Raw genomic sequence first — 57671 nt, 5'->3', positions numbered from 1 at the left:
CGATGCCCGACCACTGCACGATGCTGGCGTGGCTTGCGGCGCCAAGCTGCTCGACATAGAGCGGCAGGAACGGAAGAAGCAGGGTCATCGCCACGATGGTGGCGAAGGAGCCGGCGAAACAGACGCCGAGGTTGCGACGCCAGTGGCGGTCGTAACCCGTTTCCTGCGGCTGGTCGGATGGCTGGCTGGCTGTCTCTGCGGCGGAATTTGCGCCGCTCACCCTTTCAGCTTCTCGGCCACGGTCGGGGCGAAATAGGTGAGAACGCCGTCCGCGCCGGCGCGCTTGAAGGCCAGCAGCGATTCCATCATGGCGCGCTCGCCGTCGATCCAGCCATTGGCGGCGGCGGCCTGGATCATCGAGTATTCGCCGGAAACCTGATAGGCGAAGGTGGGAAGGGCGAAGGCGTCCTTGAGCAGGCGGATGATGTCGAGATAGGGCAGGCCGGGCTTCACCATGACCATATCCGTGCCTTCCAGGATGTCCTGCTCGGTCTCGCGCAGCGCCTCGGCGGAATTGGCGGCGTTGATATAATAGGTCTTCTTGTCGCCTTGCAGCAGGCCGGCGGTGCCGATGGCGTCGCGATAAGGGCCATAGAAGGCCGAATCGAACTTGGTCGCATAGGACATGATGGCCACGTCCTGGAACCCGTTGTCGTCCAGAGCGGAACGGATGACGCCGATACGGCCGTCCATCATGTCGGAAGGCGCGATGATGTCAGCGCCGGCGGCGGCCTGGAGCACTGCGCCCACCGCGATCTGCTCAACAGTCTCGTCGTTGACGATGACGCCGTTGCGCAGCACCCCATCATGGCCATGGCTGGTGAAGGGATCGAGGGCGGCGTCGGTGATGACGCCGATTTCCGGCACCGCCTCCTTGATGGCGCGGGTGGCGCGGTTGGTGAGGTTGTCGGGGTCCAGGATCAGAGAGCCGGTGACATCGCGCAACGCTACATCCACCTTGGGGAAGGTGGCGATGGCCGGAATGCCGAGCTTTGCGGCGCGTTCCACCTCGCGCACGGCAACATCGACCGAGAAGCGGAAGACGCCGGGCATGGCCGCGATCGGCTCGCGAACATTCTCGCCCTCGACAAGGAAAATCGGCCAGATCAGATCGTCGACCGTGAGGTGATTTTCCTGCACCAGCCGCCGCGACCATGCAGCCTTGCGCATGCGCCTCAGGCGGCGGGAGCCGGTGACTTCGTCTACGGTGCGTGTACCTGCCGCTTTGGTGGGTGCAAACCTGTTCATGACCAACTCCGCGGGACGGCCGTATTCGCCATTCCCGGTCCTCATTTGTGCGCACAAGTTCAGGCTTCCCGCGAAGCCATATTCTGGAGGCTTTCTAACATGACCTCGGGCGCTGACCAATGCGACATCATTGTTCTCGTGGCCGTTTTGCTCGATGCCGCAATGATTTCGTGCCATTGACGTAACGGGCCGCCGCACTTAGCACTTTTTCCCAAGACGATATGAGAGGGAATCTGTGGCGATGGATTTTGGCGGCGGCGAGGAGATCCGTTTCGAGATCGTGGCGCAGGCCGGTGTGGTGACGCTGACACGTCCGAAAGCCCTCAATGCCCTGACCGGCAAGATGGTGCATGCGCTGGCGGCCGCCCTCGATGCATGGGAGAAGGACGACGCCGTGCGCCTGGTGCTGGTCAAGGCCGAGGGGCGGGCCTTCTGCGCCGGCGGAGACATCATGGATGTCTATCGCGCCGGCAAGGCGGGCGAGCGCCATGCCGAATTTTTCGCCGACGAATATCGCATGAATGCGCAGCTTGCGCGCTTCTCCAAGCCCTATGTGGCGCTGATCGACGGCATCGTCATGGGCGGCGGCGTCGGTATTTCGGCCCATGGGTCGCATCGGGTGATGACGGAAAACGCCATGGTGGCCATGCCGGAAGTGGGCATCGGCTTCTTCCCCGATGTGGGCGGCAGCCATGTGTTGTCGCGGCTGCCCGGCGGCTTTGGCATGTATATGGCGCTGACCGGCGACCGGGTGCGTTATGGCGATGCGCTGGCTGTCGGGCTCGCAACGCAGACCATTAGGGCCGCAAGCCAGCAGGACCTCGTGGATGCGCTCACGGCGTCAGGCGAGGTGGATGAGACGCTCAGGCGTTTCCATGTCGCTGTTCCGCCAGAGACGGACGCCCGGACGTTCGCCGCCATCGAGCGCCACTTCTCGCAGGAAACGCTGGAGGCGGTTCTCGCCAGCCTGAAGAAGGAAGCCGAAGCGGGTGACGATTTCGCCGCCCGGACGCTGGCGACGATGCTTTCGCGCTCGCCCACCAGCCTCAAGGTCACATGGCGCGAGATAAGAGAAGGCGCGGGCCTTTCGATGGACGATTGCATGCGCATGGAGTTCAGGGTGCTCAACCGCATGCTGGACGGCCATGATTTCTATGAAGGCATTCGCGCCGCTCTCGTCGACAAGGGCTCGACGCCGGTCTGGAATCCACCGTCTCTGGAAGACGTGAGCGATGCCGCGGCGGAAGCCTATTTCGCGCCGCTCGGCGAGCGGGAGCTGGTGCTGTGACTACAGGGCTTCCGACCCGGGCCGCTCTCGTTCCGGACAGGCTCGACCTTGCGTTCGCCGTGTTCCTGCGTCTTGTCGCATGTCTGTGCCTCGTTCAGGGCATTCTCTACTGGATAAGACTAATCGGCTATTATCCAGGCGATCTCTATCGCTTCGATCTGATGCCGGTGCAGTGGCAGATCGCGGCCTCGGCCCTCGCGGTACTGTTTCCCTTTGCCGCCGCAGGGCTGTGGATGCTCGCCTCGTGGGGGCCGGTCATCTGGTTCTTGTGCGCGGCCGGCGAGGTCGCCATGTATGCCGGCTTTCCCCAGTATTTCGGCCACAGCCCTTCCGCAATCGTCGCGCATGCGATCGTCGCCGCAGCCTATTGCGGTTTCCGCGCACTCCTGCAGATGCGCAAGCGGCCGGAAGCGGTGCGGTAGATCGCATCGCTCGTTCCGGACTCTGTAAATCCATTAGCTCATTTTTTAGGTTAATTGTCCCGCAAGGCGTGACTATTCGTTAAGCGTCTTCGACGGCTCTCGCTGGTAAGCTCTTGTTAGCCTTGGTGTTTAAGTCGAATTTTATGAGTATTCGATAGTGTCGCGATCAAGGTGAGAAAAACAAAAAATCACCAGGCGACAAACGAGAGGCAAAGACAATGAACAACCAGCGCTCGGCGGCGACGCCCGTTAATGTATTGAATGAAAGCCAGGAAGCTATCCGTTCGTTGTATATGGAATCGCTTCAGCTTGTTGAACGGTTGCATCGCCGTCTTCTTGACGTGATCAAGGACGAGTTTGAACGTGCAGGCCGCTCCGACATCAACGCCATCCAGGCGCTGCTTCTGTTCAATATCGGCAATGCGGAGCTGACGGCGGGGGAACTGCGGTCGCGCGGTTACTATCTCGGCTCGAACGTGTCCTATAACGTCAAGAAGCTGGTCGATCTGGGTTTCATCAATCACGAGCGTTCAAAGCTCGACCGCCGCTCGGTGCGCATCAGCCTGACAGACAAGGGCATGGAGGTGGCGGATGTGGTGGCGCGTCTCTATGAGCGGCACATCGGTTCGATCGAGCAGGTCGGCGGCATCAACACCGACGAGTTCAAGCAGATGAATCGCGCCCTCCAGCGTCTGGATCGCTTCTGGAACGACACCATCGCCTACCGCATGTAAGTTGCAGTCGCGAGCGCGGGCGTATGACCCGCTGACTGGCCGGGCGGTGCCTCAAAGGCACAAGGCCCGGCCTTTGTCATGTCCGGCGGGGCCGAAAGCCGGCCAGCGCCACGTTGCCGCCATATTCCGATGGAAGCGAGAATGGCGGGATCGGGCGTGATGTCCGACGAAGAGCAACCCGTTCAGGCGCGGCGCGGGCTTGATGCCCAAAGTCCGGCATGGTTGGCGAATTATTAAGGTCGCGGGCCTAGAGTGCCCGGCTGCATTGCCTGAACACTGACTGGATATGTCTGGAACGCCCATGATGACGAGCCGTCGTTTGTTTCTGTCCGGAGCTTCGGCCCTTGCCGCTTCGTTCATAGCCGGTGGCGCGCGTGCCCAGGACGCAGTCGACGACATTTTGCGGGCTGCGGGGCAGGGCGGCTGGCGCGATACGTTCGACGCCCGCGCCAGCGGCAGCGCCAAGGTCCAGTCCACGCGCCCGATCTTCAGCCAGCAGACCATCGCCTATACCGAACAGGCGATCGGCCAGTATCACAATCTGGTCGCGCAGGGCGGCTGGGAGCGGGTGCCCGACACCAAGAAACTCAAGCTGGGCGTGATCGATCCCGACGTGGTGCCGCTGCGCAAGCGCCTGATGGTGTCCGGCGACCTGCCACAGAACGCGGGCCTGTCGCAGTCGTTCGATTCTTATGTCGATGCCGCGGTGAAGCGTTTCCAGATGCGCCATGGCCTGCCGGCCGACGGCGTGCTCGGCAAATACAGCTATCTGGCCATGAACGTTTCCGCCAGAACGCGCCTTGGCCAGCTCGAGACCAATCTCGGCCGGTTGCGCGAGAAGGTCGGCACGCTTGGCAACCGCTATGTGCTGGTCAATATTCCCGCAGCGCAGATCGAGGCGGTGGAGAACGACCGCGTCGTGCTGCGGCATACGGCGATCGTCGGCAAGATCGACCGCCAGACGCCGATCGTGAACTCGAGGATCAACGAGATCATCGTCAATCCATACTGGACGGCGCCCACCTCCATCGTGCGCAAGGACATCATTCCGCTGATGCGCAAGAATCCGGATTACCTCAAGGACAGCAAGATTCGCCTGTTCGCGCCGGACGGCGGCGAGGTCGATCCGCTGACGGTGGACTGGTCGACCGACGAGGCGGCAAGATACCGTTTCCGTCAGGAGCCGGGCACCAACAACGCCATGGCGTCGGTCAAGATCAACTTCCCGAGCCCCGATGGCGTCTACATGCACGATACGCCGCAGCAGAGCCTGTTTGGCCAGATGATGCGCTTCGATTCGTCGGGTTGCGTGCGCGTGCAGAACGTTCGCGATCTGGTGACCTGGATCCTGCGCGACACGCCCGGCTGGACCCGGCAGCAATTCGAAGCGGCGATCAAGGCCGGCGAGACAGTACCGGTCGCTGTCACCAACCCGGTGCCGGTGCATTTCCTCTACGTCTCCGCCTGGTCGACCGGCGACGGCGTCATGCAGTTCCGCGACGACATCTATAGCTGGGACGGCGTTGACGAACTGAAGATTTCCTCCGCTTTCTGATCGCTAAAGCGGGACTCTCATAAGGGCCGCCTTCAAGGCGGCCCTTTTCATTGCACCGAAAACTGCGCCGACTCTGTGGGCCAGCGATGGCTGGCGCAATAGGGCCAGCTTATTTCGCCCTGAAAGTGGATAGGGCAGGTCAACTGTGCTAAGGGCCTGCGGGTTCACTCCACTTAGGGAAATTTCAGGTAATGGCGATACAGTCGGCTGCATCCGGTTCGTTGGAATCTTTCTTTGAAACAACTCTCGCGGATGCCGATCCGGAAATTTTCGGCGCGATCCGCAACGAGCTCGGCCGTCAGCGCCACGAGATCGAGCTGATCGCTTCGGAGAACATCGTTTCGCGCGCCGTAATGGAAGCGCAGGGCACGGTGCTCACCAACAAATACGCCGAAGGTTATCCCGGCAAGCGCTATTATGGCGGCTGCCAGTATGTGGACGTTGTGGAAGAGCTGGCCATCGAACGCGCCAAGAAGCTGTTCGACTGCAAGTTCGCCAATGTGCAGCCCAATTCCGGCAGCCAGATGAATCAGGCCGTGTTCCTGGCGCTGTTGCAGCCGGGCGACACCTTCATGGGGCTCGACCTGAATTCGGGCGGCCATCTCACGCACGGCTCGCCGGTCAACATGAGCGGCAAGTGGTTCAACGTCGTTTCCTATGGCGTGCGCAAGGACGATCATCTTCTCGACATGGACGAGGTGGAGCGCAAGGCGCATGAGGTGAAGCCGAAGCTGATCCTTGCCGGCGGCACCGCCTATTCGCGCATCTGGGACTGGAAGCGTTTCCGCGAAATCGCCGACGCGGTCGGCGCATGGCTGATGGTCGACATGGCCCATATCGCCGGCCTCGTCGCCGGCGGCGTGCATCCTTCTCCGATTCCTCATGCACATGTGGTCACCACCACGACCCACAAGTCGCTGCGCGGCCCGCGCGGCGGCATGATCCTCACCAATGACGAGGATATCGCCAAGAAGATCAATTCGGCCGTGTTCCCCGGCTTGCAGGGCGGGCCGCTGATGCATGTCATAGCTGCCAAGGCGGTGGCCTTCGCGGAAGCGCTGCAGCCCGATTTCAAGCTCTATGCGCACAATGTCGTCGCCAACGCCAAGGCGCTGGCCTCCAGCCTTCAGGAAACCGGCCTCGACATCGTTTCGGGCGGCACCGACAATCATCTGATGCTGGTCGATCTGCGACCCAAGAACGCCACCGGCAAGCGCGCCGAGGCCGCACTTGGCCGCGCCAACATCACCTGCAACAAGAACGGCATCCCGTTCGACCCCGAGAAGCCGTTTGTGACCTCCGGCGTGCGTCTGGGCACGCCTGCCGGCACCACGCGCGGCTTCGGGCAAGCCGAATTCCGTGAGGTCGGCAAGCTGATCGCCGAGGTGCTCGACGGTCTGAAGGCCGCCAACTCGGATGAGGGCAATGCTGCGGTCGAGGCTACGGTGAAGCAGAGGGTCGTCGAACTGACCAACCGCTTCCCGCTCTATTCCTATCTCGGATAACGGGCCGGGCAGCGCCGGAATTTGCATGGCCGCCGCGATTGTATCGTGGCGGCCATTGCTTTTATCTTTCCGGAGAGACGGATGGGGAGACGTCGCTGCATTTTCCTCCGGGCGCTTCCTACCCTGGAAGAAAATCTCTAGTTTCGCATCATTCAGGAATCGGGTGGGTTTTCATGCGTTGTCCCTATTGCCAGTCCGAAGATACGCAGGTGAAGGATTCGCGTCCTGCGGAAGATGGCTCGGCCATTCGCAGGCGACGCGTATGTCCCGATTGCGGAGGGCGCTTCACAACGTTCGAGCGGGTTCAACTGCGCGATCTGGTCGTTATCAAGAAGACGGGCCGCAAGGTGCCGTTCGACCGCGACAAGCTGCTGCGCTCGGTGGAGATTGCGGTGCGCAAGCGTAACGTCGATCCCGAGCGTATCGACCGGGCGGTCACCGGCATCGTGCGCCAGCTTGAAAGCTCGGGCGAGACCGAGATTCCCTCGGCGGAAGTCGGGCGGCTGGTGATGGAGGCGCTGAAGTCCCTGGACGACGTCGCCTATGTGCGCTTCGCTTCCGTGTATCGCAATTTCCGCGAGGCCAAGGATTTCCACGAGGTTCTGGGCGAACTCAAGGGCGACGAGGATCTCGACTGACCGATGAACCATGCCGCCGATTCTGAACAGGAAGCCCTCGACCGCAGATTCATGGCGGCGGCGCTGCGCCTGTCGCGCCGCAATCTGGGCCGCACCTCCACCAATCCGTCCGTTGGAACAATCATCGTGCGCGATGACGGAGCCGGGCCGATGATCGTCGGAACCGGGGTCACGGCCGTCGGCGGCCGGCCTCATGCCGAAGCCGAGGCCCTGGCCGAAGCCGGCGAACTGGCGCGGGGTGCGACCGCATATGTGACGCTGGAGCCGTGCGCGCATCACGGGCGGACGCCGCCCTGCGCGGAAGCTCTCGTTGCGGCCGGCGTCGCACGCGTCGTCGGCGCGGCCAGCGACCCCGACCCACGCGTTTCCGGCAAGGGCTACGCAATTCTGCGGGAAGCCGGCGTCGAGGTTACGGAGCGCGTGCTGGCTGCGGAGGCCTCGGACCAGCTTGCCGGTTACCTCATGCGTTCTTTAAGGAAGCGGCCGGAGATCACGCTCAAGATGGCGCTTTCCAGCGATGGCAAGATCGGCGCCAGGGGGCAGGGACAGGTCGCCATCACCGGTGACGCGGCGCGCCGCGAGGTGCATCTGATGCGTGCGGAAGCCGACGCGATCCTGATCGGCATCGGCACGGCGCTTGAGGATGATCCGGAACTGACGGTGCGTCTGCCGGGACTGGAGAACCGGTCGCCCGCGCGCATCGTGCTGGACAGCGACATCAGGCTTCCGCCGGATGCGCGGCTTGTTTCCGGCGTTGACCGTGTGCCGCTCTATGTTGCGGCAAATCTCGAGGCCGATGCGCAGAGGCGTCTGGCGCTGGAACGCCACGGCGTACGCTTCATCGGCACCGAGGTGCATGACGGCCGGATCGCCCTGCCGGAACTGCTTGACGATCTGGCGGCGCTGGGCATAGCCAGCCTCATCGTGGAGGGAGGAGCTGCGGTGGCGCGGTCTTTCCTTGATGAGGGGCTGGTGGACCGGATCGTGCTGTTTCATGGGCCTGCTGAAGTGGGCGTACAGGGCGTTGACGCTCCGCTCGGACCTGACCGGATACCGTCCGGTTTTCGCAAACTGCGCGAGATGCGGTTCGATCAGGACGGATTCGCAGAGTGGGTAAGGACAGTCTGATGTTCACGGGTATTGTCACCGATGTGGGAACCGTTGCTGCGGTCGAGCCGCTCAGGGAGGGTGTGCGGCTGCGCATCGAAACCATCTACGATCCGCAAACCATCGATATTGGCGCTTCGATAGCCTGTTCCGGCGTGTGCCTGACGGTGACGGCCCTGGCGGAAGGCGGATCAAATGCGCGCTGGTTCGAAGTGGAGGCGTGGGAGGAGGCGTTGCGCCTGACCACCGCCGGCCAGTGGAAGTCGGGAACGCGGGTCAATCTGGAGCGTGCGCTGAAGATCGGCGATGAGCTGGGCGGGCATATCGTTTCCGGCCATGTCGATGCGACGGCGGAAATCGTCGCGCGGCAGGACGAAGGCGACGCCGTTCGCTTTACGCTGGAAGCGCCGGCGGAATTCGCGCGCTTTATCGCGCCCAAGGGGTCTGTCGCTCTGGATGGGACCTCCCTCACCGTCAACAAGGTGGACGGCAGGCGCTTCGACGTGCTGCTCATTCACCATTCGCTGCAGGTCACGACATGGGGCGAGCGGCAGGCCGGTGATCGGGTAAACCTCGAAATCGATACGATGGCGCGCTATGCTGCGCGACTTGCAGAAGCGGCCGTGCAGGGTTACTGAACCGGCCTTCACTGATCCAATCTATCCCTGCCGCGTGAGGCTTGCGGTCTCGCGCGCTTAGGCCTAATGACCGGCTCTGCCGGAGACGCAAGGACCATGACCCAGGACAAGAAGAAAAAGCTGCTCATCATCGAGGCCCGTTTCTATGACGATCTCGCCGACGCTCTGCTGGAAGGGGCCAAGGCGGCGCTGGACGAAGCGGGCGCGGACTATGACGTGGTGACGGTGCCGGGCGCGCTCGAGATTCCCGCAGTAATTTCCTTCGCGCTCGACGCCGAGGAAGAGGACGGGGAAAGCTACGACGGTTTCGTGGCGCTCGGCGTTGTCATTCGCGGCGAAACCTATCATTTCGAGATCGTCGCCAATGAATCCGCGCGTGCGCTGATGGACCTTTCGGTGCAGGAATCGGTCTGCATCGGCAACGGCGTCCTCACCACCGAAAACGAGGAGCAGGCGTGGGCGCGTGCGCGTCGCAGCGAAGGCGACAAGGGCGGCTTCGCGGCGCGGGCGGCGTTGGCCATGATCGCGATTCAGGAGCGGCTTGGAGCGGAACGTACGTGACTGGTCCCGAAGAAACCAAGCCGCCGGTACGACAGGCCAACAAGCGTGGCGCGGCCCGTCTCGCCGCCGTGCAGGCTCTTTACCAGATGGATGTCGCCGGCAGCGGATTGCTGGAGATCACGGCGGAATATGAAGCCTTCCGGCTGGGCAAGGAAGTGGACGGCGCACTTTACCGCGAGGCGGATGCGCAGTGGTTCCGTGCGATCCTTGCCGGCGTGGTTGAAAAGCAAAAGACGCTCGACCCGATCGTTCGCCAGGCGCTGACGGAAGACTGGCCCTTGTCGCGGCTCGATTCCACGCTGCGCGCCATCCTTCGCGCCGGCACCTTTGAACTGATGATGCGCGCCGACGTTCCGGTCGCGGTCATCGTCTCGGAATATGTCGACATCGCCAAGGCGTTCTACGAAGAGGACGAGCCCAAGCTCGTCAACGCAGTCCTCGACCGCATTTCGCGCCGCGTCCGCGGCGAGGGGAGAGGAAAGGGCAAGGAGGCTTCATGAGCGTCTCGGGACAGGCTGCATCAGGCGCGCGGACACCCGCTGTCGAGCGGGAGGCGCGCAGAACGGCGCTGATCCTCGCCACCGCTCAGGCCATTCTCGGCTCGGCCGCTCCGATCTGCTTCGCGCTTGGCGCTCTTGCCGGGCACTACCTCCTCGACATGGACAAGTCGCTGGCGACGGCCCCGCTTACCGGCTTCAACGTGGGCGTCGCCATTGGCGCGCTGCCGGCTGCGGCCATCATACGCCGGCTTGGCCAGCGTGACGGGTTCCTCACCGGGGCCGGCCTGACCGCCCTTGGCGGCGTGATCGCAACCATCGCTCTCTACCAGTCGAGCTTCTGGCTTTTCGCATTCGGCTTGGCTGTGGTGGGTTTCGGCGGCGCGTTCGTGCAGCAATTCCGCTTCGCCGCAGCCGACAACGCACCGCCCGCCTTCAAGGCGCGCGCCATTTCCTTCGTGCTTGCCGGTGGTGTTTTCACCTCCATGATCGGACCACAAGTGGTGATCTTCACCAAGGACATGCTGCAGCCCGTCGCGTTCGCCGGCGCCTTTGCCTCCCTGGTGGTGCTGGCGGGCATTGGAGCGCTGGTTCTGGCGCAACTGCGCCCCCGTCCTTTCGTGCAAAAAGTGGAGCATGCGGTCTCGACCGGTCGTCCGCTGATCGAAATCGTCACGCGCCCGCGCTTCATCACCGCGCTGATCTGCGCGGTGGGCTCCTATGCGCTGATGACTTTCGTGATGACAGGCGCGCCGCTCGCCATGGTTGGCTGCGGTTTCTCCTCCGACGAAGCGACGCTCGGCATTTCCTGGCACGTGATGGCGATGTTCGCGCCGAGTTTTTTCACAGGCCGTCTGATCAACCGCTTCGGCGCGCCGACCATGGTCGCGATCGGCTTCATGCTGCTGATCGCCTGCGGCCTCATAGCCCTCTCAGGCATACAGCTCTGGCAATTCTGGACGGCCCTGATTCTGCTCGGGCTTGGCTGGAACTTCGGTTTCATCGGCTCTACCGCCATTGTGGCCGAGTGCTACAGGCCGGAAGAGAAGGGCAAGGTGCAGGGATTCCATGATTTCGTACTGTTCTCCAGCGTCGCCTTCGCGTCGCTGATGTCGGGCGCGGTCTACAACGCCTGGGGCTGGGACATGCTCGCGTGGATACTCTTTCCGTTCTCCGGCCTTTGCCTTGTCATGCTGGCCGTGCAGGGCGTCGCCGACCGTCGCGCACAGGCGGGCTGATCAGCGGCCGCCCGGTCGCGGCGGGTGGTCGAGCGTCACTTCGAGCGTTGCGCCTTCTTCCGTGACAATCCAACGCCGGCGAATCACCATGAAGTGATGCTCCGTGACGCCGATCTTGAGCGAGACGAGGTCGCCCGTCATGCATTCGCCGGGCAACGACACCTTCTCGAAAGGCGCTGCAATACCGGCGCGTTCCGCTTCCAGAAGCGCGGATCGGGTAAGAACAAGCTTCACTTCGCCACTCTCTTGCCTGTGGTGATGGACTCAGCCTTTCATGCGCCCGTTGGGGCATTTGAAGGAGCTTTCGCCATGACCTCCCGACTTTCCAAGATCATCATGTGCCTTTGTCTCGCCGCTTTCGCTTTCCTGGTGGCGTTCGGCAACATCACCGACTATGGATCGAACTACGCCTTTGTCCAGCATGTGCTGTCGATGGACACCACCTTCCCGGGCAACAAGCTGATGTACCGGGCCATCGCCAACCCGACTTTGTGGACGGTGGGCTACTGGTTGATCATCGTCGGCGAGGCGCTGACCTGCTTGCTGTTCCTGATCGCGGCGGCGCGCTTGTGGCAAGCGCGCAACGCCAGCGGTGAAACTTTCAACGAAGCCAAGAAGTTCGTCATCATCGGCACGACCATGGGATTCCTGGTCTGGTATTTCGGTTTCATGGTCGTCGGCGGCGAGTGGTTCGCCATGTGGCAGTCGAGCACATGGAACGGACAGGAAGCCGCCTTCAAGTTCTACATGACCATGCTGGCGGTGCTGATCTACGTGATCCAGCCCGATCGCGACCTCAAGCAAGGCTGAAATACGCGCTCTTTTTGCAGCGCGGAATGCTGCTTTTGGGCGAAATCCGGGCAAAAATATAACAATATCTTGACCTTGCTCACAGGTTTCGCCTAAGCCGCTACATTAGGTCGCACTGCACAATGCGGTGCGGCCTGGTTGCAACGGCCCGGGGGAGAGAGGGTTCTTGCGGGCCACAATGTGAGGAATATCCGGCAATGACCATGCTTTATGTCGTCATCGCCTGCGGCCTGCTTTCTGTCCTTTACGCGGTCTGGGCGACCAAGTCGGTGCTCGCCGCCGACCAGGGCAATGCACGCATGCAGGAAATCTCCGCGGCCATCCGCGAAGGCGCACAGGCTTATCTGGCGCGCCAATACACCACCATCGCCATCGTCGGCGTCGTCGTCTTCGTGCTCGTGTGGTGGCTGTTGTCCGCGACCGCCGCGTTCGGTTTCCTGATCGGCGCCGTGCTTTCGGGGGCTGCGGGCTTCATCGGCATGCATGTGTCCGTCCGGGCGAATGTGCGTACCGCGCAAGCCGCCTCCAACAGCCTCGCCGCAGGTCTCGACATCGCGTTCAAGGCGGGGGCGATCACCGGCCTTCTCGTCGCCGGTCTCGCGCTGCTGGGCGTCGCCGTCTACTATTGGGTGCTCACCGGCCCGCTGGGCCACGCGCCGGCCAGCCGCGAGGTGGTCGATGCGCTGGTGGCGCTCGGCTTCGGCGCTTCGCTCATTTCGATCTTTGCGCGCCTCGGCGGCGGCATCTTCACCAAGGGGGCGGATGTCGGCGGCGATCTTGTCGGCAAGGTGGAAGCCGGTATTCCGGAGGACGATCCACGCAACCCCGCCACCATCGCCGATAATGTGGGCGACAATGTCGGCGACTGCGCCGGCATGGCGGCAGATCTGTTCGAGACCTATGCGGTCACCGTGGTCGCCACCATGGTTCTGGCCGCCATATTCTTCGGCAATGCGCCGAACCTTGGCGAGATGATGCTTTACCCGCTGGCCATCTGCGGCGCCTGCATCATCACCTCCATCGTCGGCACCTTCTTCGTCAAGCTCGGCTCCAACGGTTCGATCATGGGCGCGCTCTACAAGGGCCTGATCGTGACCGGCGTGCTGTCCGTAGGGGGGCTCGCCGTCGCCAACCAGTTGACCATCGGATGGGGCGAGGTGGGCACCGCCAACGGCATGGTGCTGACCGGTGGAAACCTGTTCGCATGCGGGCTGGTCGGCCTGCTGGTGACTGCGCTGATCGTGGTGATCACCGAATACTACACCGGCACCAACAAGCGCCCGGTGAACTCCATCGCACAGGCGTCCGTGACCGGCCATGGCACCAACGTCATCCAGGGGCTTGCAGTGTCGCTGGAATCGACGGCGCTGCCCGCCATCGTCATCGTCGGCGGTATCATCTCCACCTACCAGCTTGCCGGTCTGTTCGGAACGGCTATCGCGGTGACCACCATGCTCGGTCTCGCCGGCATGATCGTGGCGCTCGACGCATTCGGGCCGGTGACCGACAATGCCGGCGGCATCGCCGAAATGTCGGGATTGCCGAAAGAAGTGCGCCAGTCCACCGATGCGCTCGACGCGGTGGGCAACACCACCAAGGCGGTGACAAAGGGATATGCGATCGGCTCGGCCGGTCTCGGCGCGCTGGTGCTGTTCGCAGCCTATTCGAACGACCTCCAGTATTTTGCCGAGAACTCAGACAGATATCCCTATTTCTCGGATCTCGGCACGGTGTCGTTCGATCTCTCCAACCCTTATGTGGTGGCTGGTCTCATCTTCGGTGGCCTGATCCCATATCTGTTCGGCGGCATCGCCATGACGGCGGTCGGCCGTGCGGCGGGTTCGATCGTGGAGGAGGTGCGCAAGCAGTTTCGCGAGGACCCCGGCATCATGCAGGGCACGTCGAAGCCGAACTACGCGCGCGCCGTCGATCTGCTGACGAAGGCCGCGATCAAGGAGATGATCATCCCGTCGCTGCTGCCGGTGCTGGCGCCGCTGGTGGTCTATTTCGGCGTCCTGCTGATTTCGGGCTCCAAGGCTTCGGCCTTCGCGGCGCTCGGAGCTTCGCTGCTCGGCGTCATCGTCAACGGTCTGTTCGTGGCCATTTCGATGACTTCCGGCGGCGGCGCATGGGATAACGCCAAGAAGTCCTTCGAGGACGGTTTCACCGACAAGGATGGCGTGAAGCATCTCAAGGGCTCCGAAGCGCACAAGGCTTCGGTCACCGGCGATACGGTTGGCGATCCCTACAAGGACACGGCTGGACCTGCCGTCAATCCGGCGATCAAGATCACCAATATCGTGGCGCTGCTGCTATTGGCCGTGCTTGCGCAGGGCTGATTCGCCGTTCCAGCCTATAAGAAACCCGCGAGGAGCGTTCCTCGCGGGTTTTTGATTGGGGAAAACTTGTCTTCCGGCCGGATCAGCCGCCGCCGCCGATGATGTTTCCGACCTGGCCGGGGCTCATCTTGCCTGCGCCGCTGATGACCTGCGCGAGGAAGTTCTGGTCCTTGCCGCCTGTCGGCGTGGTGCGGCTGATGAAGTCGAAGACCTTGCCGTCCTTCAGGCCGTAATTGGCGATATTGCTGACGCGTCCGTCAGCACCGAAATAGACGGCCAGCACACTCTGCTCCACCACCTTTGCATTGGCGAACGCGACCGGCCGTCTGCGGGTCTGGGAGATGTAGTAAAACACCTCGTTGTCGAAGGTCGCGGTGGTGGAGGGGGTGCCCAGCGCCAGCAGAACCTGCTCACGGCTGGAACCCACCGGCACCATGTCCAGCGCCTGCTGGTCCACGACATAACCCTGATGCAGCGTTTCGCCGGGGTTGAGATCGCCGATCATTTTCGAGCTGTTGCAGGCCGAAAGAACTGCCGTTACGGCAATCAGCGACGCCAGCCCGACGGGGCGTGACGAAAATGTCGACTTGAATCTCTTCACGCGCAACGACAACTCCATTCAATCAGCCTTGCACGCCCGCTTGCACGGGGCCGCAAAAGCGGTAAACCAGCTTAGCCGCCGATGCAACACGGCCATTCAACAAACAAGGCCCAAACCACCGAGGGTCCGCGGGAGACCACTTTTTCATGTTCAAGCGTCTGTTCGGCGCCAAGCGCCAGACAAACCGCGAAATCACCGATCCGCTCTACGGTGCAATCGTGGCGGCCGCGCGGCAGCCATACTTCTATTCGCATTTGAATGTTCCCGACACGCCGCTGGGGCGCTTCGAGATGCTGTCGCTGCACATGTTTCTCCTCCAGCACCGTTTGCACGGTGTCGAAGGGCAGGCGCAGGACATTGCACAGGTGTTGATCGACGAATTTTTCCTCGATGTCGATCATTCGCTGCGCGAACTGGGCATCAGCGATGTCGGCGTGCCAAAGCGCATGAAGCGGCTGGCGAAGATGTATTACGGGCGCACCGCCGCCTATGCGGACGCGCTGGAGCGTCAGGACGATGAGGTGCTGGTGGCTGCGCTTAGGCGCAACATACGGCCGGACGAGGAATGGCTCGAATCTGCGCGATTGGCCGCCTATGTAAAGGAAGCGGTCCAGAATCTTTCCGCGCAGACGCTTGAGAGCATATGCGCCGGTTCGCTGCAATTCCCGCGCGCCGGCGAACAAGGACAGTGAAATGAAAGAAGCCGAAGCAAAGAGCCCCGTGTCCTTCGAGGTCCATGTCGCGCGCCTGCCGCAAAAAGGCCTGCCGGTTGTGATCGAGGCCGCAGAGCCGCAACGCAAGGCGCTGGCGGCGGTCCATGGCCTGCTTTCCGTCGAAGGCTACAGGGCCGAAATGCTGGTCACCGCCTGGAAGCGCAATGGTGTGAAGATTTCGGGCCGCGTCGTGGCCGACATCACCCAGTCGTGCGTGGTGACGTTGGAGCCGGTAGCCGCCCATATTGACGAGGCGGTCGAGGGGGTGTTCCTGCCGCAGGATTCGAAGCTGGCGCGCCTGGATCAGGATGGCGAAATGCTGCTCGATGCGGAAGGCCCCGACAGCCCGGAGGTGTTCAGCGGCGACACCATCGATGCGGGCGCTCTGGCAGAGGAGTTGTTTGGCCTCGCCATCGACCCCTATCCGCGCAAGCCGGGCGCCGCTCTGGACTCGTCCTCTCTGGACGGGCCGGAGGAAAACGAGTTCCAGAAAAAACTGCGCGGCCTTCTCGGAAAAGTCTGAAAGCCGGGCCATATCGCAAAAGCCAGTTGTGCGGCGGAGCAAAACCGCTATTTTCGCCGGAAATTTCGGCCAGCCGACAAACCAGCAGTGAGATAAAGACAAGCGTGATCAGAATCTCGATCGATGCGATGGGCGGTGATCATGGCGCGAGCGTGGTTATCCCTGCGCTGGCCGCCGTGGCCGACCGGCGTCCGGACATCAAGTTCATCATTTTTGGCCGTGAGGACGTCGTTCGTCCTGAACTGGCGAAATTTCCGACATTGGCCGGATCCAGCGAGTTCGTTCATTGCGAGGTCGCTGTCCAGATGGACGACAAGCCGAGCCAGGCCCTGCGCCATGGGCGCGGTACGTCATCGATGTGGAACGCCATCGAGGCGGTGAAGAAGGGGCAGGCGGATGCCTGCATTTCGGCCGGCAACACCGGCGCGCTGATGGCGATGGCAAAATTTTGCCTGCGCACGATGGCCAGCGTCGACCGTCCGGCCATCGCCGCGATCTGGCCGAATGTTCGTAGCGAGAGCATCGTTCTCGATGTTGGCGCGACCATTGGCGGCGATGCCCAGCAACTCGTCGATTTCGCAATTCTGGGCACCGGCATGGCCCGTGCGCTCTTCGGCATCGAGCGCCCGACAGTGGGCCTGCTCAATGTCGGCGTCGAGGAGGTCAAGGGACAGGAAGAGGTCAAGGAGGCCGGGCGCATGCTGCGCGAGGCCGAACTCGATTCGCTCGACTATCGCGGCTTTGTCGAAGGCGACGACATAGGCAAGGGCACGGTGGACGTTGTGGTCACCGAAGGCTTTGCCGGCAACATCGCCCTCAAGACGGCGGAGGGCACGGCCCGCCAGATCGCCGGCTACCTGAAGGCCGCGATGGGACGCACGCTGATGGCGCGCATCGGCTACATCCTCGCCAGGGGCGCCTTCAACCAGTTGCGCGAGAAAATGGATGTCGGCCGCTCCAATGGCGGCGTTTTCCTGGGACTCAACGGCATTGTGGTGAAGAGCCATGGCGGCGCCGATTCGGCGGGGTTTGCGGCCGCCGTCGAGCTTGGCTATGACATGGTCCGCAACAAGCTGCTCGACCTTGTGCAGGCCGACATCGATCTTTTCCACGCACGCAACCCGCAAGGCCAGACGGCGCAGATCATTGCCGTCAAGACCGACGAAGAAGGATAGGACTTTGATCAGATCAGTCGTGCGCGGCATCGGTTCGGCCTTGCCCCGCCGCATCATGAAGAATGCAGAGTTTGAGGGCGTGCTTGAGACCTCCGACGAGTGGATCGTGCAGCGCACCGGCATTCGCCAGCGCCACATCGCGGCGGAGGATGAGACGACCGCATCGCTGGGCGAGGCGGCCGCCCGCGCGGCGCTGGCCAACGCCGGGCTCACCCCCGATGATATCGACCTGATCGTGCTGGCGACATCGACGCCGAACAACACCTTTCCCGCCACTGCCGTCGAAATCCAGAACCGGCTCGGCATGCATCATGGTTTCGCCTTCGACATGCAGGCCGTGTGCTCCGGCTTCGTCTATGCCGTCACTACGGCGGACGCCTATATTCGCTGTGGGCTTTCCAAAAGGGCTCTGGTCATTGGTTCGGAGACCTTCTCCCGCCTGCTCGACTGGAACGACCGCACCACCTGCGTGCTGTTCGGTGACGGCGCCGGCGCCATCATTCTCGAAGCCGGCGAAGGCGAGGGCGTCATAGCCGATCGCGGGGTGCTGGCCGCTGCGCTGCGTTCCGATGGTCAGCACAAGGAAAAGCTTTATGTCGATGGAGGGGTTTCCACCACCGGCACAGTTGGTCATCTGAAGATGGAAGGCCGCGAGGTCTTCAAGCATGCAGTCGGGATGATCACCGATGTGATCGAGGCGACGTTCTCGCAGGCCCGAATCAGCGCCGAGGATCTCGACTGGTTCGTGCCGCATCAGGCCAACAAGCGCATCATCGACGCTTCCGCAAAGAAGCTCGGCATCGCCGAGGAAAAGGTGGTCATCACCGTCGACCAGCATGGGAACACTTCGGCCGCCTCGGTGCCGCTGGCGCTTTCCGTGGCGGTCGCGGACGGGCGCATCAAACGTGGCGACCTCGTCCTTCTGGAGGCCATGGGCGGCGGTTTCACCTGGGGTGCGGTGCTGCTGCGCTGGTGAGCCGTGCAATTGACGGGTCCAAACGGTCTTGACCTTTACGGATCAATTACTTAGGCTCCGCCGTCGTTTCTTGTGGTCATTGTTTTAACGGATTGGACGGACGCATGGGGGGAAAGACACTTACGCGCGCCGACCTTGCCGAGGCTGTTTACCGGAAGGTCGGCCTGTCGAGGACGGAATCGGCCGAACTGGTCGAAGCTGTTCTCAACGAGATCTGCGAAGCGATCGTGCGCGGTGAAACCGTGAAGCTGTCTTCCTTCGCCACCTTTCAGGTGCGCTCGAAGAACGAGCGGATCGGCCGCAATCCCAAGACGGGTGAGGAGGTTCCGATCCTTCCACGCCGGGTGATGACCTTCAAGGCATCCAATGTTCTGAAAAACCGGATTCTGCGTTCGCACCAGAATCGCGGAAAGGGCGGCAAATAGGCCTGTCGGGTTCGAAAGCTTCGGATAGATATCCCGACGCTTCCGGCGGACTTGAATATTGGATCATAAACGGTTGAAATGAATCCCGGTTCAGGTGTCGGCTCGCGAAGCGATTCGCGTCACTTGCCTGACAGCCGGATGCCGCTATCGCCGCGCATCCTGTCCGCTTACGTGTTTTGCGAGGATCGGCCATGGAAAAAAGCCCCGACGCCTTTCGCACCATCAGCGAGGTTGCGGAAGAACTGGACCTTCCGCAGCATGTGTTGCGTTTCTGGGAAACGCGCTTCACCCAGATCAAGCCCATGAAGCGGGGAGGCGGCCGCCGTTACTACAGGCCGCAGGATGTCGAGCTCATAAAGGGCATCCGGCACATGCTTTACGATCAGGGCTACACCATCAAGGGCGTGCAGAAGCTGCTGCGCGAAAACGGCAACCAGTTTCTGGTCGCGATCGGCAATGGCGACCTTGCCGCAGTGGAGGCCATTGCGCAGCGCAAGCAGGCCGATGCGGTTGAGCTTACCCCAGCGGCGCAGCCGCGCGCGGGTGATGAGGAGCAACTTGTGGGCCAGCCCAAGGCCAAGCCCAGCCGCCGCTTCTTCGGTCTCGGCAAGGCCGATGAAGAGGGCCCGGTCCAGGCCGATGGTGGAAGGCTTTCGCGCGACAACCGCGCCTTGCTGCAGGAGGCGCTTTTCGATCTTCTGGAGTGCAAGCGACTGCTGGATCAGGTGCGCTGACGGCCAGCATCCACGGCTCTACGGCTTTTTCCTGCGCCGGGACGCCTGTATGCGCAGTTCGCTAGAGCCCGCATATTGCTGGAACCAAAAGGCTGACCGTCCGTTTTCCTTCCTGAAGTTTGAATAAGAAGGAAACAACATGGCGTCTTTTTCGTCCCTCTCCGATAAGGACCTTGAAAAGCAGGTCGCGCAGCTCACCAAAGAGCTTGCATCGCTGAAGAAGCAGCTTTCCAGGCGCGGTCACCACTATTACGAGGAGGGTCGCGAGGCGCTGGCCGATTATCGCGACACGATCTCCGACTACTACGACGAGATTTCCGGACGCCTGGGCGACCACATGCCCGATCTGCGCAGGAAGGCGCGCGTGATTGAAAACACGGCCCGGGAACACCCCGCGGCGACGGCGGCCGTGGGGCTGATCATTATCGGGCTCGCGGCATCGTTTCTTTTCGGCAGGCGATAAACGTATCTGCTCCGGCCGCTTTAGCGGCCGGATTTGCCATTCTGATGTTTTGAAAAAAATGGTCGGAGTGGCGGGATTCGAACCCACGACCCCTTGACCCCCAGTCAAGTGCGCTACCGGGCTGCGCTACACTCCGAACCGGGAGAAGCCTTATATTCTGCGCACTTGGCGCGCAAGGGCTAAAACGCTCCAAAAGAACAGAACCGGATAATTTGGGGTGATTTGGGGTATTCCGTGGTGGAAATCCCCACGAACATTCGCACGGATGTTCGCCTCGTTCGCGCGCTTCCGGTAACCGTGAGAATCAGCCCGGTAATTGCCTCCAGTAAGCATCCGGGGGCGTCATGCACAGCATGACCGTACTTGTGGTGGCGATATCGGTGTGCCCGCAGTGGAAGTCCGGGATCGTTATCTGGTTTTCATCTCGAGGCGGGGCGCAAAACGGACATTGCGAATCTCGCTTTTCATCGTTTCGTCCTTGTAGTTCAGCAGCGCCACCACGCGAACGAAGCGGGTTCCCGGATGGAACTGGTTGTGATTCTCATTGCCTTCGCCGCCGATCACACCAGACAGGGTGGCCCATCCGCGTGCTGAAGCGAGGTAGAAATTGCTGGCTGCCGCGTACCGGTTGGGGCCGGGCTTTGAAGTCAGCCTTTCTTTTTTTTCATTGTAGTCGATCACACCCAGATAGGTGACGGCGCCGCTGATCTCGTCTCCGTTCGGGGCGAAGCTGCGTATTTCGCCCGACAACTCATAACTCAGGGAAGGGTCCACCGGTATCAGGGCCGAGGTGAACATGGTTGCTCCGCTTGCGGAGAGTAGCTCGACACCGTTTGTGGCGAGTTGCTTTTCCTCGTTCGAAACCGATTCAGCGCTGGTCGCTGTCGTCAACCATCCGATTTGCATGGCAATGAGGCATGCTATTCCGATCGTCGCCAGAACAGACAACAGGACACGTCCGTAGAATCTCAGGGCGAGAAGGGAAGCTGCGTTCTGCATGGGCGCTACCGTAAACTTTCGTATCGGCTTTCCGCCGAGCCATTCGCGCCGATGAGGCGCATAGTCGGGAAACGCCGGGGAACAGGACATCTGACCGGAAAATGTGGCGACTATCCGGACGCCGCCACCAGGCGCCGATGCAGAAGGGCCTGCAAGCGCATCGCTGCTCAATAAGCGTTTTCGGTATTGAGCAGGCGTATGGGCGTCAGCAGCAGGATTCTCAGATCGAACAGCAGCGACCAGTTCTCGATATAATAGAGATCGAACTCGGTGCGCATGCGAATTTTTTCGTCCGTATCCATCTCGCCGCGCCAGCCGTTGATCTGGGCCCAGCCGGTGACGCCGGGCTTGACCTTATGACGGGCGAAATAGCCGTCCACCACTTCGGCGTAGAGCAGATTGTGCGACTGGGCGGCCACCGCATGAGGGCGTGGCCCGACCAGCGACAGCGATCCGAACAGGGCGTTGAAGAACTGGGGCAGTTCGTCGATCGAGGTTTTGCGGATGAAGCGGCCGACCCTGGTCACGCGCGGGTCGTTGCGGGTCACGGTCTTCTTTGCCGTCGGGTCCGACTGGTCGGCGTACATGGAGCGGAACTTGTAGACCTCGATGACCTCATTGTTGAAGCCGTGCCGCTTCTGTTTGAACAGGATGGGGCCTTTGGAATCCAGCTTGATGGCGACGGCTGCCGCGATCATGACCGGCGAGAACAGCAGGATGCAGATCAGGCTGAAGACGATGTCGAAGGCGCGCTTGGCGACAGAATCCCAGCCGTTGATCGGCTTGTCGAAAATGTCGAGCAGGGGGACCGAGCCGATGTAGGAATAGGCGCGCGGCCGGAACTGAAGCGAGCTGGACTGGGCGGAAAGTCTGATGTCCACCGGCAGAACCCACAGTTTCTTGAGCAGTTGCAGCACTCGCTGCTCGGCAGTGATCGGCAGTGAGACGATCAGCAGATCGATGCGTGCGATGCGTGCAAACTCTATGAGTTCCGAAATGGTGCCGAGCTTCGGATAACCTGCCACGATGGGCGGCGAGCGGGTGTCGTCACGATCATCGAAGATGCCGCAGATGCGTATATCGTTATAGGGCTGCCGCTCGATCGCGCGTATGAGGTTCTCGGCGGCCTTGCCGCCACCGACGATGACCGCGCGGCGTTCCATGCGGCCATTGCGCGCCCAGCGGCGGATCAGCCGGGCCACTGCAAGGCGCAATGTAAAGCTGGAGGCGAAGCCTGTCACAAACCAGAAGCCGAACATCAGGCGCGAAAAATCCGCGCCTACCTTGAGCATGAAAGCCGTCAGCGCCATGAGCGCGAAAGTGCCGGCCCATACCAGGAAAATGCGGGAGAAAGTGGCGAAGGGGCGCATCAGCGCCGCCACCTGATAGCAATCGCTGAACTCCAGGAAGGCGACTGCTATCGCGGCTCCGGCTGCGATGACCACGTAATATGGCCAGTTGACCAGCTCGAACGGACCGACGAAAAACCAATAGACGGCAAGGCCGGACAGCATCAGAACGGCAAATTCAAGTATGCGCAGCGTGCCGCTGACCATCACCGGCGTGATCGTCTCGTTGCCGAGCTGGGAGGCCACCTGCCGCGCCGTCTGGTTCAGCGCATCAGGCCGCTCCCCGGCGGCGGGCGCGTGAAGGTCTCGTGTGGCTTCGCGCGGGAAGCGTTTGGCGGGATCGATATCGTTCATGAGCAGCCTGTCGGTTCCCAAACTGCTTAGAGAGTGATAGCTAAAAAACAGTTCAGGTTGAAAGCTAGTTTGTCGCTATTCGACGGGCAAGAACTGGCAGCGCCTTTGTCTGGCCGTCAAAACAGCCGTTCACGCACATAGATCGTATCGCCGGGCAGGATGGGGTCCGAGGTCTGCACCCGTCCGGTGATGACCTTGCCGTTGATATCGCGGGTGATGTCGACGCTTTCCTGATTGGCCCGCGCCGAGAAGCCGCCGGCAATTGCTATGGCTTTCTGAACGGTCAGGCCCGGAACATAGGAATATTGCCCTGCGGAGCCGACCTCGCCCATCACGAAGACGGGACGATAGCGATCGATTTCCACCGAAACGTCGGGATCACGCAGATAGCCCTGCCTAAGTTTGACGGCGATCTGTTTCTCAAGCTGCTGCGCGGTGTGACCTCTGGCGGGAATGACGCCGATCAGTGGGAAGGAGATGTAGCCGGACTGGTCGACGCTGTAAGTGTTGGTCAGGCCCTCCTGCTCGAATACGGTGACGCGCACGCGGTCGCCGGCGCCGAGTTGATAGGGCTGGTCCAGAACTTCATGAAAGGCTGCAGGTGTGGGCCGATAGCTGGAGCAGCCGGACAGGATCGCGGAAACGGCGATCATGGCGCTCAGCAGGACAGCGGGGCTTTTCATGGACGACTCGACTTTTTGGCCATCTTGGCCGTGCGATCTTTTGGACCCGCTCCGTTATCATCCTATTAGGGTTAATGGCCGGTAAAGCTGCGCCTTTGCTTGTCAGCCCGGAGACGATACGGCTTGTTGGAGCAGTGCGAAATTGCGGACCGGATTCGAGATCACCGGAGCAGGGCGCTTGGCAGGATTGGGATGGAACCCGGTCAGTATCGGGTCGGCAGTACACAGGATCATCGAGAACGGAATCGCTTGCGCCGCATTCGTTTCTCCGCAAGGCGATTACGCGGCCACCGCCTCCTTGCTGATTGCCCGCGACACCGCCGATCTGGGACTGCGGACGGTGCTTGTCGATCTGACAGTATCGGGCGTGGCGTCGCGATCCATGCTCGGTCCGGTTTCACCGCCCGGCATTACCGATCTGCTTGCCGGCGCGGCTGAACTGGGCAACGCGATTCATCCGGATCGCTGTGGCGGATGCCATGTCATTCCCGTAGGCACGGTCGATCCGGCATTGGCGATGCGGTCAGCCCATCGGCTGGCTCCGCTCCTGCGGTCGCTCGTCTCGGCCTATGATGTGGTTGTGGTGGAATGCGGCCCCGCCGGTTTTCGGGGGCTTCGCTGGCTCGGCTCCGGCGACATCGACATGTTTGTCAGCGTGGCCGGAATTCCCGGCCCGATGATGGAGGAGAACGTGCGCGATATTCTCGAAAGGTTTCCCGATGCCGGCGTGGTCGCGGCGTCGGGCTGCTCTAGCTGCCGAGGCTGACGGCGAGATTGACGGCTGCGGCCACGATCACTGTATTGAAGAAGAACGCCACAATCGAGTGGACGAGCGCGATGCGGCGCATATGCGTCGTGCTGACGGAGGTATCCGAGGTCTGGGACGTCATGCCGATGACGGTCGAAAAATAAAGGAAATCCCAGCCTTCGGGGCGTTTTGTCCCGGGAAATTCCAACCCGCCGGCGGGCTGTTTGCGTGTGCTGTTTCGCTCCGGTCCGGCATCGTCCATCCAGTAGACATGGGCGTAGTGCAGGGCGGTCATGGCATGGATCGTGAACCAGCCGAGTGGAATCGAAGCCAGCGCAAAGACGAGGCCGACCGGATTCGTTCCCTGGCTGTTGATGATGTGAAAGAGCGAGCCGATTGCGACGCCGACGACTAGCAGCGTGACGCCGAAGATGAGCGTCACCGGCAAGTCGGTGGCGCGGGCGTTGCGGCTGAGATAGTCGGCGTTGAGCAATGGAATTTGGGCCAGAATGATCGCGCTGTAGGCTGCGAAGAACGCATTTGCGCCGATGGAGTAGGCAAGCGGGGCTTGCAGAAGCAGGGCGATTGCGAGCGCGACGACGCCCACAATCGCCGACAGGCCGAACAGGGCATGGCGGTGAATCGGCAACCAGCGGTGACGAGGTTGCGACGTGCTCATGTCGCCGATCCGGAATTCAGCGCCAGCTTAACAAGCCGGTCGAGCTCACCGAGAAACCGGGAGCGGTCGCGTGCCGAAAAAGATGCGTTGAAACCTTTGCTTTCGCCGGTTTCACGCAAATGTTGTTTGAGATCGCGCATGGCGAGCGCCATGCCGATTGTCTCCGGCGTGAAGGGGCGACCGGTAGGCCCCAGCACATGCGCGCCCAGCGCAACGGTGCGGGCGGCCAGCGGAATGTCGGCGGTGATGACGACATCGTTGCGCCGCGTGTGCTCGACGATCCAGTCGTCGGCGGCGTCGGCCCCTGCCGACACCACCACGTTACGGATTTTCGGGTCGCGCGAAGGGCGCAACCCGCCATTGGCCACGAAGACCGTCGCGAGGTCGAAGCGTTCGGCGACGCGCAAGACCTCGGCTTTGACGGGGCAGGCGTCGGCATCGACGTAGATCACCGGCGCCATGCTTCGCTCCCTAGTACACCACCACGCCGCGTACGGACTTGCCCGAGTTCATGAGTTCGAAGCCCTTGTTGATGTCTTCGAGCGGCATGGTGTGGGTGATCATCGGATCGATCTGGATCTTGCCTTCCATATACCAGTCGACGATTTTCGGCACGTCGGTGCGGCCGCGCGCGCCGCCGAAGGCTGTGCCCTTCCATGTGCGCCCGGTGACGAGCTGGAACGGACGTGTGGAAATTTCCTGACCTGCGCCGGCGACGCCGATGATGATCGATTCGCCCCAGCCGCGATGCGCGCATTCCAGCGCCTGACGCATGACCTTGACATTGCCGGTGCAGTCGAAGGTGTAGTCGGCCCCGCCGATCTGATCGGCTCCACGCTTGGTCAGGTTGACGATATGGGCGACGACGTCGTCAACCTCGGTCGGGTTGATGAAATGGGTCATGCCGAACTTCTCGCCCCACGTCTTCTTGTCGTTGTTGATGTCGACGCCGATGATCATGTCGGCGCCGGCCAGCCGAAGCCCCTGAATGACGTTGAGGCCGATGCCGCCCAGACCGAACACGGCGGCGGTGGCGCCGATCTCCACCTTGGCGGTGTTGATCACGGCCCCGATGCCGGTGGTGACGCCGCAGCCGATGTAGCAGATCTTGTCGAACGGCGCGTCCGGATTGACCTTGGCGAGCGCAATCTCGGGCAGGACCGTGTGGTTGGCGAAGGTGGAGCAGCCCATATAGTGGAAAATCTTCTCGCCGCCGACCGAGAAGCGGCTGGTGCCGTCCGGCATCAGGCCCTGACCCTGCGTGGCGCGGATGGCGGTGCACAGATTGGTCTTGCGCGACAGGCACGACGGGCAGGAGCGGCACTCAGGCGTATAGAGGGGAATGACATGATCGCCCTTCTTCAGCGTCGTCACGCCCTTGCCGACATCGACCACGACGCCCGCGCCCTCATGGCCGAGAATGGCCGGAAAGATGCCTTCGGGATCGGCCCCCGACAGGGTGAATTCATCGGTGTGGCAAATGCCTGTGGCCTTGATTTCGACCAGAACCTCCCCTTCGCGCGGTCCCTCCAGGTCCACTTCCATGATCTCAAGGGGTTTGCCGGCTCCAACGGCGACGGCGGCGCGGGTTTTCATGAAATTCTCTCCGTGTAATGCAAATCCGATTGCGGCCAAACTAGCAGCAAGAGGCAGGCGTGCAAGCCGTCGCTTGATGGTGTGAATGCCCTGGCCCGCCCGACACAGGTTGTGAACAGGGCCGGGGTGGACTCGCGCCGCCCGGCTCACGACTATAAAGCTCTCTGAACGAATCCCCGGTTTGCGACATATGAGCGACGATCAATCCGTGAGCAAAAAGATGATGGCCCTGCCGGCTGCAATTTCGCGGCGCATGTTCATCCATCTGCGCGTCCATTCGGCCTATTCCTTGCTTGAAGGCGCTTTGCAGCTTGGCGCGATCGTCGGGCACGCGCTGAAGGACAACTGCCCGGCCGTAGCCGTCACCGACACCAACAATCTGTTCGGCGCGCTGGAATTCGCGCAGAAGGCTACGAAAGACGGCGTCCAGCCGCTCATGGGCTGTCAAATCGATCTGTCGTTTTCCGGCGAGGCTTCGGAGGGGCCGCGAGACAGGCGCAAGGCCGGGCCGGATATGGCGCCTGTGGTGCTGATCGCGGCCAATGAAGAAGGTTACGCCAATCTGGTGCGGCTTGTCAGCCATGCCTATCTGGATACGCCGGCTGGCGAGCCGGTGCATGTCACCAGCGAAATGCTTGCCCGATATTGCGAAGGCGCCATCTGCCTAACCGGCGGGCCGCGCGGACCAGTCGGCGGCGCGCTGAAGGCGGATCGGCTCGAACTGGCGGAAGCGCGCCTGCTTTTGCTCAAGGGTATGTTCGGTGACCGGCTCTATGTCGAGCTGGAGCGCGTGGGGGGCTATGACCGGACCCTCGAGCAGCGCACCATCGATCTTGCCTATCGCCACGAGTTGCCGCTGGTGGCCACGAATGAAGCGTTCTTTCTCAGGCGCGACGATTATGAAGCCCATGACGCGCTCATTGCGATCGCCGAAGGTTCCGTGATCGCGGTTGACGACCGCCGCCGCCTTTCGCCCGATAACTATCTGAAGTCGCAGGCGGAGATGGCGAAGCTGTTCGCCGACCTGCCGGAGGCGCTCGACAACACCGTCGAGATCGCCATGCGCTGCTCCTACTATCCGAAGAATCGCAAGCCGATCCTGCCGCGCTTCGCCGGCGGCGATGTCGAGGACCCGGAAACGGCCGAAAAGGCGGAGTCGGAGGAGCTGAAGCGGCAGGCGCGCGAGGGTCTTGCACGCCGCCTCGAAGCGCACGGCCCTACCGCCGGGCATACCGTAGAGGACTATCGGGAACGGCTGGAATTCGAGCTCGGCGTCATCGAGCGCATGAGGTTCCCCGGCTACTTCCTCATCGTTGCGGACTTCATCAAATGGGCCAAGGCGCATGATATTCCTGTGGGGCCGGGTCGCGGCTCTGGCGCCGGCTCGCTGGTCGCCTATGCATTGACCATCACCGACATCGACCCGCTGCGTTTCTCGCTGCTGTTCGAGCGCTTCCTCAACCCGGACCGCGTGTCGATGCCGGACTTCGACATCGATTTCTGCCAGGATCGCCGCGAAGAGGTGATCCGTTACGTGCAGGGCAAATATGGCCGCGAGCAGGTGGGGCAGATCATCACGTTCGGAACGCTGCAGGCGCGCGCCGTGCTGCGCGACGTGGGTCGCGTGCTGCAAATGCCCTACGGGCTGGTCGACCGCCTGTGCAAGATGGTGCCGGCCAATCCCGCCAACCCGGTCAAGCTCAAGGACGCCATCGAGGCTGAGCCGCGCTTTGCCGAAGAGGTGGAGAAGGAGCCCATCGTCCAGACCCTGCTCGACATGGCGCAGAAGCTGGAAGGGCTCTACCGACACGCTTCCACCCACGCCGCGGGCATCGTCATCGGCGACCGCCCCTTGTGGGAGCTGGTGCCGATGTATCGCGATCCGCGCTCGGACATGCCGGTCACCCAGTTCAACATGAAGAAGGTGGAGGATGCCGGGCTGGTGAAGTTCGACTTCCTCGGCCTCAAGACGCTGACCGTGCTGGAAACGGCGGTTAAGCTGATCCGGCGGCGTGGCGTCGACATCGACCTGACCAAGCTGCCGCTGGACGACCAGCTCACCTACGAAATGCTTTCCCGGGCTGAAACTGTCGGCGTGTTCCAGATTGAATCGGCGGGGATGCGCAAGGCCCTGATCGGCATGCGTCCCGACTGCATTGAGGACATCATCGCGCTGGTGGCGCTCTATCGCCCCGGTCCGATGGAAAACATTCCCATCTACAACGCTCGCAAGCATGGCGAAGAGGAAACGGCCTCCATCCACCCCAAGATCGACCATCTGGTGAAGGAGACGCAGGGCGTCATCGTTTACCAGGAGCAGGTCATGCAGATCGCGCAGGAACTGGCCGGTTACTCGCTCGGTGAAGCAGATCTGCTGCGGCGCGCCATGGGCAAGAAAATCCGCGCCGAGATGGACAAGCAGCGCGAGCGCTTCGTCTCCGGCGCGGTCGAGCGGGGAGTGAGCAAGCAGCAGTCCAACTTCATCTTCGACCTGCTCGCCAAGTTCGCCGACTATGGCTTTAACAAGTCGCACGCCGCCGCTTATGCCGTGGTGTCCTACCAGACGGCGTATCTCAAGGCGCATTATCCGGTCGAGTTCCTGGCGGCGTCGATGACGCTCGACATGAACAACACCGACAAGCTGGCCGATTTCCGGCAGGACGCCATGCGGCTCGGCATCGATGTGGTGCCGCCTTCGGTGCTGACCAGCTATGGCGACTTCGAGGTGGCGGAGAACAGGATCTTCTATTCGCTGGCGGCGCTCAAAGGCGTGGGCGAAGCCGCGGTCGATCACATCGTGGAAAAGCGCAAGGAAGGCCAGTTCCGCAATCTTGCCGATTTCTGCGAGCGTATCGACCCGAAGATCGTCGGCAAGCGCGTGTTTGAAAGCCTGATCATGGCAGGCGCTTTCGACTGCTTCGGCCATGAGCGCGCCGCCATGATGGCGGGGGTAGAACGCATGATGGGGCTGGCGGCGCTTGCCCAGCAGAACGCGACCTCGGGGCAGGGCGACATTTTCGGCGCGTCGCTTGGCGCACAGTCGAATGCGCTGCACCTGCCGGCGGTCGAGCCGTGGCTGCCGGCCGAACGCCTGCACCGCGAATTCCAGGTGGTCGGCTTCTATCTTTCGGCGCATCCGCTGGACGAATACAAGCGGGTTCTGGAAAAGATGCGGGTTCAGAACTGGGCCGATTTCGCAGCCGCCGTGAAGCGCGGCGCATCGGCCGGACGACTGGCCGGGACGGTGACGTCCAAACAGGAGCGCAAGACGCGCACGGGCAACAAGATGGGCGTGGTGAACCTGTCAGACACCACGGGCCAGTTCGAAGCGGTGATGTTTTCCGAAACGCTGGCGCAATACCGCGACCTTCTGGAAGCGGGTAAATCCGTGGTGATCGAGGTTGGCGCGGAGGACAGGCCGGAAGGCGTCAATCTGCGTATCCAGGCGGTGAAGTCGCTCGACGACGCGGCCAGCCAGGTGCAGAAGATGCTGCGCATTTTCGTGCGCGGCGCTGCTCCCATCGATTCGGTTGCCACACGTCTTTCGCAGAGCGGCGAAGGGCAGGTCAGCATCGTGGTGCTGAAGGATGAAGGGCAGGGAGAAGTCGAAGTGGCGCTGCCAAAACGCTATCGCATCGACCCGAGCATCGCCTCGGCGATCGGTGCTGTTACGGGCGTGGTGGATGTGGAGCTGGTGTAAGCCGGCTTCACTAGACAGTTCGCTCGCTCCACGCCGGATTTTTCAGCCGCATTTATGCGACGCCAGACGATTCCGTCCGGCTGCAAAATGCTTTATCGCTTGGCGATGAGCAAGGATGCCGAAGAACGACAACTGACCGGGCTGGCGGCCCTGAGAGACCGCCTGCGCCGGCTCTATCACGGAAACTCTCCCGCCGCCTTCCGCTTCCAGATCGCGACAATCATCGTCGATCTGGCGATCATCGTCTTCTTCATCCTGACGCCGGTTTTGCAGGAGACGCCGACCTTCCTGTGGATCGACTATCTGGTGGTTGCCCTTGTCGCGGTGGATATGGCGGGCAGGCTGCTCGCTTCCACGGACATGATGCGGCTGATTCGTCAGCCCACGTCATGGATCGACATGTTCATCCTGCTTACGCTGCTGTTCCCGCAGGCGCTCGCCAATCTCGCCTTCCTGCGCATATTGCGTTTGTGGTCGCTGTCGCGGGCCGGTTCGCTGTGGCGGCATTTCGAGATGAAGCGGCTGCGGCCATGGCGCGAGGCCAGCCATGCCGTGGTCAATCTGGTGACGTTCCTGTTCGTCGTCACCGGCTTCGTCTACACCTTCTTCTTCCGCAATGGTTCCGGCTTCGAAGGCTATGTCGACGCCATGTATGTGACGGTCGCGACGGTCACGACCACCGGGTTTGGCGACATCGTGCTGCCGGGCGTCGCCGGCAAGCTTACGGCCATCGTTACCATGATTATCGGCATCACGCTGTTCGTGCGGCTGGCGCGGGCGCTGTTTCGGCCCAACAAGGTGTTTTTTCCCTGCCCGCGCTGCGGCTTGCAGAGGCATGAGCCGGATGCGGTCCATTGCAAGGCCTGCGGCCATATCCTGAATATTCCCGACGACAACGATTGATTGGAGATTGACCCGGCTCAGATCCGTTCCCACGGATGGCGCACGTCCGGTTCATCCTCGTCGCCGGGGCGGGTCGGCTTGCCGCGATGCCCTCTGCCGAAGGTGTAACCTGTCTCGACGGCGCTGCGGCCGAACTTGTCGCGCAGCGCGTCGATTGCGCCTTCGGCAAGGGCGCGCTTGTGAGATCGGGTGTCGACAAGGTCCGGCGGATCAGCCTTTTCGGCGTCGCACAGGTCCGACACGCCGATGCCGAGCAGACGGTATTTCGTGCCGTCGATTTCCTTGCGCAGCAGTTGCAGGCCAGTGTCGAAGATCCTGTCGGCGAGCCGCGTCGGATCGCCGAGCTGGCGGTTGCGGGTGCGAATCCTGAAATCGTTCGACTTGAGTTTCAGCACTACGGTGCGTCCGGCCAAATCCGCCTTTTTCAGGCGGGCCGACACTTTTTCGGAAAGCGCCCGCAATACGGGCACAAGGTCGTTCACTCCGCCAAAGTCCTGATCGAACGTCGTTTCGGCCGATACGCTCTTGGTGTCGCGGTCGGCGGTCACGACGCGCTCATCCTGGCCGCGCGAAAGGTGATAGAGGCGGCTCCCCATGCCGCCATAGCGGCGCATCAGTTCCGCCTGATCCATTTTCTGAAGCTGGCCGATGGTGCGGATGCCGTCGCGCTCCAGCACCGAAGCGAAGGCCTTGCCGACCCCCCAGATCAGCGTGACGGATTGTCCGGCCAGAAATTCGAGCGCTTCCGTCTCTCCGATGACCGAAAAGCCGCGCGGCTTGCGAAAGTCGGAAGCCACCTTGGCGAGGAACTTGCAGTAGGAGAGACCGACAGATCCGGTGATGCCGATCTCCTTCTCCAGCGCTTGCGAAAAGCGCGCCAGAACCAGCGCCGGCGGCATGCCGTGCAGCCGCTCCGTACCGGCGAGATCGAGAAATGCCTCATCGATCGAGATCGGTTCGACCAGCGGCGTCAATTCCTGCATCATGGTTCGAACCTCGCGCCCAACCCGCGCATATTTCTCCATGTCGGGCTTGATGACGATCGCCTCCGGGCAGGCTTCGAGCGCCTTGAACATCGGCATGGCCGAGCGCACGCCGTTGATGCGGGCGATGTAGCAGGCTGTCGAGACGACGCCACGTTTTCCGCCGCCGATGATGACGGGCTTGTCCTTCAGGCTGGGGTTGTCGCGCTTCTCGACCGCGGCATAGAAGGCGTCGCAATCGATATGGGCCAGATGCAGCTTGTACAGCTCGGGGTGGCGCACCAGCCTCGGGCTTCCGCAATGCGTGCAACGCCGTGCCGCATCCCGCTGCAGCGTCAGGCAGTCACGGCAGAAGCCGTGTTCGGGGTGATTGACGGCAGCGCGCATCGGTCGAACATACAAGGAAGCTACGCCATCCTACGCCAGCGGCGACGAGGCTTCAACGGTTGCCTGCCGGCGTGAAGGCGGCTGTGCCGACCAGCGCCTCGGCCAGCATGGTTTCATACTCGGCACGCGGCACGTCTATGGCGCCGAAGCGCTTCAGGTGGTCGGTTGTGAACTGGGTGTCGAGGAGCTTGTAGCCTTGCCGGCGCAGATGTTCGACCAATGCCGCGAGGCAGACCTTGGAGGCGTCGGTTTCTCTGGCGAACATGCTTTCGCCGAAGAAGACGCGGCCCAGCGAAACCCCATATAGCCCGCCCGCAAGCCTGCCTTCGCGCCAGGCCTCGACCGAATGGCAATGACCCATATAGTGAAGCTGTATATAGGCTTCGCGGATCGGGCCGTTGATCCAGGTGGAAGGGCGTTCGTCGCGCTTTTCCGCGCATGCGTCGATCACCGCCTCGAAATCGGTGTCGAACCGTATGTCGAAGGGATTGTGGCGCAGCGTCTTGGCGAGGCTTTTGGGGATGTGAAAGGCATTGAGCGGGATGATGCCGCGAATTTCGGGCCGCACCCAGAAAACCTCCGGGTCCGACTCGCTTTCCGCCATGGGAAATACGCCGGAAGCGTAGGCTTTCAGCAAAAGATCGGTGGGGATGCGGAAGCCAGGTGCGAAAGGGCGGATCATGGCCGCAACATCGGGTCGGTATTCAGGCCTTCGTTCTGCCGTTGTTCACCCCCCTCGTCGAGGGGGGTGAGGATACGGGCGGTGACAGGCTCCGCCGGCAAGCTACTCCCCCTTGGCCAGGTACTTTTCCAGCCAATGGATATCATAGTTGCCGTCCGCGATGTCGTGATTGCCGACGAGATCGCGGAACAGCGGCAGCGTGGTGTTGATGCCGTCCACGACGAATTCGTCCAGCGCCCGGCGAAGGCGCATCATGCATTCCACGCGGTTGCGGCCATGCACGATCAGCTTGCCGATCAGGCTGTCGTAGTAGGGCGGGATGCGATAGCCCGAATAGACGCCGGAATCGACACGGATGCCCAGCCCGCCGGGTGTGTGGAAATGGGTGATGGTGCCCGGTGAAGGCATGAAGGTGCGTGGATCCTCGGCATTGATGCGGCATTCGATCGCGTGGCCCTGGAAGCGAATGTCATTTTGCGTCACCGACAGCCCGCCGCCCGAGGCTACCCTGATCTGCTCGTGGACGAGATCGATGCCGGTGATGGCTTCCGTCACCGGATGCTCGACCTGCAGGCGCGTGTTCATTTCGATGAAATAGAACTCGCCGTTCTCGTAAAGGAACTCAATCGTGCCGGCGCCCGAATAGCCGAGTTCGGCAACAGCGTTGGCGCAGATTGTGCCGATGCGATTGCGCTCGGCCTCGTTGAGAGCCGGGGAGAGGGCTTCTTCCCAGACCTTCTGGTGCCGGCGTTGCAGCGAGCAGTCACGTTCGCCGAAATGCACGCCCTTGCCTGCGCCGTCTCCGAACACCTGCAATTCGATGTGGCGCGGCTTCTCCAGATATTTTTCGATATAGACGGAATCGTCGCCGAAGGCCGCGCCCGCTTCCGAACGGGCGGTGGCGAGGGCAATTTCCAGTTCGCTTTCGGAACGGGCCACTTTCATGCCGCGTCCGCCGCCGCCGGCGGACGCCTTGATGATGACCGGGTATCCGATCTCGGCGGCGATGCGCCTGGCCTCGCTTTCCTCGCTCACCGCGCCTTCCGAACCCGGAACGACCGGGATTCCGAGCCGCTTGGCGGTGCGCTTGGCCTCAATCTTGTCGCCCATGATGCGGATATGGTCGCCGGACGGGCCGATGAAGGTGATGTTGTGAGCAGCCAGGATGTCAGCGAACTTGGCGTTTTCCGACAGGAAGCCGTAGCCCGGATGCACGGCGTCGGCGCCGGTGATCTCACAGGCGGCGACGATTTGATGGATGTTCAGGTAACTGTCGCGCGAAGGCGGCGGGCCGATGCAGACGGCCTCGTCGGCGAGACGCACATGCATGGCGTCGGAATCGGCGGTCGAATGGACGACGACGGTCTGGATGCCGAGTTCCTTGCAGGCCCGGAGCACCCGGAGCGCGATCTCGCCGCGATTGGCTATGAGTATTTTCTGGAACATGCCCAACTGGCCTACTCGACCACAACCAGCGGCTGGCCGAACTCGACCGGCTGCGCGTCCTCGATCAGTATGGCGGTGACGGTCCCGGCGCGGGGAGCGGGGATCTGATTCATGGTCTTCATCGCCTCGATGATGAGCAGAGTCTGGCCTTCGCTGACCTTCTGGCCGACCTCGATGAACACCTTGGCTCCCGGAGCAGGCGCGAGATAGGCGGTGCCGACCATCGGCGAGGGCACAGCGTTCTTGGACAGGTCAGGCGCCGCGGGTGCGGCCGGGGCGGCAGGCGCCGCGGCCTGCGCAGCAGGCGCGGGAGCGTAGGCGGGGGCGACGGCGTGAACCGCCTGCGCCTGGCGCGAAATGCGCACCTTGAAATCTTCGTTCTCGACCTCGATTTCGGTCAGGTTGGTGTCGTTCAGGATTCCCGCCAGATCGCGGATCAGTTGCTGGTCAACACCGGTTTTCTTGCTTGTCATGGTCGAGCCTTCTTGTTGTTGCCGGTTACAGTCGCGCGGCGAGCGCCTGCAACGCCAGCGTATAGCCGAGCGGGCCGAAGCCGCAGATCATTCCCGCGGCGTTCGGCGCGATCTTTGAGACGTGCCGGAACGGTTCGCGGGCATGTATGTTGGAAAGATGCACTTCCACGACCGGCAAGGGCTGAACCGCCTTGACGGCGTCGAGAAGGGCAATCGAAGTGTGGGTGTAGGCGGCGGCGTTGATGACGACGCCCGCAGCCTTGTCGGCGGCTTCATGAATCCAGTCGACCAGCACGCCTTCATGGTTGGTCTGGCGGAAATCCACCTCCAACCCGAGGGTGCGGCCGGACTCGCGGCAAAGGTCGGCGATGCCGTCAAGCGTCTGCGTTCCATAGATGGAAGGCTCCCGCTTGCCGAGCATGTTGAGATTGGGACCGTTCAGAACGAAAACAGTTTTCAATATGCCGACCTTGTCCTGTGGCGGAAGTCGATCACCCGCGCCGGACCTTCTATAATGCGCTTAACCCGGTGCGAAAAGAGCGCAAGCCGCTTCTTTGCCTGTCCACAGCAGGCTTACCCCGGCGATCAAGCCGATTCTATGTCAGAGGGCTTCCCTGGCTGCCGCGATCTTGCCGGCCAGCACTTCCTTGCCGAGCGCGCCGAACACGACTTCCTCGCCCACGACATAGGACGGCGTGCCGGTGACCGAGAGCTTGGTTGCCAGCTCATAGGTGGCTGAAAGCGCCTGCGGAATGGAGGGGTCCTTCATCTTCTCGCGCAATTCGGCTTCGTCTGCGCCTAGCGACACGGCGATCCTGATCGCCTCATCTTCGGTGGCGCGACCTTCCGTAGCCATCAGCGCACGGTGGAACTCGCCGTATTTTTCAGGCTGCATGAGGTGGAACGCCATGGAGACGATGCTGGCCTTCTGCGAATCCGCGCTGAGGATCGGGAATTCCTTGAGCACGAAGCGCAACTCCGGATCGGCCTTGGTCAGCGCGTCCATGTCGTCCATGGCGCGTTTGCAGTAACCGCAATTGTAATCGTAAAACTCGACGATGGTGATCTTGCCGTCGGGATTGCCGACAACGCCGTCGAAGCTTGAGTTGAAGATGGCGTCCTTGTTCTGCTTGATCGTGTCGAGATGGACGAGGCGCTGCTGCTCCTGCTGCTTCGCCTCCAGCGCATCCTGCGCTTCCAGCAGAATTTCCGGATTGGCCAGCAGATATTCGCGCACGATGTTTTCGATCGCCGTGCGATCCAGTGTCTCGGCTTGCGCACGGGTCGTCATTGCAACATCGCGGTCGCCAGCGACGTAGCCGGCGGCAAGCAGCGCCAGCCCCAATGCCGAAGCGCCGAGCAGAACCGTTTTTTTCATGATGATCGTCCTTGTCTGAGCGCTGCGTTGCGCGAATGGCGTTACCTGCGGGCCGATTTGCCCTGATTGATGATGTCCTGCGCGCGCATCCATGCAGGCGAGTTGGGTTTCAGGCGGGTCTGGGCGCGGGCGGCGAATATCGCGGCATCCTTATATGCGCCGGAGTAATAATAGCCTTCGGCGGTCGCCAGTTCCGCTTCGGCTACATTGCCGAGCATGCCCTGCGCCTGCGCCAGATGGCGATAGGCGGAAATGTTTTCGCGGTCGCGCTCCAGGCCCTTGTTGATCTGCGCGACGGCCTGCTTCACCGCGTCGGGCGTACCGATTGCAAGCAGGGCTTGCCCCTGCATCACCGGCAGCAGGCCGGATTTGGCCGGATCCAGCTGGATGGCCTTGCCATAGGCTGTCGCCGCCTCCTTGGGCCGGCCCGCCTTCATAAGGATATCGCCGCGCAGCTCATGGAAGTACGGATTGCCGGGCTGCGCCTTGATGAGCGCATCAGCCTTGCTCTGGGCCGACCGCGGGTTGCCGTACAGATAGGTCACCTGCGCGTCGCCATATCTGGCGGCGAGCGTTCCCGGATTCTTGGCGATCATGCGCGAGGCCGCCGCCTGGCCCTGCGTGTAGGCCGCGATCTTGAAGCGCGCCATATCGTGCCGCTGCTGAAGGGCCGCCGAATCCGCCTTGTTGTAGTTCGGGCTTTTCTGGATCAGCGTCTGCAGGTTGGAAATGCGGTCCTGCGGCATGGGATGGCTGACGCGATAGGGATCGACCCTTGCGCCCGACAAGGACAGCGCACTCTGGAAGCGCTGGAAGGTGGTGAGCATGCCCTTGCCGGACTGGCCGGTCTTGTCGAGATAGGTGATCGCGGAACGGTCCGCCGCCATTTCCTCGCCGCGCTGATAGGACAGCAGGCTGCGGCGCGCCACCTCGCTGCCGCCGGTGGCGAGGCCTATGCCCGCGCCGGCAAGGCCGCGACTGTCGGTGGCCCCGCCGGCCACAATGGCGCCTGCGCCCAGCAGTCCGGCGATGATGGCCATGGTCTTGGCGCGTTCGAGTTGATCGCGCAGTCTCTGCTGGTGCCCGCCAGCGAGATGACCCGCTTCATGGGCGATGACGCCGATGATCTCATTGGGGGTTTCGGCCTGCATCAGTGCGCCGGTGTTGATGAACATGCGGCGTCCGGCGACAAAGGCGTTGAAGCTCTTGTCATTGACCAGAACGATCTGGATACCGGCTTTGGAGAGACCGGCCGCATTGAAGATGGGACGCGAATAGTCGCGCACCAGCGCCTCGATCTCGGCATCGCGCACAACCGGGACGCCTTGCGCAAAGCTCTGCGCACAGGCCGAAGCCAGCATGGCGACGCCAAGCGACACGGTGGCCAGCACCTTGCCAACCCGGGCCGCAGACCGGACGTTTATGGGCAGGTTCGTCATTTCCGCTCCACTCGTAGCTGAGCCTTCGTGCGATGAAAAGGCGCTGGCGTAAAGTTCATGAACTTGTGATCCCCACAGCAATAGGGCAATTGTGCGGCGCGTGGCTGCGCCCGGTTGGCCATTATGGAATGAGGATTGTTGCAAATGAGTGTGTCGTCGTCGCGTCGCGGACAGATCGAGCCATTTCACGCGATGGACGTTCTTGCCGGCGCGAACCGGCTGATCGCGCAGGGCATCGACGTTATTTCCATGGCGGTCGGGCAGCCATCCGACCCGGCTCCCGCCGCGGTGCGGCGTGCGGCCGCCGAGGCTTTGGAGCGCGGACGTATCGGCTATACGGACGCGCTCGGCCTCATGAGCCTGCGGGAAGCCATTGCGCGCCATTATTCCGAACATTACGGCGTGGAGGTCTCGGCCGCCCGCATCGCCGTGACAACAGGCTCGTCCGCCGCCTTCAATCTCGCCTTCCTTGCGATGTTCGACGCCGGTGACCGTGTGGCCATCGCGGCCCCCGGCTATCCGGCCTATCGCAACATCATGATGGCGCTCGGCATCGAGGTTGTCGAAATCGAGCTGGATGGCGCGCCCCATCTGAACGCCGCGCATCTTCGGACGGCTCATGCGCACAAGCCGCTGAAGGGGGTGCTTTTCGCCAGCCCCGCAAACCCGACAGGCGCGGTGATTCCCGAGACAGAGCTGGCTGCGCTGGTCGCAGCCGCACGCGAACTTGGCATCACGGTGATTTCCGACGAAATCTATCATCGGCTGGCTTACAGCGCGCCGGACACGACCGCACTTGCCTATGGCGACGAGGTTACGGTCATCAACTCCTTCTCCAAATATTATTGCATGACGGGATGGCGTATCGGCTGGATGGTGTTGCCGCAGGAGCTGGTGCGGCCGGTGGAGCGCATCGCGCAAAGCCTCTATATTTCCGCTCCCGAACTGTCGCAGATCGCGGCCCTGGAGGCTTTTTCCGCAACGGCCGAACTTGAGGCGGTCAAGGCGCGCTATGCGCAGAATCGCGAGCTGCTGATGCGACGCCTGCCAGAACTCGGCTTTCCGCTGGCCGCGCCCATGGACGGGGCGTTCTACGCCTTCTGCGATGTCAGCCGCCACACAAACGACAGCATGGAATTTGCCGGGCGCATGCTGACGCAAGCGCATGTCGCAGCCACGCCGGGCAAGGATTTCGACCCCCTTCAGGGGCATCGCTACATCCGCTTTTCCTATGCTGGCAGCAACAGCGACATGACCGAGGCTCTGGCGCGTCTGGAGCGCTGGCTGAAATAGAGCGTTTCCAGCAGAAGTGTGAATCGGTTTTGCTTCCGGAAATGCGGCTAGAACAAAGAGATGGAGCGGTTCTGCCGATTCAGTGAAAGCCACAACCGCTCCAGGTTTGAAGCAGACGGGAGGAGGCAGGACGTGCCGGATTTGCAGGGCGTTCTGGATGAAATCGCCGCGGAAATGTCGATGCGCACGGATCGCGGCGCGCTGCCGGACTACATCCCCCAACTGGCCAAGGTGGATCCTGACAGGTTCGGGATCGCGGTCGCCCTCGTCGACGGCCGGGTGCTGACCGCCGGAGACGCCGAGGAGAGCTTTTCCATCCAGAGCGTCTCCAAGGTGTTCACGCTCACACTGGCGCTCGGCAAGGTGGGGGATTCGTTGTGGCGCAGGGTAGGGCGCGAGCCGTCCGGCAATCCCTTCAACTCCATCGTTCAGCTCGAACATGAAGCCGGCGTGCCGCGCAATCCCTTCATCAATCCGGGCGCCATCGTCGTCGCCGACATTCTTCTGGCTGGCCACCAGCCGCGCGAAGCCATCGGGGAAATCCTGCGTTTCATGCAGTTCCTTGCCGATGACGACGGCATTGTGATCGATCATCAGGTGGCCGCATCGGAGCGCGCCACCGGGTTTCGCAACGCCGCGCTCGCCAATTACATGAAATCATTCGGCAATCTCGACCATTCGCCGGAACTCGCGCTGGGCGTCTATTTCCACCACTGCGCCATCGCCATGAATTGCCGGCAGCTTGCGCTGGCCGGACGTTTTCTGGCGGATCGGGGACGCAGCGCCGACGGCCACTCGGTCGTATCGGCGGAACGGGCCCGGCGCATCAGCGCCCTGATGCTGACTTGCGGCCACTATGACGGCTCGGGCGATTTTGCGTTCCGTGTCGGCATTCCGGCCAAAAGCGGTGTGGGCGGCGGCATAATGGGAGCTGTGCCGGGCGTCGGTTCGGTGGCTGTCTGGTCGCCCGGCCTGAATGCGCATGGCAATTCGCAACTGGGAACGCTGGCGCTGGAAAAACTGGCGCGCGCCATGAACTGGTCGGTGTTCGGGGCCTGATCCTTGCCGGTTTTCACGAACAAAAAGACCCGGCTGTTTTTGGCGGCCGGGTCTTTGATCTTACAACCGAAATGTCAGGTTCCTGGAGCGCCGTGCGTCCTGCCGGATGCACGGCGCTCCAACACTTTGATCGAGCATCGGAATAATCCGACCGCCTACACTTGTCGGTCCGCCGCTCTAAAAGAAGCCCTTGCGCTGCCACCAGCCGGCCCGCTTCGGCTTTTCTTCCGCGGGGGCAGACTCTGTCTCCGGAACCACGGATGAAACCACCGGTTCGGCGGGGGCTTCGGCAGCGACGGCCTTGCGGCGCGTGCGCTTCGGTTTTGCGGCAGGTGCTTCCTCGACCGAGCCATTGACGACAGGCGACCCGGCGGCGGCCTGAACCTCGATGGACGGAGCGGTTTCAGCTTCGGCGGGCGTTTCCGGCTGGGCGGGCGTCTCTACGCCGGTTGCTTCTGCCGGAACTTCCTCGGCCTTGGCCTTTTTGGCGCGTGTCGTGGTGCGGCGCGTGCGTTTCGGCTTTTCGGCAGGAGCCTCTTCGACGGGCTCTGCCGCCTTCCCGGCGTCTTCCGTCACCTCGGTCGTTACCGCGGGATCAGCTTCCGTGGGCGCTTCGGTCACAGAGGCTTCCGCCTCGCCAGTTTCGGCCTCGACCGGGAGAGCGGCGGCTGGCTCTTGCGCCGTTACATCGCCTTCGTCTGCCCCGTCGGCATCGGCCGTGGCCTCGACGCCTTCCTCATCGCCATTGCGGTTGCGGCGGCCGCCGCGTTTGCCGCGCCGGCGTTTCTTGGGCTGGGAGTCTTCCTCCGCTTCCGCTTTCACAGATCCGGTTTCGCTTTCGGAGACAGCTTCGGTCTCGTCGCCGGCCTCTTCGGCAGCATCGTCGGCTGTATCCGACACCGAATCGGAACCAGCCTCGTGCGTCTGCTCGCCGTGATCGTGGTCGCGACCGCCACGACGGCGACGGCGGCGGCGGCGCTTGCGGTCGCGCTGGTTTTCACCGTTGCCGTCCTCGTCCTGAGGGGCGCTCGCCTCTTCCGTCTCTTCTTCATCCTCGATGACGATGTCGTCCTCGGGCTCCGGCTCGTCGGCAAAACCGGTCTGCGTGCGGATTTCAACGAACCCTTCGGGCTTCTCGGCGATAGCGCCGCGCGCGATGAGGTAATGCTGCGATGCAGTGCTTTCGTCGGCCTCAATGGTGATCGTCACGCCGAATCGCTTCTCCAGCTCGATCAGCATGCTGCGCTTGTGGTTGAGCACATAGAGCGCCGTGGCCGCAGGTGTGCGCACCGTGATGTGATGACGCGAATCCTTGAGCAGGAATTCCTCGATGGCGCGAACGACCATCAGCGCGACGGAAGAATCCGAGCGCACATGCCCGGTGCCGCCGCAGTGCGGGCAGGGCTTCATGGTCGATTCCAGAACGCTGGCGCGGATGCGCTGGCGCGACATCTCCAGCAGGCCGAAATGCGAGATGCGACCGACCTGGATGCGGGCGCGGTCGTTCTTGAGGCATTCCTTGAGCCGCTTTTCGACAGCGCGATTGTTGCGGCTTTCCTCCATGTCGATGAAGTCGATGACGATGAGGCCGGCAAGATCGCGCAGACGCAACTGGCGGGAAGCCTCCTCGGCCGCTTCCAGATTGGTGTGCAGGGCCGTTTCCTCGATGGAATGCTCCTTGGTGGAGCGGCCCGAGTTGACGTCGATGGAGACCAGCGCCTCCGTCTGGTTGATGATGAGATAGCCGCCGCTCTTGAGCGTCACCTGTGGCTGCACCATGCGGTCGAGCTGGCCTTCGATGCCGGAGCGCACGAAGATCGGCGTCGTGTCGCGGTAGGGTTGCACGACCTTGGCGTGGCTGGGCATCAGCATGCGCATGAAGTCTTTCGCTTCGCGATAGCCTTCCTCGCCGGAGACGAGCACCTCGCCGATGTCCTTGTTGTAGAGATCGCGCACCGAACGCTTGATGAGCGAACCTTCCTCATAGACGAGGGCCGGCGCCGTGGACTGGAGCGTCAGGTTGCGGACATTCTCCCACATGCGCATCAGATATTCGTAGTCGCGCTTGATCTCGGCCTTGGTGCGGCTTTCGCCGGCGGTGCGCAGGATGACGCCCATGCCTTCCGGCACCTCAAGATCGGTCATGATCTCCTTCAGGCGCTTGCGGTCCTGCGCGTTGGTGATCTTGCGCGAAATGCCGCCGCCGCGCGCCGTGTTGGGCATCAGCACCGAATAGCGGCCAGCCAGCGACAGATAGGTGGTGAGAGCCGCGCCCTTGTTGCCGCGCTCTTCCTTGACGACCTGCACGAGCAGGATCTGGCGACGCTTGATGACTTCCTGAATTTTGTACTGGCGGCGCAGCGGCTTGCGGCGGCTGCGGGCCTCTTCCAGAGCATCCTCGGCCCCGACCGATTCGACTTCATGGTCGTCGCCATTGGACGAGGCGACTTCCTCGACCGTGCCACGGTCGGCATTTTCCTGCTCTTCGCCCGAGGTTTCCACAGTTTCGGTGGAAACCTCCTCGGAAATCACATCGGTTTCGACAATTGCCGCCATGGACGCCGGCTTGTCGTCGGGGGAACCGGTTTCCGCCTCGTCGACGTCTTCTTCTTGCGCCTCGATGGCTGTTTCGGCCGGGCTGCGCTCCGCATCCGTCGCAGGGTCGGAATTTTCGTCCGCCTGTGGCGTTACCACGCCGTCATCGGAAGCCATTTCTTCGATCGCCACGACCTCTTCGGAGGCGGCCTCATCATCAATGGTTGTCTCGTCAGCGGCTGCTTCGACGCGATTCGCATCCTCGCCGGTGTCGCGCGCCTTGCTGCCGCGCCGGCGGTTGCGGCGTGAACGATCGCGTTCCTTGCGCTCGTCGCCGCCGCCATTCTCATCGTCATGATCAGCCTGTGCTTCCTCGGCCTCGGCCGCGAGAAGCGCCTGCCGGTCGGCGACCGGAATCTGGTAGTAATCGGGGTGAATTTCCGAAAAGGCGAGGAAACCGTGCCGGTTTCCACCATACTCGACAAAAGCCGCCTGAAGCGAAGGTTCCACCCGCGTTACGCGGGCAAGATAGATATTTCCTTTGAGCTGCTTCTTGTCCTGGGATTCGAAATCGAATTCTTCAATGCGGTTACCGCGAACGACGACAACGCGGGTTTCCTCCGGGTGGGAGGCGTCTATAAGCATCTTGTTGTTGGGCATTACTGCGTGTCCTCCCGGCAGCCGCCAGCGCCGGCCAGCCGGGCCAAGCCCGCTGCCGGTTAAAATGGGTGAGGGTGCCGGATAATTGTATGTCCCTGTGCCGCGGCCGAAGCGCGATGGCGGAGCCGCCCGCTGCCAATGTGGCGCGGTGTGATGCGGACCTTTCCATGATGGCGCTTGAAGGCATAGTCAGCCAGTGGACCTCTTGAACCAAAGCCCGGAAACCGGACCAGCTTGTTTGCTCTTGACCAGAGCCGGCGGGGCACATCCCAGCCGTTTTCCTGAACGCAGACCACTCCCCGCCACGGGTCCATGTCTGCGAAAACCTTTTTGTGACCAGCCGCGAACCGTATCGACCCCGCTGGAAGGCCGCCAGCCAATCATGGAAAGGCAGCGAGCCGCAAGGGACGGTTGCGAGATTGCGGTAGTCCACCGCTGCTTTTAAGATTTGGCGAGATGGAAGGCAACCCCGTTTTCGGATGCCGGCAAATAGGCCTTACGTCGCGTAAGGTCGCTCCTGAAAAGGCTTGGTTAACCTTCTCTGGCTACGAACTGTTAATCGAACTGCGTCGTATCGGCGCCACGATCAACGACAGGCAAGCCGCCGCAATGGAAGCCACGCGACATTATATGGGTGCGGATGCGCAGTTGAGCAAGCCAGCGGGCCTTTGCCGCCGGCTCGGCGGCCTCCTTGCCCTGTTGCTGTTGCTGGCCGGGATTCAGGGGCTCGCCGCGCCCCCGGCGCTGGCGGCCGACCCCGTGACCGCCATCGAATACAAGATGGCCGGCGACGCCACCAAAATGCGCATCGTGCTGAATTTCGACGGCGAGCCGGAACCGAGATGGTTCCTGTTGCGCGCGCCCCACAGGCTGGTCATCGATCTTCCTTCCACAGAAATGCGCCTTGCCGCGGCCGACCTCAAGGCGAGAGGGTTGGTCTCGGGCGTGCGCTACGGCAAGAGCGGCGACGGAGTTTCCCGGCTGGTGATCATCGGCAAGGGGCCTTTCCTCGTAGACAGGCTCGATGTGCTCCCGAACGAGGACGGTCCGGGCCAGCGCATCGCGGTCGAGATTTCCGCCGCTTCCGACCGGCAGTTCGAGGAAGCGCTGGCGGAGCAGGCCATGACCACGGCTGCGACCGTGGCGGGCGACAAGGGCGACCGCAAGAGCAAACACCCGCTGCGTCGCTTCACCGTGGTGCTTGACCCTGGCCATGGCGGCGTCGACGGCGGCGCGGAAGGGGTGAGCGGAACCCAGGAAAAAGAAGTCACTCTGGCTTTTGCGCGTGAGCTCAAGGCGAAGCTGGACGCCACCCGCAAATACGATGTCATGCTGACCCGCGACAGCGACGCCTTCCTGCGGCTGGATGAGCGGGTGCGCATCGCGCGCCAGAACGAGGCCGACCTGTTCATCTCGATCCACGCCGATACGATCCGGCTGAAAGGCATTCGCGGGGCAACCGTCTACACCGTGTCGGACAAGGCGTCGGACGCCGAGGCGCAGGCGCTTGCCGAGCGTGAGAACCTTTCGGACCAGCTCGGCGGCATCGAAGTGAAGGTGGACAGCCCGGAGGTGGCCGACATCCTGTTCGATCTCATCCGCCGGGAGACGCATTCATTCTCGATGAGCTTCGCCAATACGCTGGTGGGAGAGCTTTCGACGACGGTCGGCCTTATCAACAATCCGCACCGGTTCGCCGGCTTCAAGGTGCTGCGCGCGCCGGATGTGCCTTCCGTGCTGGTCGAGCTTGGCTATCTGTCCAATCCCGAAGACGAGGCGCAACTCATCAATCCTGAATGGCGCGACAAGGCCGCCTCCAGCATCATAAACGCCATTTCCGCTTTTGCTTCCGCAAAGGCTGGGGCGGGCGGTTGAGACAACTTCCGGCTGCACTGCGGCGTTGCAAGCGCACAACACAGTGCGATATTGTTTCCGCAATCGAGAATCGAGTTTGCCTGTTGCCGTAATTTACCCACATCAGGGCGACATTGGTTCCCGATCTTGGACCTCCCCCGGGAACCTTGCGCGCGAGGCTGCGTCTTCCAGGGAGGTGGCGGACTCTCGACTGGAGCGGGCATGATTCGGCTTATCGGCTACTTTTTCGGCATCGGCACCGCGCTTGCCTTGCTCGTCGCGGGAGCCGTGGCGATCTACATCGGTAGCCTGGCCAAGGATCTGCCCGACTATGAGGTTCTGGCCAATTACGAGCCGCCGGTGACGACGCGCATCCACGCCTCGGATGGTTCGCTGATGGCCGAATATGCGCATGAACGGCGGCTTTACCTGCCGATCCAGGCGGTGCCGGATCGCGTGAAGGCCGCTTTCCTTTCGGCGGAAGACAAGAATTTCTACAATCACCCCGGCATCGACGCGACCGGTCTGGCGCGCGCCGTGGTCACCAATTTCCAGAACATGGGTTCGGGACGCCGTCAGGTGGGCGCCTCCACCATCACGCAGCAGGTGGCGAAGAACTTCCTGCTGTCTTCGGACCAGACCTATGAACGCAAGATCAGGGAAATGATCCTGTCGTTCCGCATCGAGCAGGCTTATTCCAAGGATCGCATCCTTGAACTTTATCTCAACGAGATCTTTTTCGGGCTCGGTTCCTACGGCATCGCCGGCGCGGCGCTGACCTATTTCGACAAATCGGTCAACGAACTGACCACCTCCGAGGCCGCCTATCTGGCTGCGCTTCCCAAAGGCCCGTCCAACTACCATCCATTCCGTCATACCGAGCGTGCGCTGGAGCGCCGCAACTGGGTGATCGACCAGATGGTGGAGAACAATTACATTTCGCGTGAAGAGGCGGACAAGGCCAAGGCGGAAGGGCTGGGCGTGAAACCGCGCCGCGGCGGCACCTATCTCTTCGCCGGCGAATATTTCACCGAGGAGGTCCGTCGCGAGATAAGCGCGCGCTATGGCCAGAGCGCGCTCTACGAAGGCGGGCTTTCCGTGCGGACGACGCTCAACCCCGAGATGCAGCGTGTCGCGCGCAAGGCGATGCAGACCGGTCTTATCAAATACGACACCTTGCGCGGCTATCGCGGCCCGGTGGCGAGCATCGATGTTTCCGGAGACTGGGGCGTGCCGCTGGGCGAGGTCAAGAGCCTCGACGACGTGCCGGAATGGACGCTGGCCGTGGTTCTGGAAAGCGGCGCTTCGGGCCTCCGCGTCGGCCTCAAGCCGGCGCGACAGGTTTCCGGAGAACTGGTCAAGGAGCGCGTCGAGGCAACGGTTTCTAAGGAGGACATGTCCTTCGCGATGCGTCATGTGGTCGACGGCAAGACGCTCAAGGCAAATTCACCCGCCGATGTGCTGAAGCCGGGCGACGTCATCTTTGTGGAAAAGCGCGAAGGCTCCGACAATGCCTATGCGCTGCGCCAGTTGCCTGAGGTGAGCGGCGGCATGATCGCCATGGACCCTCATACCGGCCGCGTTCTGGCCATGGTCGGCGGCTTTTCCTATGCGCAGTCCGAATTCAACCGCGCAACGCAGGCGATGCGCCAGCCTGGCTCATCGTTCAAGCCGATCGTCTATGCGGCCGCGCTCGACAACGGCTACACGCCGGCCTCGGTCATCATGGATGGACCGATCACGATCCAGAGCGGCAACACCACATGGACCCCCAAGAACTATGACGGCCGCGCCGCCGGTCCGTCGACGCTGCGTTCAGGCATCGAGCGTTCGCGCAATCTGATGACGGTGCGGCTGGCCAACGACATGGGCATGAAGCTGGTCGCCGAATACGCCGAGCGCTTCGGCGTCTACGACAAGCTGGCGCCCTATCTGCCGATGTCGCTGGGTTCTGGCGAGACGACGGTGATGCGCATGGTTTCCGCCTATGCGATCATGGCTAATGGGGGCCGATCGATAAAACCGTCGCTCATCGACCGCATTCAGGACCGTTACGGCAAGACCGTGTTCAAGCATGACGACCGCGGCTGCGAAGGCTGCAACGCCGGCGAATGGCAGAACCAGCCGGAGCCGGAACTGGTGGACAACGCCGAGCAGGTTCTCGACCCGATGACCGCCTATCAGATCACCTCCATGATGGTGGGTGTGGTGCAGCGTGGCACAGCCACCTCCGTCGCGGAACTTGGCCGCCACATCGCCGGCAAGACGGGCACCACCAATGACGAGAAGGACGCCTGGTTCATTGGCTATACGCCGAACCTCGTGGTGGGAGTCTATCTGGGTTACGACAAGCCGCGCAGTCTTGGCCGGGGCACCACCGGCGGCGGCCTCGCCGCTCCCGTCTTCAAGGATTTCATGCGGGTGGCGCTGGAGGGCACGCCCAACGTCGACTTCAAGACGCCCGAAGGCATGAACCTTGTGTCGATCGATCGCAAGACCGGCATGCACGCCACCGCCGGCCAGCCCGGCACTATCGTCGAGGCGTTCAAACCCGGCACTGGCCCCGCGGATTCCTATTGGGTGATCGGCATGGGCGAGGATGGCTCCAACGGCTATGGCGAGGCGCTGTCCCCGCAGGCCAGCCAGGCCATCCAGTCGGGCGGCGGCGGTCTGTACTGACCTTTTGCTCCGGCGCTACAGATGGGCGGAACCTGGACCTGCCCATTTTGCTTTACAGGCGTGACGCTGCTGCCTATGTATCGCGCCAACCAATCAAATCATCCCATCCAAACAAGGGAACAGCGCCCGCCATGCGCGCCGAAACGCAGAACATTGTCGACGAAATCAAGCAGGCCATAAGCCTGCTGAGGAGGCATCTTTGACTGGGATCAGGCTCTGAAACGACTGGAGTACCTGAATGTCCTGGCGGAGGATTCCAGCCTCTGGAACGATCCGCAGGAAGCCCAGAAACTGATGCGCGAGCGCCAGACGCTCGAAGACGGGATCGGCGCGGTAAAAAGCCTGACGCAGGCGCTGGCGGACAATCTCGAACTCATCGCCATGGGTGAGGAGGAGGGTGACGACAGCATCGTCGCCGAGGCCGAGGATGCGTTGCGCTCGATGCGCGGCGAGGTCAAGGCGCGGCAGGTCGAAACGCTGCTTTCGGGCGAGGCCGACACCAACGACACCTATATGGAAATCCACGCCGGTGCCGGCGGCACGGAGAGCCAGGACTGGGCTTCGATGCTGTTGCGCATGTACACGCGCTGGGCCGAACGCCGCCGTTTCAAGGTGGAGGTTCTGGAAGTCCACGATGGCGAGGAAGCGGGCGTCAAGTCCGCAACGGTGCTGATCAAGGGCCACAATGCCTATGGCTGGCTGAAGACCGAATCGGGCGTGCACCGGCTGGTGCGCATTTCGCCCTATGACAGCAATGCGCGCCGCCACACGTCGTTCGCCAGCGTCTGGGTCTATCCGGTGATCGACGACTCGATCGTTATCGAGATTCCGGAATCGGAAGTGCGCATCGATACCTATCGCTCGTCCGGCTCGGGCGGCCAGCACGTCAACACGACCGATTCGGCCGTGCGCATCACGCACATTCCGACCGGTATCGCCGTGGCCTGTCAGGCGGAGCGCTCGCAGCACAAGAACCGCGCCAAGGCGTGGGAAATGCTTCGCTCGCGCCTGTATGAGGAAGAACTGAAGAAGCGCGAGGCCGCAGCCAACGCGACCGAATCCTCCAAGAGCGATATCGGATGGGGGCATCAAATCCGCTCCTATGTGCTGCAACCCTATCAGCTGGTGAAGGATCTGCGCACCGGCGTGGAATCGACCAGCCCTTCAGACGTGCTCGATGGCGATCTGGATGAGTTCATGGAAGCATCGCTGTCTCACCGCATCAGCGGAAGCGAAGGTGCAGCGATAGCCGATATCGACTGAACGGCTCTGAATTCAGGACGGACAACCCCGCAAAGGACAGATTTCGGCTGAAGGGGTTCCGCATTTCGCCGCATTTTGTGTTAGAACCGGCCGGAATGGGTCAAGGCGCATCGCGCCGCAGCTTACGAGGGACAATCCTGATGAAGACCAGAACCGTGATCGCCATGATGGTTGTCGGCGCGCTTGCAGCAGCCTGCACGACCGACCCCTACACCGGCCAGCAGAAGATTTCCAACACGGCCGGCGGCGCCGGCATAGGTGCTCTGGCAGGTGCGGCGCTCGGAACGCTGGCGGGCGGCGACGATCGCCGCAACGCGCTGATCGGCGCGGGCGTTGGCGCGCTCGCCGGCGGCCTTGTCGGCGCCAAGATGGACCAGAACGAGGCCGAGCTGCGCGCGCAGTTGCAGGGGACCGGCGTGAGCGTCACCCGTGTCGGCGACCAGATCATGCTCAACATGCCGTCCGACATCACCTTCGGCGTCGATCAGGATGCCGTACGCGCCGATTTCTATCCGGTGTTGAACTCGGTGGCGCTGGTGCTGCGCAAGTATAACCAGACGCTGGTCGACGTTTACGGCCATACCGATTCCACCGGCAGCGACCAGCACAATTACGATCTGTCGCAGCGACGCGCGCTCTCCGTGGCCAACTATCTGGCCGGGCAGGGCGTCGACCAGCGCCGCTTTGCCGTCAGCGGTTTCGGAAAGACCCGCCCCGTCGCCACCAACGCGACAGCGGATGGCCGGGCGCAGAATCGTCGTGTGGAAATCCAGCTTTCGCCGCTCACCTGAGCAGGCCGGCGGCTGTGGAAAAAGGGCGGGCTTTCCCGCCCTTTTTTGTTGCTTCGACGAACAGTTCGAAGCGGCGTGGTTTCACCACGACAACTGCTTCGTTCTTTTCCATATCCAGGGGAACGACGCTCTTTTCCCCTCATGACGCCCACAGAAAACCGATGGGTTCAGGGAACCATGGTTCCGGTTGCCTGCGTGACACGCGGCCTTGAAGGGCCATCGCGCGCGACGAGCAGTATGTTGCAAAAAGAAAGGGCGGGAAATTCCCGCCCTTTCCTGATTCGTATCGAACCCTGCTTACCGCAGACGGCCGCTGGCATGGGCCAGCATGGTGTAGACCTTGCCGGTATCGGAGGTGAGGTAGGTCTGCGTCATGATGTTGTCGCGGTCGGTGCGGGCGACATCCTTGAGCAGCTTCTCGAAGTCCTCGCAATAGCGGTCCACAGCGGCCCGGAACTCGGCTTCCGCCTGATATTTGCGGCGGATATCGTCAAAGGTCTGCTGGCCCTTGAGCGTGTAGAGACGACGGGTGAACACGTCGCGTTCGCCACGCCGGTAGCGGTTCCACAGCTCGATCGACGCTTCATGGTCGATGGCGCGGGCGATGTCGACCGACAGCGAGTTAAGTGATTCCACCACATGCAGCGGCGAACGCTCTGCCGGCTTCGCCGCGCGCGGCGCATCGGCTACAGGCCTGGCGACCTCGTCGCGCGAAGCACCGGTGAGCAGATCGCGAACCCAGCCGCCCTGCGGTTGCTGGCGGGCCTCCGGCTCACGCTGGCGCAGCGCCGTTTGCGGGCCCTGATCCTTGTCCAGCGCGCCGCGGAGAGCCGTGTCGCCAATCGGGCTGGCAGGAGCCTGTGGGGCGGCAGGCGGGGCGGCCCGGCGTGGCTGTTCTACGGGACGCGGAGCGGGGGCCTGCGCTGCGGGGCGCAGGTTATCCGACTGCGGAGCATCGGTGCTGCGGCCGGACTTGGCGACGATCGCCGACAGTTCCTTGAGAGCGTTGATCTGCTCGGAAACGGCGCGGCGGATGGCCGTGGTCGATTCCTTCGCCTCGGCCGGCATCTCCACCACACCGCGCTTCAGTTCGGCGCGGGTGATGTCCAACTCGCTCTTGATGGCGGCGGCGGTGCGGCGCATCTCGTCGGTGGCGTCGGCGAAGCGCTGGGTCGCGGACTCCACGACATCGCCGATGGACGAGCGGATCTTGTCGGCCGATTCCAGCGTGCGGCTTTCGGCGGTCTGCAAGGTCCGGCCGACGAGCGACTCGAAGGACTTCATGACCTTTTCGAGGTCTTCCGACTTCTTGACCAGACCGACGGCGAGATCGTCCAGCGAGGACTGCCGCTCCAGCGTGTGCTCCAGATTGCTCTGCGCCGAGCTGAGCAGTTCCGATGCGCTCGACAGCAGGCGGCTGTGCTCGTCGAACTTGGTGGCGATGGAAGCCACCTCGCGCAGCGTATTGGAGGACAGATCGGTGAGGCGGGTCGTGTTGGAATCGACCAGACGGGCCGAGCTTGCAAAGGTCTGCGCTGCCTTTTCGGTGGTCGCCGCGAAACTCTGCGTGCTGTCGGAGAGCTTCTCGTCGATCTCGCCGAGGTTGGCAGCCGCCCGTTCGATGAGCTGGCCGAGCCCCTGACTGGACGCGCCCAGACGGCCGATAAGATCGTTGATGTTCTCGGCGAGCGTTGCGCGCGCATTCTCCACAGCCGACAGGGTTTCCGCCGTGCGGTTGGCGAGCGCATTGGAAAGACGCGCATTCTCCTGCCGCAGCTTTTCGGTGGCGCGATCGGTCGCTTCCTCCATGCTCTTCTGCAGTTCCGCGCCGCCGTCGGCGAAACGCTCGACCAGAGGCCGCGCGGTTTCGTCGAGAATGCGGGTGATCTCGGCCGAACGGGTGGCCAGCATCTCGTTGAGTTCACGCGTGTTGGAGCCGATGGTCCTTGCCGCCTCGTTGGTGCTCTGGCCGATATGCTGGCCGACGGCGGTGAAGGTCTCGGCAATGGTGTTGGCGCGCGTAACAAGCTGGTTCTCGGCCTGCGAAATCTGCTCGTTCAGCTTTTCGCCCATCACTTCGGCAGAACGCGCGAAGCGATTCTCGGCGCTGGCGACTTCATCGCCAATGCGGCTTGCGACACTGGCCGCGCCAGCGGCCAGACGCTCGTCGGCGCCGGCGAGGGCGGCCTCGATGGAGCGGGCCTGATCGGCGAGCGCCTTGCCTGTTTCGGCCGCGCGTCCGGCAACCTGCCGTTCGGTCTCCGCGAAGGCGCCGACGATGGTTTCGGCATGCTGACCGATGGTCGACGCCGTATCGGCAATGCGTGAAACGATGCGATTGTCGGCTTCGTCGAACACGCGCGCGATTTCGGCGGCACGTCCGCCCAGAACATCGGACCCCTCGGCGATACGTTGCGCGATCTTTCCGTCGACCTCCTCGAAGACGCGGCCCACTTCGGCGGCACGACCGACAAGGGTCTGCGAGCCTTCGGCGATGCGCTGCGTCAGTTGCTGATCGGCGGCATCGAAAATCTGGCTCATCTCGGCCGCGCGGCCGGTAAGAGCTTCGGAGCCTTCGGCAATGCGCGCCACAAGTTTCTCATCGGCCGTCTCGAAGATGCGGCCCAGGTCGGCGGCGCGGGCGGCCAGAGCCTCTGCGGATTCGCCGATGCGGGTGCCGAGACGGGCGTCCGCATCCTCGAAGTTGCGCAGAATGTCGCCTGCGCGCGCGGCCAGCGACTGAGCCGTTTCGATCGCACGCTGCGCGAGGCGCTGGTCGGCGACCTCGAAGCTCTCGACGATCGACCCGGCGCGGGCAGCAAGGCTGTCGGCGGTTTCTTCGGCACGCGCGATCAGCATGGAAGACGTATCTTCCGCGCGGCTGGCAAGACGGCCTTCCGCGTCCTCGAAGGCGCGCGAAATATCCTGAGCCCGTGAGAGCAGGGCGGCCGAAGTCTGTTCGGCGCGCTCGGCGATCTTGCGGTCGGCATCGGTAAAGGCCATGCCGGCCTGCTCGTTGAGCATCGACGTGATTTCCAGAACCTTGTCGCGCAAGGCGCCGGCCACGGACACGGCGCTCTTTTCAAGCGTGCCGCGAATATTGTCGACGCCGATAGACAGGGCGCGCTCCATGGTGCTGGTGCGCTCGTCGATGACGCCGGTCTGGCGCTCGAAGGCGCCTTCGATGCGGGCGATGTCGCCGGTGATCGAGTCGGAAATACGCGTGCTGGTCGAGGCGATGCGTTCGATGTGGTCGCCAACGGCCACGTCAATCTCTCGGCGCGCGTCGGCCAGCTTGTCCACCTGACCTGCAACGGCTTCCTCGATCTGGCCCCGGCTCTGGAAAATCTTCTCCAGATCGGCTTCCAGCGCACGCTGCAGGATGTTGCGGCCTTCGGCCAGCTTTTCGACCTGACCGGCGACCAGACCATCGATGCCGGCACGGCTTTCGGCGAGCTTGGCGAGGTCTTCCTCAAGCACGCGCGACAGCGCGTTGCGGTCCATGACCAGACGGCCGGCATGCTGCTCGATGAGGGTGTTGACGCGGGCCAGTTCCCCATCCAGCGCCTGTGAAAGCAGGGCGCGTTCTTCGGCCATCTTGTCCGCCTGCGCGGCAATGGCCTGCTGGACGGCGCCGAGATCCGTTTCCAGCGCGCGCTTGAGGATTTCGCGGCCCTCAGCCAGCTTCTCGACCTGTCCGGAAACCAGACCGTCGATATCCGAGCGATTTTCGGCCAGCTTGGCGAGATCAGCCTCCAGCGCACGCCGCAGGATATCGCGGCCCTCCGCCAGTTTCTCAACCTGAGCGGCAACCAGACCGTCGATGCTGGAGCGGCTTTCGGCCAGCTTGGCGAGGTCCTCTTCCAGCGCCCTGGCGAGCGCAGCGCGCTCCTGCACCAGACGATCGGCATGAGCGCCGACGAGATTGTTGACGTTGCGCAGATCGTCCTCGAGCGAGTGCGAGAAGCGCTCACGCTCGCCGACAAGCTGCTGGGACTGCTCGGCGATCACATTACGGATGGTGTCCAGATCGCGTTCGAGCGCGGCCTTCAGGATATCACGGCCTTCCGCGAGCTTCTCGACCTGACCGGCGACAAGGCCGTCGATGCCGCTCCGGCTTTCGGCCAACTGGGCCAGATCGTCCTGCAATGTCTGGGAGAGCAGAGTGCGGTCGCCGGCGAGCTTTTCGGAATGCTCGGCGAGCATGCGGTTGATGTAGGAGAGGTCGCCCTCCAGCGCGCGCTTGAGGATATCGCGGCCTTCGGCCAGCTTTTCGACCTGACCGGCGACAAGGCCGTCGATGCCCGCACGGCTTTCGGCCAGTCTGGCGAGGTCGGCTTCCAGCGCCTGCGTGAGCAGGTTGCGATCGCCGACCAGCTTCTCGGAGTGTTCGGTGATCATCTGGTTGATATTAACGAGATCGGTTTCAAGCGCGGTCTTGAGGAAGTCGCGGCCCTCGGTGAGCTTTTCAAGCTGGCCTGCGACCAGACCGTCGATGCCGGCGCGACTTTCCTCGAGCCTGGCGAGGTCGGCTTCAAGCACCTGCGACAGCAGGTTGCGGTCGCCGGCAAGCTTTTCGGAATGCTCGGCGATCATGCGGTTGATGTTGGAAAGGTCCGCTTCCATGGCGCGGCGCAGGATGTCGCGGCCCTCCGCCAGCTTCTCGACCTGCCCGGCGACAAGCCCGTCGATGCTCGAGCGGCTTTCGCCCAGCTTGGCCAGATCCGCTTCGAGAGCACGTGACAGAATGGTCCGGCCCTCGGCAAGCTTGCCAACATGGCTGGCGACCATTTCATCAATGTTTACACGAGCCTGAACGAGCTTCTGGGAGTCTTCGTGCAGCGAATCCGCCAGGCGCTTACGACCAAATTCAAGTGTGTCGAGGTGCGTGCCCAGCGACGCGTCGATAGCGGCGCGGGACTCGTTGACCTTGCGCAGGTCTTCCTCAAGAGCGCGCGAGATCAGGCTGCGACCTTCGGCCAGCTTCTCGATCTGGCTGGAGACGACGGTGTCGATCTCGGCGCGGCCCTCGGCGAATTTGGCCAGATCGTCGTGCAGGGCGGCGGCCATGCGTTCGCGACTTTCGGCCATCTCGGCGCTGTGCCGGCGCACCGCATCGTCGATCCCCGTGCGCGCCTCGGCCAGCTTTTCGATGTCGGCATCGAAGGCGGAGGAGACGGTGTCGCGGGCAGATTCGAGGCGACCGGCGAAGTCGCCGGCGCGGGCTTCCAGCATGGTCGAGGTCGAGGAAATCAGTTCGGCCATGTCGGAGCCGATCTGATTGCGGCCCAGCTCGATCGTGGAGGAGAGCGAATCCTTGCCGGAGTTGAAGGCTTCCGCGATATCGCGGGTGCGTTCGGCCAGCGTCTCGTTGATCTGGCGGGCGCGTGCTTCAAGCGCGGCGTTGAGCTTTTGGGTGCCGGTGTCCAGCGCCTCGGCGCGGGTTTCGAACTCGCTGATCAGCGCCTGGCCACGCTCGGCCAGCGTGCGCTCGATGCCGGTCAGGCTGGCCTCGAACTCGGAGGTGAGAGTGCGCGCGGCGCCACCCAGCAGGGAGACCATGCCCGAAGTGCGGTCGTCCAGCAGTTCGGTGAGCGAACGGGTGAGCCCGTCGGCGCTGTCGGTCAGCTTGGCGATGCGGGTGTCGAGCAGCGAGGCAAAGGCTTCGCCGGAAGTCGACAGGCGGTCGGTGATGGAATCCAGCCGGGTTTCGACAGAATCGAAGATCGACAGGGAGCTTTCGTTGATACGGTCGATCAGGGTGTCGCCGGAGGAGGTGATGGTCATCGAAAGCTGGGTCGAGGCGCCCTTGATGCTTTCGCGGATGGCGTCGCCGGCGGAGCTGATCTCTTCGCGCAATGTCTCGTGGGCGCCGGCGATCGAGGCGCGTACGCGCTCGGCGTGGCCGATGACGGCCTCGCGCTCGCTGCCAAGGCCGTCGACGAGCGAACGGATGCGCGCTTCATTCTCGGAGTAGGAGCGTTCGATCTGGTTGACCTCGCTGTGCACCAGCGTTTCCAGTTCGACGGCGCGGGCCAGCGTGCGCTCGATGCCTTCGCCCATGGCGGCGACTTCGCGGCGCACGGCTTGGCCAAGCGCCATGACGCGATCCTGCGCGATGCTTTCCGGTTCGGCCAGGCGGAACGCCATCTCCGTCATGGACTGGGCGGCAAGGCGCATTTCCTGTGCGCGGCGCACCATGGCGGCGAAGGCCCAGAACAGAACGATGGGCAGGACGGTGGCGACAACAAGGCCGATCAGCTGCGGACGGGCGAGGAACTGCTCGAAGGAGCGCACCTGCCAGACCTCCGGCCCGATGACCAGATTGGCGAGGGCCGCCGCACCCGCAATCCATGCGAGCGACAGGAAAGCAACCACCCAGTAGATGGTGTTCGGCGCACGGCGGTTGAGGCTGTGGAGAAGCGACTTGTAGTCCTTCTGACGATCATCGTTGGCTGGTGCAAAACCCGCGGGAGCCGGCGTAAAGCCCGCAGCTTGCGGCTCCACGGGACGAAGATCGGATGGCGCGGGCTGCTGTTCCGCAACCTGCACGGTGGCCGTTTCCGGTGGCTCGGGCTGGCGCTCCTGCGAGGTGCGGCTCGCCCGCGCCAGTTCGTCGGCAGCTTCCGCGATCTGCGCTTCCAGATCTTCCATGGAGGCTGCAATATCGAGATCGCCGATATCGGACGTATCCAGATCCAGGTCGAGATCGAGGGCTTTTTCAAGCTCCTGGGCAACGTCCTTGTCGAGGGACTTCGCCGTCGTGGTTTTCTTCGCCATGCCTTCGCTACCCTGTACTAGCTGCGTGGAGCGTCTTGTTCTGGTTCTTCACGCCCTGCGGAGAGGCCAACTATCGAAGCCTCGTATCGTAATGACACAGGGGGGTAAATAAAACATGCATTCGCGCCGATGCGTAAAACTTTAAATATAAGGTTAACGGCGGCGTGAGGGCGAAACCGCGGAAATCCAGATTTTTTCAGGCTGTACATGGTTCAATCCTTAACCCGCTGTCCACCGCTTATTGCCAAATTGCTCTCCGCCGGACGGTCGTGATCGACGCGCCGGGGGAGTTGGGCGCATGAATAAAGGCGGGCATATGGCCAGTTCGGGACACGCAATGGAAAGCTGTGGGAAAGCGCCCCGATCGCCTGTGGACCTTGCTCATCTCGAGCGACAGGCCATGGGCGACAGGCAACTGCAGCGCGAAGTTCTCAACCTGCTCGCGGAACAGGCGCAGTCGGTGCGCCTGCGAGTCGGCTCGGCTTCCCCCGAAGACCGCGCCGCAATGGCGCATGGGCTGAAGGGCGCTGCGCGCGGGGTTGGCGCATTCGTGCTTGCCGATTGCGCGGACGCTCTGGAGCGTGAACCCGAAATTGAACAGCACCGGACACGGCTTGAGCAGGCCGCGGACGCGTTTCTGGCTTTCCTGTCGGGGCTGGAGCAGGAGCCTTGACCGTCCCGCGCGCCCGCCACGGCGATCTTGCGCCGCAGTTGACTTAGCCGGTGGAGTGATTATCTCGGCGATGGCTTCCCCTCAGGTGAACAAAT

General features: G+C 62.6%; 50 protein-coding genes and 1 tRNA gene (2 of these 51 only partly in view). 31 read left to right on the top strand and 20 right to left on the bottom strand.

All coding sequences use genetic code 11. The features are described 5' to 3' along the window. Both ABID44_RS02520 and hemB read right to left on the bottom strand, forming a co-directional pair. On the bottom strand, window positions 1-220 hold the beginning of the coding sequence (locus ABID44_RS02520; protein ID WP_354150094.1) for an MFS transporter. 1037 nt of this gene lie to the left of the window's left edge; the window shows 220 of its 1257 coding nt (coding positions 1-220); its start codon is at window positions 218-220; the stop codon falls past the left edge of the window. After that, the gene (gene hemB / locus ABID44_RS02515; protein WP_354150093.1) at window positions 217-1248 is read right to left on the bottom strand and encodes a porphobilinogen synthase; all 1032 of its coding nucleotides are present in this window, start codon (window positions 1246-1248) and stop codon (window positions 217-219) included. Before hemB ends, ABID44_RS02520 begins: the two co-directional genes overlap by 4 nt. A gap of 241 nt (window positions 1249-1489) precedes the next feature. On the opposite strand from hemB, the gene ABID44_RS02510 reads away from it, so the two are divergent. From ABID44_RS02510 to ABID44_RS02460, 11 genes are all read left to right on the top strand, one after another. Then, window positions 1490-2536 (top strand): enoyl-CoA hydratase/isomerase family protein, encoded by a 1047-nt coding sequence (locus tag ABID44_RS02510; RefSeq protein ID WP_354150092.1) that lies wholly within the window; start codon window positions 1490-1492, stop codon window positions 2534-2536. Further along, the gene (locus tag ABID44_RS02505; RefSeq protein WP_354150091.1) at window positions 2533-2958 is read left to right on the top strand and encodes a DUF6163 family protein; all 426 of its coding nucleotides are present in this window, start codon (window positions 2533-2535) and stop codon (window positions 2956-2958) included. The genes ABID44_RS02510 and ABID44_RS02505 overlap by 4 nt, the downstream gene beginning before the upstream one ends. Window positions 2959-3176: 218 nt before the next feature. Next, window positions 3177-3692, top strand: coding sequence for a transcriptional regulator LdtR (ldtR, locus tag ABID44_RS02500; protein ID WP_354150090.1), 516 nt, complete (start codon window positions 3177-3179; stop codon window positions 3690-3692). Window positions 3693-3993: 301 nt separating this feature from the next. After that, the gene (locus ABID44_RS02495) at window positions 3994-5247 is read left to right on the top strand and encodes a L,D-transpeptidase family protein (RefSeq protein ID WP_354150089.1); all 1254 of its coding nucleotides are present in this window, start codon (window positions 3994-3996) and stop codon (window positions 5245-5247) included. 191 nt (window positions 5248-5438) lie between these two features. Further along, complete coding sequence (gene glyA / locus ABID44_RS02490) at window positions 5439-6752, top strand: serine hydroxymethyltransferase (RefSeq protein WP_354150088.1); 1314 nt, start codon at window positions 5439-5441, stop codon at window positions 6750-6752. Window positions 6753-6925: 173 nt separating this feature from the next. Then, entirely contained in the window at window positions 6926-7390 is a 465-nt protein-coding gene (gene nrdR / locus ABID44_RS02485; protein WP_354150087.1) for a transcriptional regulator NrdR, read from the top strand. Window positions 7391-7393: 3 nt separating this feature from the next. Beyond that, on the top strand, window positions 7394-8518 hold the full coding sequence (gene ribD, locus ABID44_RS02480) for a bifunctional diaminohydroxyphosphoribosylaminopyrimidine deaminase/5-amino-6-(5-phosphoribosylamino)uracil reductase RibD (RefSeq protein ID WP_354150086.1): 1125 nt from the start codon (window positions 7394-7396) through the stop codon (window positions 8516-8518). Continuing rightward, window positions 8518-9135 (top strand): riboflavin synthase, encoded by a 618-nt coding sequence (locus tag ABID44_RS02475; protein WP_354150085.1) that lies wholly within the window; start codon window positions 8518-8520, stop codon window positions 9133-9135. Before ribD ends, ABID44_RS02475 begins: the two co-directional genes overlap by 1 nt. A 96-nt stretch (window positions 9136-9231) precedes the next feature. Further along, window positions 9232-9696: a 6,7-dimethyl-8-ribityllumazine synthase gene (locus ABID44_RS02470; RefSeq protein ID WP_354150084.1), complete on the top strand. Its 465-nt coding sequence runs from the start codon at window positions 9232-9234 to the stop codon at window positions 9694-9696. Next, window positions 9693-10196, top strand: coding sequence for a transcription antitermination factor NusB (gene nusB / locus ABID44_RS02465; RefSeq protein ID WP_354150083.1), 504 nt, complete (start codon window positions 9693-9695; stop codon window positions 10194-10196). The genes ABID44_RS02470 and nusB overlap by 4 nt, the downstream gene beginning before the upstream one ends. Beyond that, the gene (locus tag ABID44_RS02460) at window positions 10193-11431 is read left to right on the top strand and encodes an MFS transporter (RefSeq protein ID WP_354150082.1); all 1239 of its coding nucleotides are present in this window, start codon (window positions 10193-10195) and stop codon (window positions 11429-11431) included. The genes nusB and ABID44_RS02460 overlap by 4 nt, the downstream gene beginning before the upstream one ends. On the opposite strand, the gene ABID44_RS02455 is transcribed toward ABID44_RS02460, so the two are convergent. Next, entirely contained in the window at window positions 11432-11665 is a 234-nt protein-coding gene (locus ABID44_RS02455; RefSeq protein WP_354150081.1) for a hypothetical protein, read from the bottom strand. It abuts the gene before it with no gap. Between the two features lie 75 nt (window positions 11666-11740). On the opposite strand from ABID44_RS02455, the gene ABID44_RS02450 reads away from it, so the two are divergent. Both ABID44_RS02450 and ABID44_RS02445 read left to right on the top strand, forming a co-directional pair. Next, window positions 11741-12241, top strand: a complete 501-nt coding sequence (locus tag ABID44_RS02450) for a DUF2165 family protein (protein ID WP_354150080.1) — start codon at window positions 11741-11743, stop codon at window positions 12239-12241. Window positions 12242-12438: 197 nt separating this feature from the next. Then, window positions 12439-14580, top strand: a complete 2142-nt coding sequence (locus ABID44_RS02445) for a sodium-translocating pyrophosphatase (protein WP_354150079.1) — start codon at window positions 12439-12441, stop codon at window positions 14578-14580. Between the two features lie 82 nt (window positions 14581-14662). On the opposite strand, the gene ABID44_RS02440 is transcribed toward ABID44_RS02445, so the two are convergent. Beyond that, on the bottom strand, window positions 14663-15187 hold the full coding sequence (locus tag ABID44_RS02440) for an outer membrane protein assembly factor BamE (protein ID WP_354150078.1): 525 nt from the start codon (window positions 15185-15187) through the stop codon (window positions 14663-14665). Window positions 15188-15327: 140 nt separating this feature from the next. Between ABID44_RS02440 and ABID44_RS02435 the strand changes: the two genes are divergently transcribed. The 7 genes from ABID44_RS02435 to ABID44_RS02405 all read left to right on the top strand — a co-directional run bounded on the left by ABID44_RS02435 (window position 15328) and on the right by ABID44_RS02405 (window position 20190). Then, the gene (locus ABID44_RS02435) at window positions 15328-15873 is read left to right on the top strand and encodes a ubiquinol-cytochrome C chaperone family protein (RefSeq protein ID WP_354150077.1); all 546 of its coding nucleotides are present in this window, start codon (window positions 15328-15330) and stop codon (window positions 15871-15873) included. 1 nt (window position 15874) lies between these two features. Further along, the gene (locus ABID44_RS02430; protein WP_354150076.1) at window positions 15875-16417 is read left to right on the top strand and encodes a YceD family protein; all 543 of its coding nucleotides are present in this window, start codon (window positions 15875-15877) and stop codon (window positions 16415-16417) included. Window positions 16418-16521: 104 nt separating this feature from the next. After that, window positions 16522-17592 carry a phosphate acyltransferase PlsX gene (plsX, locus tag ABID44_RS02425; protein WP_354150075.1) on the top strand — a complete coding sequence of 357 codons (1071 nt, stop codon included), beginning with the start codon at window positions 16522-16524 and terminating at the stop codon, window positions 17590-17592. A gap of 4 nt (window positions 17593-17596) precedes the next feature. Then, window positions 17597-18568 carry a beta-ketoacyl-ACP synthase III gene (locus ABID44_RS02420; RefSeq protein WP_354150074.1) on the top strand — a complete coding sequence of 324 codons (972 nt, stop codon included), beginning with the start codon at window positions 17597-17599 and terminating at the stop codon, window positions 18566-18568. A 104-nt stretch (window positions 18569-18672) separates the two neighbouring features. Beyond that, complete coding sequence (locus ABID44_RS02415; protein WP_354150073.1) at window positions 18673-18993, top strand: integration host factor subunit alpha; 321 nt, start codon at window positions 18673-18675, stop codon at window positions 18991-18993. A 191-nt stretch (window positions 18994-19184) separates the two neighbouring features. Further along, window positions 19185-19727, top strand: coding sequence for a MerR family transcriptional regulator (locus ABID44_RS02410; protein WP_354150072.1), 543 nt, complete (start codon window positions 19185-19187; stop codon window positions 19725-19727). Window positions 19728-19866: 139 nt separating this feature from the next. Continuing rightward, window positions 19867-20190 carry a hypothetical protein gene (locus tag ABID44_RS02405; protein ID WP_354150071.1) on the top strand — a complete coding sequence of 108 codons (324 nt, stop codon included), beginning with the start codon at window positions 19867-19869 and terminating at the stop codon, window positions 20188-20190. A 59-nt stretch (window positions 20191-20249) separates the two neighbouring features. Here ABID44_RS02405 and ABID44_RS02400 read toward each other — a convergent pair. From ABID44_RS02400 to ABID44_RS02385, 4 genes are all read right to left on the bottom strand, one after another. Beyond that, window positions 20250-20326: transfer RNA gene (locus ABID44_RS02400), tRNA-Pro, on the bottom strand. Window positions 20327-20598: 272 nt separating this feature from the next. Next, window positions 20599-21360: a hypothetical protein gene (locus ABID44_RS02395; protein WP_354150070.1), complete on the bottom strand. Its 762-nt coding sequence runs from the start codon at window positions 21358-21360 to the stop codon at window positions 20599-20601. After that, on the bottom strand, window positions 21357-22892 hold the full coding sequence (locus tag ABID44_RS02390; protein ID WP_354150069.1) for an undecaprenyl-phosphate glucose phosphotransferase: 1536 nt from the start codon (window positions 22890-22892) through the stop codon (window positions 21357-21359). The genes ABID44_RS02395 and ABID44_RS02390 overlap by 4 nt, the downstream gene beginning before the upstream one ends. Before the next feature lie 116 nt (window positions 22893-23008). After that, window positions 23009-23575 (bottom strand): polysaccharide biosynthesis/export family protein, encoded by a 567-nt coding sequence (locus ABID44_RS02385; RefSeq protein ID WP_354150068.1) that lies wholly within the window; start codon window positions 23573-23575, stop codon window positions 23009-23011. Between the two features lie 178 nt (window positions 23576-23753). Between ABID44_RS02385 and ABID44_RS02380 the strand changes: the two genes are divergently transcribed. Beyond that, the gene (locus ABID44_RS02380) at window positions 23754-24341 is read left to right on the top strand and encodes a tyrosine-protein kinase family protein (protein WP_354150067.1); all 588 of its coding nucleotides are present in this window, start codon (window positions 23754-23756) and stop codon (window positions 24339-24341) included. On the opposite strand, the gene ABID44_RS02375 is transcribed toward ABID44_RS02380, so the two are convergent. From ABID44_RS02375 to ABID44_RS02365, 3 genes are read right to left on the bottom strand one after another with little or no spacing between them, the layout of a single operon-like run. Then, window positions 24325-25002, bottom strand: a complete 678-nt coding sequence (locus tag ABID44_RS02375; protein WP_354150066.1) for a DUF1345 domain-containing protein — start codon at window positions 25000-25002, stop codon at window positions 24325-24327. The genes ABID44_RS02380 and ABID44_RS02375 overlap by 17 nt on opposite strands. Further along, window positions 24999-25463, bottom strand: a complete 465-nt coding sequence (locus ABID44_RS02370; RefSeq protein WP_354150065.1) for a YaiI/YqxD family protein — start codon at window positions 25461-25463, stop codon at window positions 24999-25001. Before ABID44_RS02370 ends, ABID44_RS02375 begins: the two co-directional genes overlap by 4 nt. Window positions 25464-25473: 10 nt before the next feature. Further along, window positions 25474-26598 (bottom strand): S-(hydroxymethyl)glutathione dehydrogenase/class III alcohol dehydrogenase, encoded by a 1125-nt coding sequence (locus ABID44_RS02365; protein ID WP_354150064.1) that lies wholly within the window; start codon window positions 26596-26598, stop codon window positions 25474-25476. Window positions 26599-26818: 220 nt separating this feature from the next. On the opposite strand from ABID44_RS02365, the gene dnaE reads away from it, so the two are divergent. Beyond that, entirely contained in the window at window positions 26819-30298 is a 3480-nt protein-coding gene (gene dnaE / locus ABID44_RS02360) for a DNA polymerase III subunit alpha (RefSeq protein WP_354150193.1), read from the top strand. Window positions 30299-30385: 87 nt separating this feature from the next. After that, complete coding sequence (locus tag ABID44_RS02355) at window positions 30386-31201, top strand: ion transporter (RefSeq protein WP_354150063.1); 816 nt, start codon at window positions 30386-30388, stop codon at window positions 31199-31201. A gap of 17 nt (window positions 31202-31218) precedes the next feature. On the opposite strand, the gene ABID44_RS02350 is transcribed toward ABID44_RS02355, so the two are convergent. The 7 genes from ABID44_RS02350 to ABID44_RS02320 form a co-directional block, all read right to left on the bottom strand. After that, the gene (locus tag ABID44_RS02350) at window positions 31219-32571 is read right to left on the bottom strand and encodes a DNA polymerase IV (protein WP_354150062.1); all 1353 of its coding nucleotides are present in this window, start codon (window positions 32569-32571) and stop codon (window positions 31219-31221) included. Window positions 32572-32623: 52 nt separating this feature from the next. Then, window positions 32624-33253, bottom strand: a complete 630-nt coding sequence (gene aat, locus ABID44_RS02345) for a leucyl/phenylalanyl-tRNA--protein transferase (protein ID WP_354150061.1) — start codon at window positions 33251-33253, stop codon at window positions 32624-32626. A 102-nt stretch (window positions 33254-33355) separates the two neighbouring features. Further along, window positions 33356-34699, bottom strand: a complete 1344-nt coding sequence (gene accC, locus ABID44_RS02340; RefSeq protein ID WP_354150060.1) for an acetyl-CoA carboxylase biotin carboxylase subunit — start codon at window positions 34697-34699, stop codon at window positions 33356-33358. Window positions 34700-34710: 11 nt separating this feature from the next. After that, entirely contained in the window at window positions 34711-35172 is a 462-nt protein-coding gene (gene accB / locus ABID44_RS02335; protein ID WP_354150059.1) for an acetyl-CoA carboxylase biotin carboxyl carrier protein, read from the bottom strand. Window positions 35173-35197: 25 nt separating this feature from the next. After that, window positions 35198-35632, bottom strand: a complete 435-nt coding sequence (gene aroQ, locus ABID44_RS02330; protein ID WP_354150058.1) for a type II 3-dehydroquinate dehydratase — start codon at window positions 35630-35632, stop codon at window positions 35198-35200. A 141-nt stretch (window positions 35633-35773) separates the two neighbouring features. After that, window positions 35774-36550 carry a DsbA family protein gene (locus tag ABID44_RS02325; protein WP_354150057.1) on the bottom strand — a complete coding sequence of 259 codons (777 nt, stop codon included), beginning with the start codon at window positions 36548-36550 and terminating at the stop codon, window positions 35774-35776. 41 nt (window positions 36551-36591) lie between these two features. Continuing rightward, complete coding sequence (locus ABID44_RS02320; protein ID WP_354150056.1) at window positions 36592-37989, bottom strand: M48 family metalloprotease; 1398 nt, start codon at window positions 37987-37989, stop codon at window positions 36592-36594. Between the two features lie 144 nt (window positions 37990-38133). On the opposite strand from ABID44_RS02320, the gene ABID44_RS02315 reads away from it, so the two are divergent. Next, window positions 38134-39282 carry a pyridoxal phosphate-dependent aminotransferase gene (locus tag ABID44_RS02315; RefSeq protein ID WP_354150055.1) on the top strand — a complete coding sequence of 383 codons (1149 nt, stop codon included), beginning with the start codon at window positions 38134-38136 and terminating at the stop codon, window positions 39280-39282. Window positions 39283-39414: 132 nt separating this feature from the next. Further along, the gene (locus ABID44_RS02310) at window positions 39415-40341 is read left to right on the top strand and encodes a glutaminase (protein WP_354150054.1); all 927 of its coding nucleotides are present in this window, start codon (window positions 39415-39417) and stop codon (window positions 40339-40341) included. 177 nt (window positions 40342-40518) lie between these two features. Here ABID44_RS02310 and ABID44_RS02305 read toward each other — a convergent pair whose 3' ends face one another. Continuing rightward, window positions 40519-43536, bottom strand: a complete 3018-nt coding sequence (locus tag ABID44_RS02305) for an Rne/Rng family ribonuclease (RefSeq protein ID WP_354150053.1) — start codon at window positions 43534-43536, stop codon at window positions 40519-40521. A gap of 630 nt (window positions 43537-44166) precedes the next feature. On the opposite strand from ABID44_RS02305, the gene ABID44_RS02300 reads away from it, so the two are divergent. The 4 genes from ABID44_RS02300 to ABID44_RS02285 all read left to right on the top strand — a co-directional run bounded on the left by ABID44_RS02300 (window position 44167) and on the right by ABID44_RS02285 (window position 50123). Further along, complete coding sequence (locus ABID44_RS02300) at window positions 44167-45411, top strand: N-acetylmuramoyl-L-alanine amidase (protein ID WP_378226793.1); 1245 nt, start codon at window positions 44167-44169, stop codon at window positions 45409-45411. Between the two features lie 201 nt (window positions 45412-45612). After that, window positions 45613-48069 (top strand): penicillin-binding protein 1A, encoded by a 2457-nt coding sequence (locus ABID44_RS02295; protein WP_354150051.1) that lies wholly within the window; start codon window positions 45613-45615, stop codon window positions 48067-48069. Window positions 48070-48200: 131 nt separating this feature from the next. Further along, a protein-coding gene (gene prfB, locus ABID44_RS02290) for a peptide chain release factor 2 (RefSeq protein ID WP_354150050.1) occupies window positions 48201-49332 on the top strand; the annotation gives its coding sequence in 2 pieces (ribosomal slippage) (window positions 48201-48266 and window positions 48268-49332; 1131 coding nt in all). Between the two features lie 140 nt (window positions 49333-49472). Continuing rightward, a complete protein-coding gene (locus tag ABID44_RS02285) occupies window positions 49473-50123 on the top strand; it encodes a YiaD family glycine zipper/OmpA-like lipoprotein (protein WP_354150049.1) in 651 nt (216 codons plus the stop codon). A 297-nt stretch (window positions 50124-50420) separates the two neighbouring features. Here ABID44_RS02285 and ABID44_RS02280 read toward each other — a convergent pair whose 3' ends face one another. Next, window positions 50421-56903, bottom strand: a complete 6483-nt coding sequence (locus ABID44_RS02280; RefSeq protein ID WP_354150048.1) for a coiled-coil domain-containing protein — start codon at window positions 56901-56903, stop codon at window positions 50421-50423. Window positions 56904-57303: 400 nt separating this feature from the next. Here ABID44_RS02280 and ABID44_RS02275 point away from each other — a divergent pair, with 400 nt between their 5' ends. Together ABID44_RS02275 and ABID44_RS02270 are read left to right on the top strand one after the other, a co-directional pair. Next, a complete protein-coding gene (locus ABID44_RS02275; protein ID WP_354150047.1) occupies window positions 57304-57576 on the top strand; it encodes a histidine kinase in 273 nt (90 codons plus the stop codon). Between the two features lie 93 nt (window positions 57577-57669). After that, a protein-coding gene (locus tag ABID44_RS02270; RefSeq protein ID WP_354150046.1) for a 2Fe-2S iron-sulfur cluster-binding protein crosses the window boundary here: on the top strand, window positions 57670-57671 show a 2-nt sliver of it. The gene runs 319 nt beyond the window's last position; just 2 of its 321 coding nucleotides fall inside the window; its start codon straddles the right edge of the window (only 2 of its three bases are visible, at window positions 57670-57671); its stop codon lies beyond the right edge, outside the window.

This window comes from Aquamicrobium ahrensii (assembly GCF_040545755.1).
Classification (GTDB): Bacteria; Pseudomonadota; Alphaproteobacteria; order Rhizobiales; family Rhizobiaceae; genus Mesorhizobium; species Mesorhizobium ahrensii.
This window is presented reverse-complemented; position numbering and strand designations above follow the sequence as displayed.

Bases quoted from the DNA above. Each gene is read 5' to 3' on its own strand.
- ABID44_RS02370 (WP_354150065.1), bottom strand. From the start codon at position 25,463: ATGGCGCCGGTGATCTACGTCGATGCCGACGCCTGCCCCGTCAAAGCC.
- ABID44_RS02405 (WP_354150071.1), top strand. From the start codon at position 19,867: ATGGCGTCTTTTTCGTCCCTCTCCGATAAGGACCTTGAAAAGCAGGTC.
- accC (WP_354150060.1), bottom strand. From the start codon at position 34,699: ATGTTCCAGAAAATACTCATAGCCAATCGCGGCGAGATCGCGCTCCGG.
- ABID44_RS02320 (WP_354150056.1), bottom strand. From the start codon at position 37,989: ATGACGAACCTGCCCATAAACGTCCGGTCTGCGGCCCGGGTTGGCAAG.
- aat (WP_354150061.1), bottom strand. From the start codon at position 33,253: ATGATCCGCCCTTTCGCACCTGGCTTCCGCATCCCCACCGATCTTTTG.
- glyA (WP_354150088.1), top strand. From the start codon at position 5,439: ATGGCGATACAGTCGGCTGCATCCGGTTCGTTGGAATCTTTCTTTGAA.
- ABID44_RS02435 (WP_354150077.1), top strand. From the start codon at position 15,328: ATGTTCAAGCGTCTGTTCGGCGCCAAGCGCCAGACAAACCGCGAAATC.
- ABID44_RS02280 (WP_354150048.1), bottom strand. From the start codon at position 56,903: ATGGCGAAGAAAACCACGACGGCGAAGTCCCTCGACAAGGACGTTGCC.
- ABID44_RS02430 (WP_354150076.1), top strand. From the start codon at position 15,875: ATGAAAGAAGCCGAAGCAAAGAGCCCCGTGTCCTTCGAGGTCCATGTC.
- ABID44_RS02390 (WP_354150069.1), bottom strand. From the start codon at position 22,892: ATGAACGATATCGATCCCGCCAAACGCTTCCCGCGCGAAGCCACACGA.
- ABID44_RS02355 (WP_354150063.1), top strand. From the start codon at position 30,386: ATGCTTTATCGCTTGGCGATGAGCAAGGATGCCGAAGAACGACAACTG.
- ABID44_RS02450 (WP_354150080.1), top strand. From the start codon at position 11,741: ATGACCTCCCGACTTTCCAAGATCATCATGTGCCTTTGTCTCGCCGCT.
- ABID44_RS02350 (WP_354150062.1), bottom strand. From the start codon at position 32,571: ATGCGCGCTGCCGTCAATCACCCCGAACACGGCTTCTGCCGTGACTGC.
- ABID44_RS02445 (WP_354150079.1), top strand. From the start codon at position 12,439: ATGACCATGCTTTATGTCGTCATCGCCTGCGGCCTGCTTTCTGTCCTT.
- ABID44_RS02295 (WP_354150051.1), top strand. From the start codon at position 45,613: ATGATTCGGCTTATCGGCTACTTTTTCGGCATCGGCACCGCGCTTGCC.
- ABID44_RS02410 (WP_354150072.1), top strand. From the start codon at position 19,185: ATGGAAAAAAGCCCCGACGCCTTTCGCACCATCAGCGAGGTTGCGGAA.
- ABID44_RS02275 (WP_354150047.1), top strand. From the start codon at position 57,304: ATGGGCGACAGGCAACTGCAGCGCGAAGTTCTCAACCTGCTCGCGGAA.
- ribD (WP_354150086.1), top strand. From the start codon at position 7,394: ATGAACCATGCCGCCGATTCTGAACAGGAAGCCCTCGACCGCAGATTC.
- ABID44_RS02315 (WP_354150055.1), top strand. From the start codon at position 38,134: ATGAGTGTGTCGTCGTCGCGTCGCGGACAGATCGAGCCATTTCACGCG.
- ABID44_RS02510 (WP_354150092.1), top strand. From the start codon at position 1,490: ATGGATTTTGGCGGCGGCGAGGAGATCCGTTTCGAGATCGTGGCGCAG.
- ABID44_RS02375 (WP_354150066.1), bottom strand. From the start codon at position 25,002: ATGAGCACGTCGCAACCTCGTCACCGCTGGTTGCCGATTCACCGCCAT.
- ABID44_RS02460 (WP_354150082.1), top strand. From the start codon at position 10,193: ATGAGCGTCTCGGGACAGGCTGCATCAGGCGCGCGGACACCCGCTGTC.
- ABID44_RS02365 (WP_354150064.1), bottom strand. From the start codon at position 26,598: ATGAAAACCCGCGCCGCCGTCGCCGTTGGAGCCGGCAAACCCCTTGAG.
- ldtR (WP_354150090.1), top strand. From the start codon at position 3,177: ATGAACAACCAGCGCTCGGCGGCGACGCCCGTTAATGTATTGAATGAA.
- accB (WP_354150059.1), bottom strand. From the start codon at position 35,172: ATGACAAGCAAGAAAACCGGTGTTGACCAGCAACTGATCCGCGATCTG.
- ABID44_RS02300 (WP_378226793.1), top strand. From the start codon at position 44,167: ATGGGTGCGGATGCGCAGTTGAGCAAGCCAGCGGGCCTTTGCCGCCGG.
- dnaE (WP_354150193.1), top strand. From the start codon at position 26,819: ATGATGGCCCTGCCGGCTGCAATTTCGCGGCGCATGTTCATCCATCTG.
- ABID44_RS02305 (WP_354150053.1), bottom strand. From the start codon at position 43,536: ATGCCCAACAACAAGATGCTTATAGACGCCTCCCACCCGGAGGAAACC.
- ABID44_RS02285 (WP_354150049.1), top strand. From the start codon at position 49,473: ATGAAGACCAGAACCGTGATCGCCATGATGGTTGTCGGCGCGCTTGCA.
- ABID44_RS02475 (WP_354150085.1), top strand. From the start codon at position 8,518: ATGTTCACGGGTATTGTCACCGATGTGGGAACCGTTGCTGCGGTCGAG.
- ABID44_RS02470 (WP_354150084.1), top strand. From the start codon at position 9,232: ATGACCCAGGACAAGAAGAAAAAGCTGCTCATCATCGAGGCCCGTTTC.
- ABID44_RS02385 (WP_354150068.1), bottom strand. From the start codon at position 23,575: ATGAAAAGCCCCGCTGTCCTGCTGAGCGCCATGATCGCCGTTTCCGCG.
- ABID44_RS02415 (WP_354150073.1), top strand. From the start codon at position 18,673: ATGGGGGGAAAGACACTTACGCGCGCCGACCTTGCCGAGGCTGTTTAC.
- hemB (WP_354150093.1), bottom strand. From the start codon at position 1,248: ATGAACAGGTTTGCACCCACCAAAGCGGCAGGTACACGCACCGTAGAC.
- ABID44_RS02495 (WP_354150089.1), top strand. From the start codon at position 3,994: ATGATGACGAGCCGTCGTTTGTTTCTGTCCGGAGCTTCGGCCCTTGCC.
- ABID44_RS02325 (WP_354150057.1), bottom strand. From the start codon at position 36,550: ATGAAAAAAACGGTTCTGCTCGGCGCTTCGGCATTGGGGCTGGCGCTG.
- nrdR (WP_354150087.1), top strand. From the start codon at position 6,926: ATGCGTTGTCCCTATTGCCAGTCCGAAGATACGCAGGTGAAGGATTCG.